This is a genomic window from Burkholderia sp. SJZ089, assembly GCF_007828315.1.
GTDB classification, from domain to species: domain Bacteria; phylum Pseudomonadota; class Gammaproteobacteria; order Burkholderiales; family Burkholderiaceae; genus Burkholderia; species Burkholderia gladioli.
In genome coordinates this window covers 1-57,671 of record NZ_VIUM01000030.1, presented here as the reverse complement: position 1 = coordinate 57,671, position 57,671 = coordinate 1, and the positions used below count along the sequence as shown (strand labels likewise).

Annotated in this window: 42 protein-coding genes and 2 pseudogenes (1 of these 44 running past the window's edge); 18 read left to right on the top strand and 26 right to left on the bottom strand. The window is 67.1% G+C overall.

Going from position 1 to position 57,671, the window contains the following annotated elements; all coding sequences use genetic code 11:
* The 16 genes from FB600_RS34760 to FB600_RS34685 all read right to left on the bottom strand — a co-directional run.
* Nucleotides 1–175, bottom strand: the 5' portion of a protein-coding gene (locus FB600_RS34760) for an acyl carrier protein (protein ID WP_036033357.1). The gene continues 80 nt to the left of window position 1, outside the view; the window shows 175 of its 255 coding nt (coding positions 1–175); the start codon lies at nucleotides 173–175; its stop codon lies beyond the left edge, outside the window.
* Nucleotides 176–211: 36 nt separating this feature from the next.
* On the bottom strand, nucleotides 212–2,326 hold the full coding sequence (locus FB600_RS34755; RefSeq protein ID WP_105829675.1) for a beta-ketoacyl synthase N-terminal-like domain-containing protein: 2,115 nt from the start codon (nucleotides 2,324–2,326) through the stop codon (nucleotides 212–214).
* Nucleotides 2,327–2,328: 2 nt separating this feature from the next.
* Nucleotides 2,329–3,234 (bottom strand): class I SAM-dependent methyltransferase, encoded by a 906-nt coding sequence (locus FB600_RS34750; protein ID WP_226285246.1) that lies wholly within the window; start codon nucleotides 3,232–3,234, stop codon nucleotides 2,329–2,331.
* 2 nt (nucleotides 3,235–3,236) lie between these two features.
* Complete coding sequence (locus FB600_RS34745) at nucleotides 3,237–3,533, bottom strand: acyl carrier protein (RefSeq protein WP_226285247.1); 297 nt, start codon at nucleotides 3,531–3,533, stop codon at nucleotides 3,237–3,239.
* Between the two features lie 33 nt (nucleotides 3,534–3,566).
* Entirely contained in the window at nucleotides 3,567–4,532 is a 966-nt protein-coding gene (locus FB600_RS34740) for an acyl-CoA desaturase (RefSeq protein ID WP_036033356.1), read from the bottom strand.
* Between the two features lie 51 nt (nucleotides 4,533–4,583).
* Complete coding sequence (locus tag FB600_RS34735) at nucleotides 4,584–5,537, bottom strand: acyl-CoA desaturase (protein WP_036033355.1); 954 nt, start codon at nucleotides 5,535–5,537, stop codon at nucleotides 4,584–4,586.
* A 2-nt stretch (nucleotides 5,538–5,539) separates the two neighbouring features.
* Nucleotides 5,540–7,258 (bottom strand): fatty acyl-AMP ligase, encoded by a 1,719-nt coding sequence (locus tag FB600_RS34730; protein WP_226285248.1) that lies wholly within the window; start codon nucleotides 7,256–7,258, stop codon nucleotides 5,540–5,542.
* Between the two features lie 218 nt (nucleotides 7,259–7,476).
* A complete protein-coding gene (locus tag FB600_RS34725; RefSeq protein WP_226285249.1) occupies nucleotides 7,477–8,487 on the bottom strand; it encodes a helix-turn-helix transcriptional regulator in 1,011 nt (336 codons plus the stop codon).
* 54 nt (nucleotides 8,488–8,541) lie between these two features.
* Nucleotides 8,542–10,794: a diguanylate cyclase domain-containing protein gene (locus FB600_RS34720; RefSeq protein WP_105829672.1), complete on the bottom strand. Its 2,253-nt coding sequence runs from the start codon at nucleotides 10,792–10,794 to the stop codon at nucleotides 8,542–8,544.
* Nucleotides 10,795–10,887: 93 nt separating this feature from the next.
* On the bottom strand, nucleotides 10,888–12,315 hold the full coding sequence (locus FB600_RS34715) for a hypothetical protein (protein WP_105829671.1): 1,428 nt from the start codon (nucleotides 12,313–12,315) through the stop codon (nucleotides 10,888–10,890).
* Entirely contained in the window at nucleotides 12,296–13,108 is an 813-nt protein-coding gene (locus tag FB600_RS34710; RefSeq protein ID WP_036033352.1) for an outer membrane lipoprotein-sorting protein, read from the bottom strand. The genes FB600_RS34715 and FB600_RS34710 overlap by 20 nt, the downstream gene beginning before the upstream one ends.
* Nucleotides 13,101–14,501: an ABC transporter permease gene (locus FB600_RS34705; protein ID WP_105829670.1), complete on the bottom strand. Its 1,401-nt coding sequence runs from the start codon at nucleotides 14,499–14,501 to the stop codon at nucleotides 13,101–13,103. The genes FB600_RS34710 and FB600_RS34705 overlap by 8 nt, the downstream gene beginning before the upstream one ends.
* Nucleotides 14,498–15,187, bottom strand: coding sequence for an ABC transporter ATP-binding protein (locus FB600_RS34700; protein ID WP_017917899.1), 690 nt, complete (start codon nucleotides 15,185–15,187; stop codon nucleotides 14,498–14,500). Before FB600_RS34700 ends, FB600_RS34705 begins: the two co-directional genes overlap by 4 nt.
* A 169-nt stretch (nucleotides 15,188–15,356) precedes the next feature.
* Nucleotides 15,357–16,061: a LytR/AlgR family response regulator transcription factor gene (locus FB600_RS34695; RefSeq protein ID WP_013699861.1), complete on the bottom strand. Its 705-nt coding sequence runs from the start codon at nucleotides 16,059–16,061 to the stop codon at nucleotides 15,357–15,359.
* Nucleotides 16,049–17,131 carry a sensor histidine kinase gene (locus FB600_RS34690; RefSeq protein ID WP_105829669.1) on the bottom strand — a complete coding sequence of 361 codons (1,083 nt, stop codon included), beginning with the start codon at nucleotides 17,129–17,131 and terminating at the stop codon, nucleotides 16,049–16,051. Before FB600_RS34690 ends, FB600_RS34695 begins: the two co-directional genes overlap by 13 nt.
* A gap of 45 nt (nucleotides 17,132–17,176) precedes the next feature.
* Nucleotides 17,177–17,650, bottom strand: a complete 474-nt coding sequence (locus FB600_RS34685; RefSeq protein WP_013699863.1) for a ParB N-terminal domain-containing protein — start codon at nucleotides 17,648–17,650, stop codon at nucleotides 17,177–17,179.
* Between the two features lie 161 nt (nucleotides 17,651–17,811).
* Between FB600_RS34685 and serC the strand changes: the two genes are divergently transcribed.
* From serC to FB600_RS34630, 11 genes are all read left to right on the top strand, one after another.
* A complete protein-coding gene (gene serC, locus FB600_RS34680) occupies nucleotides 17,812–18,903 on the top strand; it encodes a 3-phosphoserine/phosphohydroxythreonine transaminase (RefSeq protein WP_036033346.1) in 1,092 nt (363 codons plus the stop codon).
* Nucleotides 18,904–18,954: 51 nt separating this feature from the next.
* Complete coding sequence (locus FB600_RS34675; protein WP_226285251.1) at nucleotides 18,955–20,289, top strand: pyridoxal phosphate-dependent decarboxylase family protein; 1,335 nt, start codon at nucleotides 18,955–18,957, stop codon at nucleotides 20,287–20,289.
* Nucleotides 20,290–20,467: 178 nt separating this feature from the next.
* Nucleotides 20,468–23,155 (top strand): beta-ketoacyl synthase N-terminal-like domain-containing protein, encoded by a 2,688-nt coding sequence (locus tag FB600_RS34670; protein WP_105829666.1) that lies wholly within the window; start codon nucleotides 20,468–20,470, stop codon nucleotides 23,153–23,155.
* Nucleotides 23,156–23,218: 63 nt separating this feature from the next.
* Nucleotides 23,219–24,340 carry a ferritin-like domain-containing protein gene (locus tag FB600_RS34665; RefSeq protein ID WP_105829665.1) on the top strand — a complete coding sequence of 374 codons (1,122 nt, stop codon included), beginning with the start codon at nucleotides 23,219–23,221 and terminating at the stop codon, nucleotides 24,338–24,340.
* A gap of 66 nt (nucleotides 24,341–24,406) precedes the next feature.
* On the top strand, nucleotides 24,407–25,267 hold the full coding sequence (locus FB600_RS34660) for an alpha/beta fold hydrolase (protein ID WP_080757390.1): 861 nt from the start codon (nucleotides 24,407–24,409) through the stop codon (nucleotides 25,265–25,267).
* 79 nt (nucleotides 25,268–25,346) lie between these two features.
* On the top strand, nucleotides 25,347–27,074 hold the full coding sequence (locus FB600_RS34655) for a cyclic peptide export ABC transporter (RefSeq protein ID WP_105829664.1): 1,728 nt from the start codon (nucleotides 25,347–25,349) through the stop codon (nucleotides 27,072–27,074).
* A gap of 143 nt (nucleotides 27,075–27,217) precedes the next feature.
* Nucleotides 27,218–31,981, top strand: a complete 4,764-nt coding sequence (locus FB600_RS34650) for a type I polyketide synthase (RefSeq protein ID WP_226285252.1) — start codon at nucleotides 27,218–27,220, stop codon at nucleotides 31,979–31,981.
* 48 nt (nucleotides 31,982–32,029) lie between these two features.
* Entirely contained in the window at nucleotides 32,030–39,487 is a 7,458-nt protein-coding gene (locus tag FB600_RS34645) for an amino acid adenylation domain-containing protein (RefSeq protein WP_145758118.1), read from the top strand.
* 24 nt (nucleotides 39,488–39,511) lie between these two features.
* Entirely contained in the window at nucleotides 39,512–40,348 is an 837-nt protein-coding gene (locus FB600_RS34640) for a phytanoyl-CoA dioxygenase family protein (RefSeq protein ID WP_105829661.1), read from the top strand.
* Between the two features lie 32 nt (nucleotides 40,349–40,380).
* Entirely contained in the window at nucleotides 40,381–40,566 is a 186-nt protein-coding gene (locus FB600_RS34635) for an MbtH family protein (protein ID WP_013699873.1), read from the top strand.
* 46 nt (nucleotides 40,567–40,612) lie between these two features.
* A complete protein-coding gene (locus FB600_RS34630) occupies nucleotides 40,613–41,575 on the top strand; it encodes a phytanoyl-CoA dioxygenase family protein (protein WP_124076961.1) in 963 nt (320 codons plus the stop codon).
* A 337-nt stretch (nucleotides 41,576–41,912) separates the two neighbouring features.
* On the opposite strand, the gene FB600_RS34625 is transcribed toward FB600_RS34630, so the two are convergent.
* The 8 genes from FB600_RS34625 to FB600_RS34590 all read right to left on the bottom strand — a co-directional run bounded on the left by FB600_RS34625 (nucleotide 41,913) and on the right by FB600_RS34590 (nucleotide 51,238).
* A protein-coding gene (locus FB600_RS34625; protein ID WP_145758117.1) for an IS5 family transposase occupies nucleotides 41,913–42,730 on the bottom strand; the annotation gives its coding sequence in 2 pieces (ribosomal slippage) (nucleotides 41,913–42,382 and nucleotides 42,382–42,730; 819 coding nt in all).
* Nucleotides 42,731–42,847: 117 nt separating this feature from the next.
* Nucleotides 42,848–43,918, bottom strand: a complete 1,071-nt coding sequence (locus FB600_RS34620) for a helix-turn-helix domain-containing protein (RefSeq protein WP_145758116.1) — start codon at nucleotides 43,916–43,918, stop codon at nucleotides 42,848–42,850.
* Nucleotides 43,919–44,216: 298 nt separating this feature from the next.
* Complete coding sequence (locus tag FB600_RS34615) at nucleotides 44,217–45,842, bottom strand: MDR family MFS transporter (RefSeq protein WP_261383538.1); 1,626 nt, start codon at nucleotides 45,840–45,842, stop codon at nucleotides 44,217–44,219.
* A gap of 49 nt (nucleotides 45,843–45,891) precedes the next feature.
* Nucleotides 45,892–47,025, bottom strand: a complete 1,134-nt coding sequence (gene moeB / locus FB600_RS34610) for a molybdopterin-synthase adenylyltransferase MoeB (protein WP_145758115.1) — start codon at nucleotides 47,023–47,025, stop codon at nucleotides 45,892–45,894.
* A 108-nt stretch (nucleotides 47,026–47,133) separates the two neighbouring features.
* Nucleotides 47,134–48,192 (bottom strand): alpha/beta hydrolase family esterase, encoded by a 1,059-nt coding sequence (locus tag FB600_RS34605; RefSeq protein WP_261383537.1) that lies wholly within the window; start codon nucleotides 48,190–48,192, stop codon nucleotides 47,134–47,136.
* A 23-nt stretch (nucleotides 48,193–48,215) separates the two neighbouring features.
* Nucleotides 48,216–48,995 carry a redoxin domain-containing protein gene (locus FB600_RS34600; RefSeq protein WP_409995268.1) on the bottom strand — a complete coding sequence of 260 codons (780 nt, stop codon included), beginning with the start codon at nucleotides 48,993–48,995 and terminating at the stop codon, nucleotides 48,216–48,218.
* A 106-nt stretch (nucleotides 48,996–49,101) separates the two neighbouring features.
* On the bottom strand, nucleotides 49,102–50,574 hold the full coding sequence (locus FB600_RS34595) for a coproporphyrinogen-III oxidase family protein (RefSeq protein ID WP_145758113.1): 1,473 nt from the start codon (nucleotides 50,572–50,574) through the stop codon (nucleotides 49,102–49,104).
* Between the two features lie 61 nt (nucleotides 50,575–50,635).
* A complete protein-coding gene (locus tag FB600_RS34590) occupies nucleotides 50,636–51,238 on the bottom strand; it encodes a peroxiredoxin (protein WP_145758112.1) in 603 nt (200 codons plus the stop codon).
* A gap of 666 nt (nucleotides 51,239–51,904) precedes the next feature.
* On the opposite strand from FB600_RS34590, the gene FB600_RS34585 reads away from it, so the two are divergent.
* Genes FB600_RS34585 through FB600_RS34555 form a run of 7 tightly spaced genes read left to right on the top strand, consistent with a single transcriptional unit; the run spans nucleotide 51,905 to nucleotide 56,770 of the window.
* The gene (locus FB600_RS34585) at nucleotides 51,905–52,678 is read left to right on the top strand and encodes a class I SAM-dependent methyltransferase (protein WP_261383535.1); all 774 of its coding nucleotides are present in this window, start codon (nucleotides 51,905–51,907) and stop codon (nucleotides 52,676–52,678) included.
* A 32-nt stretch (nucleotides 52,679–52,710) separates the two neighbouring features.
* Nucleotides 52,711–53,043: a hypothetical protein gene (locus FB600_RS34580; RefSeq protein ID WP_261383534.1), complete on the top strand. Its 333-nt coding sequence runs from the start codon at nucleotides 52,711–52,713 to the stop codon at nucleotides 53,041–53,043.
* Entirely contained in the window at nucleotides 53,033–53,524 is a 492-nt protein-coding gene (locus tag FB600_RS34575; protein ID WP_261383533.1) for an SAM-dependent methyltransferase, read from the top strand. The genes FB600_RS34580 and FB600_RS34575 overlap by 11 nt, the downstream gene beginning before the upstream one ends.
* Nucleotides 53,525–53,560: 36 nt before the next feature.
* Nucleotides 53,561–54,388, top strand: coding sequence for a metal-dependent hydrolase (locus FB600_RS34570; protein WP_145758110.1), 828 nt, complete (start codon nucleotides 53,561–53,563; stop codon nucleotides 54,386–54,388).
* Nucleotides 54,389–54,428: 40 nt separating this feature from the next.
* Nucleotides 54,429–54,695 (top strand): MoaD/ThiS family protein, encoded by a 267-nt coding sequence (locus tag FB600_RS34565; protein ID WP_145758109.1) that lies wholly within the window; start codon nucleotides 54,429–54,431, stop codon nucleotides 54,693–54,695.
* A 5-nt stretch (nucleotides 54,696–54,700) separates the two neighbouring features.
* Complete coding sequence (locus tag FB600_RS34560; protein ID WP_145758108.1) at nucleotides 54,701–55,936, top strand: acyl-CoA dehydrogenase family protein; 1,236 nt, start codon at nucleotides 54,701–54,703, stop codon at nucleotides 55,934–55,936.
* A gap of 6 nt (nucleotides 55,937–55,942) precedes the next feature.
* Complete coding sequence (locus FB600_RS34555) at nucleotides 55,943–56,770, top strand: hypothetical protein (protein ID WP_145758107.1); 828 nt, start codon at nucleotides 55,943–55,945, stop codon at nucleotides 56,768–56,770.
* A 195-nt stretch (nucleotides 56,771–56,965) separates the two neighbouring features.
* On the opposite strand, the pseudogene FB600_RS34550 reads toward FB600_RS34555, so the two are convergent.
* Both FB600_RS34550 and FB600_RS34545 read right to left on the bottom strand, forming a co-directional pair.
* Nucleotides 56,966–57,389, bottom strand: a pseudogene (locus FB600_RS34550) (DDE-type integrase/transposase/recombinase); the annotation flags it as partial.
* Nucleotides 57,390–57,391: 2 nt separating this feature from the next.
* Nucleotides 57,392–57,583 (bottom strand): annotated as a pseudogene (locus FB600_RS34545) (transposase); the annotation flags it as partial.
* Between the last annotated feature and the right edge of the window lie 88 nt (nucleotides 57,584–57,671).

Below are 57,671 nucleotides of genomic sequence, written 5' to 3'. Positions count from 1 at the left end.
CAAGCTGCTCGCTTAGCTCGCGGCTGACGGTGACCGCGACGGCCGAGTCGAGCTGGTAGTCGGCGAACGGTCGCTCGACCTCGATGCTCTGCGCCGGTACCTCGGCCAATTGGGCGAAGCGTTGCACGAGCCAATGCTGGATGGCGTCCTGGTGAGACAGAAAAGTTGTGCTCATGGTGATGATCGGAAAGGAAGGAATCGGCGCTGGCGCTCAGGCGAGCGTGGCCAGCAGGTGGTCGGGAATCACGTGGTGGCGGCGGCGCTGGAACGGATACAGAGGCAGCTCGGCACGGCGAAATCCGTCCAGCGCCGCAAATGCGTTCCAGCGCAGCGAGAAGCCCTGGCGATACAGCGCGGCAACGAGCCCGGCGCATTGGCCGGCATATCCGGCGTGATCCACGGCGGGCCGCCAGGCGATATCGGCGGGCGCGGCGGCGCTCGTGTCGGCATCGGTATCGGCGAATACCAGGCAATCGGCGGCGCCGGCCGGCAAACCCTTGCTCGCGATCAAGCCGGCGTACCGGCAGGCGCGCATCATTTCGCTGAGCAGGGCGGATCCGGCGAGTTCGCCGGTATCGACCCGGCGCATGCCCAGCAGGGCCAGCAAGGCTGTCAGCAGACTCAAGGCCGGCGCGGCGGGTTCGTTGGCCGTGGCCTCGGCCGGCGCAGGCTTGGCGAGGCCCTGCCAGCCCACGGGAAATCCGACCGGGAGCGCGCCGTCGCCCATTACGCCGGGCGCGAGCCCGAGCCGCAAGCGCCGGGTCCCGGGTCCGCCCGGTGCGATCGCCTGCAGGCCGTCAATGGCGTCTTGCCAGCCGCAACAGAGCAGCGCGTGGCGATGCGCATGATGTTGCCGATGCGCGAGCGTGCTCGAACAGAAATCGCGCAGCAGTGCACGTCCCGCACCGGCCTCTTGCAAGCTCTGCAGGTGTTCACGATAGGCCTCGCACAGCGCATGCAGCGCGGGCTCGCTGCGGGCGCTGGCGAACAGCAGCCACGGCGTCGCGTCGGGGGCGACGGGCGGCTCGTGCGCGACGAGCGGGGCCTGTTCGAGGATCAGGTGGGCATTGGCGCCGCCGAAGCTGAAGGCGCTGACACCCGCGCGACGCGGCGCGTCGCCGGCGGGCCAGGCCTGGGTCCGGGCGCATACGCGCATCGCGTCGCTGTCGAGCTTGAGCAGCGGGCTGGGGGGATGGCAATGCAGGCTGGCCGGCAGCACGCCGCGCTCGACCGCGAGCGCGGCCTTGATCAGCGCCGCCACGCCGGCGGCGGCCTCCAGATGGCCGATATTGGACTTGACCGAGCCGACGTGGCACGGTTCGTCCTCGGTGCGTCCCGGACCGTAGGTTTCCCGGATGGCCTGGAATTCGATCGCGTCGCCGAGCAGGGTGCCCGGGGCATGCGCCTCGACGTAGGCGATCGAGGCCGGGGCCACGCCAGCGCGCTCGAGCGCGGCGCGCATGACCTTCGACTGGGCCGCCCGGTAGGGCGCGGACAGGCCGTTGCTGCGCCCGTTGTGGTTGATCGCGCTGCCCCGGATCACGGCTCGCAGGCGATCGCCGTCGCGGCGCGCCAGATCCAGCGGCTTGAGCAGCAGCACGCCCGCGCCCTCGCCGCAGACGAAGCCATCAGCATCCGCGGCGAACGGCTTGCAGCGGCCGTCGCGCGAGAGCATGCCGGCCTGGGCGAACGCGATGCCGTTGGCGGGCGAGAGCATGAGCTGCACGCCGCCCGCCAGCGCCAGCTCGCATTCGTCGTCCTCCAGCGCCCGGCAGGCCAGGTGAATGGACGCGAGCGAGGACGCGCACGCGGCATCGATGGCCACGCTCGGCCCGGTCAGGCCGAACACGTACGACAGCCGGTTGGCGATCACCGCGCCGCTGGCACCCGTGCTGGTCTGGAGATTGATGTGCTCGAACAGCGCCGACATGCGGCGGTCGAAATCGCGCGTGCTCACGCCGAGATAGACGCCCACCTCCCGGCCCACCAGGCTGGCCGGCGGGATTCCGGCATCCTCGCAGGCGTGCCAGGCCAGCTCCAGCATGCAGCCCTGCTGGGGATCGAGGCTACGCGCTTCGCTATCGTCCAGGCCGAAGAAATCGGCGTCGTAACAATCTCCGTCGGCATCCATGCCGGCCGTCGGGCAGTAGGTACGGCCCGCTTGCCCCGGCGCGTCGCCTGCCACGCACCGGGCATCCCAGCGCTGCGGCGGCACCGGGCCGACGCAGGCCCGCGCCTCGAGCAGCGCCTGCCAGAACGCCTCGATGCCGGGGGCCCGCGGAAAGCGGCCGGCCATGCCGATGATGGCGATGGGGCGCTGTGCCATGATCAGCGCACGGTCGCGAACGCTTGCGCGGCGGGCAGCCTGCGCAGCGCGAGCCGGCTAAGGTTCATGCTGCCGGTATGGAAGGCGACCACCATCAGGGCCAGGTATTTCTCGTAGTCGCGATAGGTGCGCTCGCCGGCCAGGGCGATTGCCTCCTCGCGGCGCTGGCGCAGCCGCGCGCTCCACTGGCGCAGCGTCCGGGCATAGTGATGGCGGTCGTTGCGCAACTCCACGATCTCGAACAGATGCTGCGAGGCCTCGGCGATTTCCGCGAGATGGGGCAGATCGGACTCCGGAAAGATCGTCTGCTCGAAGAACTGGCTGAAGTGCTGGCGGGCCGAGTTTTCGTAGACGATGGTCTGCAGCGACACGTGGCCGCCCTCGACCAGGTTGCGCGAACAGAAGCGGAAAAAATCCCGGTAACCGGCGATCTTCTCTTCACGCGATTGGTCGAGCCGCGCGAAGTGCTCGAATGCACCGATCGAGACGATGCCGTCGTAGGGGGCGAGCGCTTGATGATCGGCCCAGCTCTCAAGGCGCACATCGACGCGATGCGGGTCGAGTCCGCCGAGAAAGGCATGCTGTTCCCGGCTCAGCGTGAGGCCGGTGCAATGGCAGTCCGGGTTGCCCTGGAGCGCGCGCCGGATTAGGCCGCCCCAGCCGCATCCCACGTCGAGCAGGCGTCGAGCTCCGGCGCTGCCTGCGCGTGCCAGATGCCAGTCCAGCTTGTTGCGCTGGGCAGTTTCGAGGTCCTCGTCGTCGCGATGCCACAAGGCGCTCGAATAGGTCATGGTGGAATCCAGCCACAACGCGTAGAACGCATTGCCCACGTCGTAGTGGTGCTGGATCGCTTCGGCCGACGCTCCGGTCGGCGTCGCGGCAGCGGTCGCTGCGTCGAGCGTCTCCATGCTCATGCCGCCAGCATGCCGGCGAGCGCGCCGATCGACGGATGATCATACGCAGCCGCGGGATCGATCTCGACCCCGAGCCAGTCGGCAAGGTCGCCCGTCATGCCGACCGCGGCGGAAGAGTCGAGGCCGAGTTGCTGGAAGCTCGCGTCGACCTCGATCTTCTCCACGGGCAGGCGCAGGATGTCGGCGATGTATTCCCGCAACCACTGAACGATGCGCTCTTCCCGGCCCGGCTCAGCGCCGTCGCTCGGAAGGGGGGCGGCACCGTGTTCGGCAAACGTCATCTCGGCCATCATGTTTCCTTGGTAGGGGGGATAGGCAGCCTGGGTTCAGGCCTGGCGGACGCGGCGCGCTTGCCGGTCCGCGGACGTGACCCGACAGACCTCCGAGACGACGCCCAGTTTCTCGAGCACTGCGATCACGCCGCCGCTGATGTCGATCTGCCACCAGGCGAAGGACAGAATCGCCGCGCGAGGGAAGGCGTGATGGTGGTTGTGCCAGGATTCACCCAGGGTGGGCAGCGCGAGCCAAAAATTGTTGGTGCTGAAATCGCGGCTGGCGTAGTCGCGACTGCCGAACACGTGCGCGAACGAGGTGATCCACCAGATCACGTTATGCAGCGCGAACATGCGGATCAGGCCGCCCCACAGAAAACCTTCCAGCGCGCCGTAGGCGCTGCGCGTGAGCAGCCAGCCGAGCGCGGCCGGCAAGACCATGCCCAGCGCGATCCACCAGTAGTAGTGGCGGTTCACCCACATGATCGCGCGATCGGCCAGCAGGTCGCGCGCGTAGAAGTTCGCGTTCGGAACGTCATGCGTGAAGGTCCAGCCGATATAGGCATGCGCGATACCGCGCAGGCGGTTGCGCCAGCCGGGGCCGACCAGGTTGGGCGAATGCGGATCGCCCTCCCGGTCCGCCAGTTCGTGATGCATGCGGTGCAGGGCGGTCCAGAAGATCACCGGGCCCTGTCCCGCCATCGAGCCGAGGATGCCGAGCGTCACCCGCAGCGCGGTCGGCGCGCGATAGCTGCGGTGCGTGAACAAGCGGTGATAGCCAATCGTCAGCCCCATCCCGACCAGCAGGAAGAACGTCAGGAAGATCGCGATCGCCGCGCGCGAGACCGGCGCCACGGCGAATTGCAGCACCGCCGCCGCCAGCACGCCGGACAAGCCCGCCGCCGTGGCGATCGCGGTATGGACGTGCTGGATGCGCCGGATCAGGCGGTTGTCGACGGTTCGTTTGTAGCGGGATGGCGTCGCGGTTTCGATCGCGCACGGGGGATCTGCTTCGCTCATGGCTGGGGTCGGCAAGAGAAAGGTGGGAGTCGGGGGAGGCTCGCGGCGGCGTCAGCCGCGTGGCGACGGCGGCTCGTGGTCCCGCTTGCATGGGCGACGCACGCCCCACGCAAGCCCGAGCCGTTCCAGCAGCAGGATGAACACGCCGCCCGTGTCAAGTTCGTACCACGTCCGGGCGAACAGGGCGGCCGAGCCATCCGCGTGATGGTTGTTGTGCCAGCCCTCGCCGAGCGCGAAGATGCCGAGCAACCAGTTGTTGCGGCTGCTGTCGCCGGTGGGGTAGCGCTGGTAGCCCCACAGGTGGGCCGCCGAGTTGATGCCGTTGGTCAGGTGATAGGTGACGAACAGCCGGATTGGGCCGCCCCACAGCGCGCCGTCGAGCAGGCCGTGCCACGACGCGTCGAAGGCCAGTCCGAGCAGGCCGGGCAGCGCGATGCCGGCGCCGACCCATTTGAAGTAATGCCGCCCGACCCAGCGCACCACCGGGTCCTGCAGCAGGTCCGGGCAGTAGTGCAGCGAATTGACCAGGTCGTGGCGGAATGTCCAGCCGCTGTGGGCATGCCAGAAGCCGCGCCATCGGCCGAGCCTGCGCTCGCCGTCGGTCAGGGGCGAATGCGGGTCCGCGCCGCTGTCCACGCAACGATGATGGCGGCGATGATTGCCGACCCAGTACAGCGGCGGCCCCTGAGCCGCCATGCAGCCCAGGATGGCGAGGCCCGCGCGCAGTACCGACCCGGTCTGGAACGCGCGATGGGTCAGCAGGCGATGGAAACCCACCGTGATCGCCAGGATGGTCAGGAAGCCGGCCGATGCGAGCAGCGCCCACTGCCATGCGCGCACCGTGCCGTCGGCGATTTCCCGCGCACCGTAAAGCGCGGCCAGCGTCGGCACCAGCACGATCAGGCCAGCATGCGCGCGTTGCACGAGACGCCCGCCGCTGGCGGCGAGCGTTGGTGGCTGGCGGCGCGTGGCGCTCTCGCGCGGCGACGAAGGCGATGGTTGCATGATCAGACCTCAAGGGGCGTGGCGGTGTCGAGCGCCTCGAAGCCGCGCGACTCGTACAAGCGGCGGCACTGCGCGCGGCGCACCTTGCCGCTGGTCGTGCGCGGCAACTGTCCGGGCCGGATGAACACGATATCGTGCAATGCGATGCCGAAACCCTCGATCACCGCCACGCGCACCGCGTCCGCGATCCGCGCGGCTTGGCCGTGACGCAGCGCCTGGCGGCTCAGCTCGTGGACCAGGACGACGCGTTCGTCGGACTGGAACACCGCGCCGCCGCCGGGCGTGAGCGCCTCGTCGAGCTGTTGGGCGCAGGCCTCGACGTCCTGCGGGTAATAGTTGCGGCCGCGCACAATCAGCATGTCCTTGAGCCGACCGACGATCAGCAATTGACCGTCGACCACCGTGCCGAGGTCGCCGGTGCGCAGATGCGCTTCGGCGGGCGCGTCGGCCAGCCGAGCCTCGAAGCTGTCCGCGCTCGCCTGCGGATTGCCGAAATAACCCAGGGCGACGCTCGCGCCGCGCAGCCAGATTTCGCCGATCCGGCCGTCCGGCAGCAGGGTGTGGCGATCCGGGTCGACGATGCGCAGCGCGGTGCCCGGGGCAGCCGTGCCGCAACCGATGAAACAGGCCGCGCCAGGCTCGTCGGGCTCGGCGCGCACGACCGCCGCGCCGACGCTCAAGGCGTTCGCGCGCAAGCCGATGGCGGCGGCGCCCTGGCCGTGCCGGGCGCCGGCGACGAACAGCGTGCTTTCCGCCATGCCGTAGCACGGGAACATCGAACTGCCACGCAAGCCCTGCGACGCAAAGCGTTCGACGAAGCGCGCCACGGTCTCGCCGCGCACCGGTTCGGCGCCGATGAAGGCGACCTCCCAGTGGCGCAGCGCCAGCGTTTCCTGCTCGGCCGGATCGATCCGCTTCAGGCACAGCTCGTAGGCGAAGTTGGGGCCGCCGCTGACCGTGCCGGCAAAACGCGAAATGGCGCGCAGCCACCGCAGCGGCTTCTGGATGAAGTCGGTCGGCTGCATGAGCACGCATTGCGCCCCCTGGTGAAGCGGCTGCAGCAGGTTTCCGATCAGGCCCATGTCGTGGTAGTGAGGCAGCCAGCCGACCACTACCGAATCGCGGTGGATACGCATCGCGTTCGCGATGACCCGTTCGTTGGCGTCGAGATTGCCGTGGCTGACCATCACGCCCTTGGGCTGCGCGGTCGATCCCGAGGTGTATTGCAGAAAGGCGATGCGCTCGGCGGGACCGGCGGCGGCCGCCTCGATCAGTCGAAGGTCGGGGGCAAGTCCGCTCAGCGCCTGCTCGTCGAGTTCCGGCCAGGCGAGTCCGGCCAGGGCGTCGAGGCCGGGTCGCAGGGTCTGCCGCTCGCGCCGGCCGGCCAGTACGCAACGCACACTGGCGTCGCGAACGATCGGCAGGATCGCGTCGAGATGCCTCGGCGAAGGCACGGCGACCGGCACCGCCGTTACGCCGGCGGCCAGACAGGCCAGGAACGACTCGATGAATTCGAGCGGATTGACATACAGCAGCAAGGCGCGTTCGCCGCGATGACCGGCTTCGCTCAGCGCCGCGGCGATGGTCGCGACGCGCTCGAGAAGCGCGGCGTAGCTGCGCTCCTCCGCGACGCTTTCCCCCCGGTCGAGCCGAGTGTAGAGCGTCTTGTGCGGGGTACGGGCGCTATGCTCGAGCAGGCGCGCGAGGATGCCGGCACTCATCGCGCGCACCTCCGGGCGAGATTCGATGGTGCGCTGAGGGCTACCCAGAACTGCGGCATCGCTGGCTCCTTGGATTCGCGTCACGGCTCGATTCGGCCTGTCTCCGGAGCGGCTGCCGGCGCGGGGTGCGCGGCGTCTCGAGAGCGGTTGTGCTGAGGCATGTGTGGATCTTATGGGGCGTCGACGGCCTTTTCACCCTCTTGCAGCGGCCGATGAAATCAGGTAAATGGCGGCTCCGCCAGGCAACCCCGGCTGGGGATGTAGCCGCCCAGCAGGCCCAGTTGCCGCGCCTTGTGCGCACTGGCGCGAATGTGGCGGCAATCCATTTTTTCGTTGATCCTGCGGAACAGCCGATAGGCTGCGCCGATGGAGATGCCGAGTTCGCTGGCGACGTGCTGTGCCTCGCCTCCGCGATCGATCACCCAGAGGATCGTCAGGTATTCCTGGGTAAGATCGAACTGGCGGATCAGGCCGCTTTGCTGGCGCATCATGCGCCAGTCGAGCAGATCGGCCGCCAGTGCGCGTAGCAAGGGCCGGTTTTCCCACAGACGTTCCTCGGCCCCGGCCTCGCGCAGCGAGGTGCTGACATGGAGCAGCCCGAAGGTGGAGCGGGTGCGATGGTGGGCCGGGAAGAACACGCCCGCCTGGATCTCGTAGGCGCTCGCGTCGACATTGAGCCAGTGGTCGCGCGGCAGCAGGCGGTACAGCTTCGAGCGGCGCGCCGGCGACGCGTCAGCGCGGGCATAGGCCACGGCCGGGTCGGACAGGTAGCCGTGCCGGAACGTATAGAGCTGAGGCCAAGCACCGTTGCCGCCGACCAGGATGTCCTGCCGGACGATATCGTGCTCGTTGGCATCGAGCGTGAACCAGTAATAGAACCAATTTTCCGCGCCGGCGGCCGCGCAGGCGCGGTGCACCGGTTCGAACAACTGCGCCTCGTTGCTGGCGTCGGCGATGTTGGCCAGACGCGCGCCGCCGGCAGACGCGCCATGGACCGACTGGCGCTCGGCTTCGTTCAGCAGCAGATGGTAGGCGCCCTGGAGTTTCTCGGTGTAGGGGTCGCCGTCGATGAAGGTGCGGGTGACCGGGTTTTCGCCGAACGGCACGAACTGGATGGTGGCGGAGCCCTGCGGGTTGATCGATTCGCGCTCGAGGACGAACCCCGCGCCGGGCGCGCGGCGCAGGCGGAAGGTGATGCGCGTCTGCTCAATCATCACGTGGCGCGTCATCAGGACGTCCGATGACAAAGGGGCGGTAACGAGGGCGCTCGAGTCCATGGCCGCCTACCCGCTCACGATATCGAGGTCGGCGGCCCGCAGCGTGCCGCCGAGATAGGCGCCGAAGCACTCCAGCCCGGCCACCGCGGGCAGCCAGTCGTACTGCGCCTTGCTGTCGACGCCACCGACCAGCGGGCGCAGACCCAGTTCGCCGCACAGCGTGATCAGGGCACGCGCAATCGCGCTGGCGGAGCGATTGGCGGGAACGTGCCGCAGCAAGGCCGGCGAAAAGAACAGGCCGTCGAGCGTGAGATGGCTGAAGATGTCGAGCGAGCATTCCCCCCCGTGATTGATCTCCAGGAAGGCGGAGGCGCCCTGCTTGCGCAGCTCGACGATCTTCGCGAGGGTCGAGTCGCTTAATTGATCGGGGGTGAAGTCGTAGAGGATCAGACGCAGCCGGTCGGGCGGCAAGGGCAGCGAGGTCAGGTCCGGAATCGTATTGGAGTCGGCCAGCAGCGCGGCCGAGATCCGCACGTGCAGCGCGAGATCGCGGCGGCTGCCGCGTTCGTGGAGCGCCAGCGCGCCGCTGGCCTCCCGCAGGGCATGGCTCTGCAAGGCATAGGCCAGCCCTTTCCTGCGCGCGATGCCCATGAAGCACGATTCGTGCATCAATCCAGCCTGCGGGCTGCGCCAGAACAGTTCCGACATCACGCCGGTTTGCCGGCGATTCGCGAGCGTGATCACCGGCATCAGGCGGATCGACAGGCCGCCGTTGTTCAGGGCATTGACCAGTCCGTCCATCGTGCCCAGTTCTCGGCTCGCCGTGTCGGCCATCAGTTGCGAATAGATCGCATATTCGCTGTGGCCCGAGCGCCGCGTCGATTTCTTGGCCACATCCATCGCGGCGGTCGCGTTCGCACGCAGCGTGGCGCTGTCGCAGGCCCCCAATTCCGTGCTGGCTATGCCGATGCTGACCCGCAAGGGGTAGGTGCGTCCGCGCAAACCGAATGCCACGGCGAACTGATCGATCAGCGCGCGCGCGGCGGCCAACGCGAGCGACGAGGCGCCGCCGGCGTGCAGCCCGATCATGAACTCGTCGCCGCCGGTGCGCGCCGCGACCGCAGTGTGACCGGCGATGCATCGGACGCGGTCGGCCACCTGGCGCAGCAAGGCGTCGCCGACGTCGTAGCCCATCGTCTCGTTGACCTGGCCGAAGCGGTGCAGGTCGATCGCCAGCAGGGCGACCGGTTCGTTCGAGCTGCCGTCCAGCCGTGCCTGCAGGAAGGCGGCCAGCTTGTGGCGGTTGCCCAGGCCGGTCAGCGCGTCGGTCTCGGCCATCTCGCGGGTGATCGCGTTGCGTGATGCCAGATCCCGCGCGTACAGGATTGTCGGGACGGCCGCCACCAGCAGCGCGCACAGGATCAGGCCGCCCACCGCGAAATAGACGTGCGCGCGCGCGAGGTGATGACGATACACGTCGGCCTCGGCCAGGCCGATCAAGGCGACCAGCGGGTAGCCAGGCACGCTCTGCCTCGCGTAGATGCGCGCCTGGTCCGTCACCGGGTCCGGGCCTTCCCAGGTGCTGCCGCGCGAGCGCGGATCGTAGACGTTCAGGGCGGGGCCGTCGGCCGTGGTGCCCGCCGCCGCGTCGGTACGGGAGAGCAACACGTCGTTCCAGCGGAACACCGCGCCGATACCGTGCGCACCGACATTGGCGCTGCTGATGAAACCCGCAGAGAGGAAGTCCGGCGATTTGGAGATCACCACCACCCCGGCAAACGCGCCGTCGGGGCGGTTAATGCGGCGCGAAAGCTGCAGCGTCCATTGGCCGGAAATGCGGCCGACCACCGGCGCGCCGATGTATAAGCCGGTATCCGGATGGTTCTGCTGGGCCACGAAATGCGCGCGGTCGGCCAGGACGATCCGCGAGGCCGGCGTGGCCGGCCACGATTCGGTCTGCCAGCCGCCGACGTCGGCGATGGTCACCAGGGTGGCGTCTCCCGGTTCGATCAGCCGCCGAGCCACCATCTCCTTGAGCGACAGCGGATGCGTGCCCTGCGATTCGAACGCGACGAACCGGGCCAGCACGTCGGTGTCGCTCAGTGCCTGCTTGAGATGGAGCGCATAGGAGTCGGCCAGCAGCACCGCGCTGCGCACGGCGTTGTCATGGACGGCCTGGTGGTCCGCCGCGACCAAGCGGAAGGTCCCGACGCAGACGGCTAGGCCAAGCAACAGGAACAGCGCGGCGAGCCAGTACGTGATCCGCGTGCCGCTGCGGGTGGGGCTCACGGTGGTCTCGGAAAGGCGTTCAGGGTTCATGGGGCGTGACGTTGGCATGACGGGGAGGATGATGGCCGGGCGGTCGGGGCGAGGTCACGGTCCGCGCCCGGTGTGCTGGCGAGCGGCGCATCGTCAGAGATAGCACTTGAGGGACAGCAGGTACTCGCCGCTCGTGCTGTCGCTGCCGAATTCGGAGAGCTTCTTGCCGAACTTTCTTTCGGCCTGGAACTGCACGCGCCAGCGATCGGAAATCCGGTAGTCGAGACTCGCGTTGAGCAGGTAGGAGTGGGTTTCGAGATCGGCCACCACGAAGGTCGCGAAAGTCAGGTGGCGCAGCACGAGATCGTCCTGCTCGATGCGCAGGAAGGCGGTCTGGCGATCCTCGAGCTGCCGCATCTCGGAACCGTAGGTGCGCATGTACCAGAACTCGCTCGAGGCCAGCGATGCACTGGGCGCGCCCGGCTTGCCCATCGCGAACCAGCGGTTCCACTCGGCGCGCGACAGGCCGGCCTGGTTGTAGTTGTAGCTGAGGATGATGTTCAGCTTCGAGAGGGTGGTGTAGTTGAAGCCCGTCGAGAGCTGGTTCTGAAACGATGCGCCGCCGTATCCGCCCAGTGCCGGCGTGTCGGGCCCGAAGGCGCCGGTCGATATGCCGTACTGGAACGCTTCGCTGGAAAACGACGGGCTGTTGCCGCCCGCCCATTCGAAAAAAAAGGTCGAGGCCTCGTTGATCCCCTTGGTCAGGTTGAGGCCGAACTTCCAACGGTTGTCTTCATGATAGACCAGCACTTCGGGGCTGAAGTCGGCGCCGAAATCGTGGTTGGCCTTGATCATGAAGCGATTTGAGAAATTGGTGCGATCCAGCTGCAGCCCAGCGCCGGTCGTGAACTGCCGGATCGCCCCGGGTTCGGCCAGTTTCGGCGAGTAAATCGCGCTGAGGGTGCCGCTTTCGAATACCTTCTCCCAGCGAACCATGAAGCTGCCCAGGCGGTCGTTGGTCCAGCTCGCGTAGTCGTGCGTGAAGGTATCGACCGTGGCGTGTTCCCGGAAAAAATCGGTCGGGTTATAGCTGACGCCCACGCCGTTGTTGACGTTGATCCGGCCGACGTCGATGAACGAGCCGGGAACCACCCGGGTCCTGGCGTACAGCTCTCGCAGGTCGAGGCGGGCCGAGCGGCTTTCGAGCGAGACGTTACCGTAGCCATAACCCTCCAGCGCCGATGCCTTGATGCTGGAAAACAGATAAACGCTGTCCGAGGCGCGCCATTGCGCGCGATTGTCGATATAGAAGCGCATCAGATTATCCGGGTCGCGCACGTGGTCGGGGATAGGGATATCGTGCGCGGCGGGCAGCCATTCGCGATCGATGCCGAGCAGAGTGGTCTGGGTGAGGGTGCTGCTGCTGGCCGCCGGACCGGCTCCGGCTTGCGTCGGTGCGTCGAGGATAGCCGCCGGCACGGTGTCCGAGGCGGCGCCGACGCTGCCCGCCACCTGAGCATGGCAGAGCGGCGCGACCGCTAGGCCGACCAACCATGCCAGGCTAGCGCGCGCCGGCATCATTGGAGCGAACGTAGGGCAGGTAGCCGCGCTGATACCAGTTCTCGGGAATGTCGACGGCGGTGTACTGCGTGAAATCCATGCGGGTGATCACGTTCGGATCAACCTCGTCGAGAATAATCGCCTCGGCGAGCCGCATGCCGCCCAGTGCCTTGACGTACTGCCGGTAATACACCACCTTCAGCGGCCGGCCGCTGTCCGCGTAATAGCGGCCCTTCACGGCAACCATTTGATCCTTGTCGATCCAGTAGTCGGCTTTCTGGTAGATCGCCTGGGTGTCGGCCGCGACCAGCAGCAGATGCCAGCATCGGCGATCGTGCTGGTCGGCGTCCTTGATGGTTTCCTCGCCCACCAGGCTGGCGGTGAATTCCTTGGCGAAGTTCAGCGTGAGCACGTCCGCGTTCGAGGCCTGCCCGAGCAGCCGTTGCTGCGGGGAGATGCGAACGCTCGCCGAGGAGACCGGATCGAAGAACCACATCGCGTGGCCGGTCTGCAGCAGGATCTTGCCGGCATCGCGCGCGGGCTCGACGTATTGCACGAGATTGCGGAACTGGCCGGTGTTGGGTTCGATCTTCGAATACACGTGCAGGAACATCGAACTCTTGGGCACGCCGTGGTCGTATTCGACCAGTTGATCGGAGACGCGGAAGGCGACGTCGGAGTTGCGGGAGCGGTCCGCCTCGGCGAGGATCTGCTGGGCCGACGGCGCGCCCGGCGCCGGGCTCTGGGCGCAGGCGCCGCGCAGTCCCGCGCCGGCCAGCAGGAGCAGCAACAGGGCGCATCGATGCTTAGACATGACGCAGTGCCTCCACCACGGTTTTCTTGCCGGCGCGGCTGGCCGGGGCGAACGAGGCGATCGTCGCGACCGCGACCAGCACGCCCCAGGTGCCGTAGATCAACAACCAGTTGCCGGCCAGGTAGAGACGGAACGGTACCTTGTCGGAATCCGAGGGTGGCGTCCAGCGCAGCCCGCAGGAATTGATCACCCAGACGATCAGCGCCGCCGCGACTAGGCTCAGGGTCGCGCCGGTCAAGCCCAGGATCAGGCCTTCCACCACGAACTGCGTCCAGACCTCGGAGCGCTGCACGCCCAATGCGCGGCAGGTGCCGATTTCGCTGGTGCGCTCCATCACGCTCATGCTCATGGTGTTGACGATGGTGAACAGCACGATCACGCCGATGATGATGGCGATGAAGGTGAAGATGAAGCTGAAGAAATTGATGACCTGCCGGTAGAAGGGCGTGAGCTCCTCGTAGTCGCGCACCTCGAGATCGAGCCCTTGCGCGCGAAACAGCCGGTTCAGCTCAGCGCGCGCGCGCGGCACGTCCGCGGTGTGGTGCAGCTGGATCACGATGCCGGTGACCTTGTGTTCGCCGCGTCCGTAGAGCAGGTCCTGCGCGAGTTTTAGCTGCATGACGACATAGTTGTCGTCGAGTTCCTTGAGCCCTTCCGACTCGGCCCGGTCGATGGTGACGCTGACCACGTTGGGCGCGCCGGCGGCGGTGGCCGCGAGCAGATCGATGCTCGGCCGCGTGCGTTTGGCCGCGGTGCCGGACTGGGCGGTGGCGGCGGCTTCCTGGGCCACCAGCGCGCTGAAGTCGGCCGGCGGCGCGCTCGCCGCCGCCGGATCGCTGGTCGGTACCGGCAAGGGCTTGCATTTCGGAATGTGCAGCTCGCGGCACAAACCCAGCATCCGCCCGACGCCCATCCCGACAATCGCGCTGTCGGCCGTCTTCAGCGGCACGCCCGGCGGCCCGTAGCTGAAGTGGTAGTCGTTCCATTGCTGCATGCGGAAACGGTCCGCCGGCACAATGCCTTCTCCGAAGAAGGTCTTCGACACGTCCTTCGGGTAGTTGCCCGCGATGCCGAAGACGGCCTGGATCGGCGTGGCGACCGCGATCAGCGGCGCGAGCTCGGGATCGTCGACGATCAGCTGGCGCACGCGTTGGTAATCGCCGATGCCATAGGCGACCGGGTTGCCAGAGCCGAAGTCGTAATAGCCTTTCTTGTAGACGGTCAGATGCCCCACGCGTTTCACGGTGGAAGTCTGGAAGTCGAGAATGATGTAGCCGAGCAGCGCGCCGAGCAGTAGCACCGCGATTCCGCCGATGGCCACTGTCATCAGGGTCATCAGCGAGCGGCGACGGTTGCGGAATACGTTCCGGAAAGCGATCTTGAGCACTCTCATGGCGTCACCGTCTGTTCGATCTGATGGATCGCGCCGTCCAGGATCGTGATGGTTCGGTCGGCATGTCCCATTAGCTTGGGATCGTGGGTCGAGAAGATGAAGGTGGTCGAGTACTCGTGCTGCATGTCGCGCATTAGCGAGACGATGTTCTCGCCGGTGCGCGAATCGAGATTGGCGGTCGGTTCGTCGGCCAGCACCAGCGATGGACGCTTGACCAGTGCCCGGGCGATCGCCACGCGCTGCTTCTGGCCGCCGCTGAGCTGGTTCGGGCGCTGGTCGCGCTGCTCATAGAGGCCCACGGCATGCAGGATCTCCAGCGTGCGCAGCTTGCGCTCGGCCGCCGGCGTCTTGCGCAGCAGCAGCGCGTATTCGACGTTCTCGTAGGCAGTCAGGACCGGGATCAGGTTGAAGTTCTGGAAAATGAAGCCGATCTCGTGCGAGCGGAACGCGGTCAGCTGCTGATCCGGCCAGCCGGTGACGTCCTTGCCGTTGAAGCCGATGGTGCCGCCCGAGGGACGGTCGATGCAGCCGATCAGATTCAGCAAGGTGGTCTTGCCGCTGCCGGACGGACCGACCAGCATGGTGAAGCGTCGGTCCGGGATCTCCAGGTTGATGCTCCGGAGCGCGTGGACTTCGACGCTGCCTTCCCGGTAAGTCTTGGAAACGCCCTCGATACGCAGATACATGGATGGGACTCCTTCGCGATAGGCGGCCGCTCAGGGATGACCTGATCGGCATGGCTCGAGGCCAACGGGTTCGAGACGTCGGAAGCTTAGTTCGACGTCCGTGCCGCGGCCATCGCGATGGGACGAGTTGGGTCTGTGCCGGGGCGAACCGGAGAGCGCGAGGGAGGGTTCAGGACTGCAGGCTCTGGATCAGCGCGGCGCGATGCTGGCGGCTGCACGGCACCTCGGCGCCGCTGCGCAGGATCACCGTCGCATCGCCCTTGGCGCGCGCGCGCACCGCGACCACGGCGCCGAGCGCCACCGCCGCGCCGCGATGGGTGCGCACCATGGCCGGCCCGAGGTCCTTGAGCAGGGCGGCTAGGGTGCGGCGCATCAGCAGGCTGCGGCCGGGCAAATGGATGTTGACGTAGTTGTCGGCCGCCTCCAGCCATTCAATGTCAGCGCAACGAACCACATGCGTCTGATCGCGATCGGCGATCACCAGATGGGCGGGCACGCCCAGATTCGGGCGCGGGGCTCGGCGAACCGCGCCGGCCAGGCGCTCGATGGCGCGGGCGAGCCGTTCCGGCTCGATCGGCTTGAGCAGGTAGTCGGTGGCATGGGTGTCGAAGGCCCGCAGCGCGTACTGGTCGTAAGCGGTGACGAAGACCAGGGCCGGGCCGTCGTCCGGCAGCGAAGCCGCCACGTCGAAGCCGTCGACTTCGGGCATCTGCACATCGAGGAACACCACGTCGGGCTGGAGCCGGGCGGCCATCTCGAGCGCGCTCCTGCCGTCCGCCGCCTCACCGACCACCTCGAGCTCGGGGAACGCGCCCAGCATGCGCCGCAGCTTGCTGCGCGCCGGCGCCTCGTCGTCGACGATCAACGCGCGCATGGCAGCTCCACGCGCACGATCAGGCCGCCGCCGGGGCGCAAGCGCAGCGAGAGGCCCGCGCGCGTGCCGTACATCGACTGCAGGCGCTCTTCCAGGTTGCCAAGGCCGATGCCGCGCGCGGTGGGCAGGGATTCGAGGTCGCCGTCGTCCTCGATTTCGAACTGCAGCTTGCCGGCGCATTCCCGCGCGCGTATTGAGATGTGGGTGAGGCCGTTGCGGCGCTCGACGACATGGCGGAAGCAGTTTTCCAGCAGCGGCTGGAGGCCGAGCGTGGGAACCCGGCAAGCCTGCGCGGGAGCGTCGATCTCCCAGTGGATCCGGACATGGTCGGCGAAGCGCTGGGTCATGATGTCCGCGTAGGCGCGCAGCAGCGCGAGTTCGTCGGCGAACGGCTGTTCGGGGCGCCGGCTGGCGTCAGTGGCCGCGCGCAGCAAGGTGGCCAGCCGTGTGAGCAGGAGGTCGGCGGTATCGGGGTCACTGTGGATCAGCGAGGAAATCGTGTTCAGCGCGTTGAACAGGAAATGCGGCTGCAATTGCTGGGTGAGCTGCAGGAGTTGCGCCTGGCGCGCCAGATTGGCCTGTTGCTCGGTGCGCAGGCGCTCGTTGACCCACGCGCCGTACGATTGCAGCCCGAAGTGGATGCCGCCGAACAGCAGATAGAACAGCAGGAACTTGCTCGCCTCGTAAGCCAACACCTCGGACCAGGGGCCGTGGCGCCAGGGCATGCCGGCGAGCCGATACGAGCCGATGCGCAGCGCCAGGATCGTGACCATGTAGCCGACCAGTTGCAGCGGCATCCATGCCCACATGCGGATGAACCATCGCACCGGCTGACCGAGCAGGCCGTCGAGTTGCCGGGCGCGTCGGGTCTGCATCACGGCGAGCACCGAGGTGGCGAGGGCGGCCGCGCCGTAGTTGACCAGCGGTTCCCAGACATGCCGGCCGCCCGACCACAGATACTCCTCGATGCCGACCACCAGCATCAACATCCAGAATGTGACCCAGGGCACCGCGAGACGGCCCCACAGGCGCGACTGTGTAAAACCGTCGAACGGGTAGCTGGTCTTCATGACAACAATGTCGCGAGTCCTTTCGTGAGCCCGGTCTGGCGCCCTTTACTGATCGGTTGCGGCTGGCATGCCGTGCACATTATCGCTTGCCGGGCCGTCCCGCAACTGCACGAGCGAGACCCGGCAGTCGAACGTGTCGTCGTCGCGCAGCCGATGTCGGGTGGTTTTCGCCGGATAGGGAGAGCGCGTCAGGCCACGCAGGATCACGTCGATCGGACCGAGATCGAGTTCCGGACGGCGCGATTCCAGCACGACCTGCGAATAGTCGAGCATTAGGCACGGCACCCGGGCGTAACCACGCCGCAGCGCGAATTCCCGCCGGTGATGCCCGTCCATGATGACGCCGCTGGTGCGCTCGACCCAGACAGGATGGCGCCAGTATCCGGCCGCCTCGATTTCGAGCGACACCTCCCGCACCCGCGCCTCGATGAACGCCTCGGTGGGCCGTAGCCGTGCGGGAGGCAACAGAATGATGCGCCTGCTCAGGCGGAGCGCCGCCGTGCCTCGGGCTTCGTTCATGAGTTGGTTTGTCAGTGTAGTTATTCGCTCTTTACCCGCTTTCTCGTGACATTGCAAGAGGATGAAAAGGCATGCCGCCTTGATTAGCCTGCCCTTGCATTGATCCGGGCGCGGTCCGAACGACATGGCAACCGGATATCCATTTTCTGAGCGAGGGCAACGTGGAGCTTCAATACAATTTTTCGGGCGGCCCCGGCGCGCTGCCTCCGACCGTATTGGACCAGGCTCGGGAAATGATCCTCCGGGTTCCCGAGGCGGGTCTTTCGGTGCTCGGCATCAGTCACCGCTCTGCCTGGTTCCGCGACACGCTCGACGAAGCCGAGGCGAATATCCGCAGCCTGCTGAGGGTTCCCGACGGCTACCACGTGTTGTTCCTGCAGGGCGGAAGCACCTTGCAGTTCACGATGCTGGCGATGAACTTCGGCGAACTGGGCAGTTGCGCGCCGGCCTACATTTCGTCGGGATACTGGAGCCGCAAGAGCGTGTCGGACTCAGGCATCGCCGAGCGCCTGAACGTCGCCTGGAACGGCGAGGGGGACGGCTTTCGCCGGGTGCCGATGGCTTCCGAGCTGAAGATCGAGCCGCGCGCCAGCTATCTGCACTACGTGTCCAACGAGACCGTCGAAGGGCTGCAGTTCTCCGATCATCTAGCGGCGGGCGAGGTACCGGTCTTCTGCGATATGTCTTCCGATTTCATGTCGCGTCCGGTCGATATAGCGCACTACTCGATGATCTATGCCCATGCGCAAAAGAATCTGGGGCCTGCGGGCGTAACGATCGTGATCCTACGCGACGACCTGGTGCAGCGCGCCAGGTCCGGCCTCGCGCATATCCTCGATTACCGCTCGCATATCGCCGCGCGCTCCATCTACAACACGCCGCCGGTGTTTTCCATCTACATCGTGCTGCTGGTGACCCGCTGGATTCGCGAAACGTTCGGCGATCTCGCGCGGCTCGACGCGGCAAATCGCTGCAAGGCCAACCTGCTGTACCGCGTGCTCGACGCCGCGCCGGATTTCTATCTCGGCCATGCGGAGTGCGAATCGCGCTCGCTGATGAACGTCACGTTTCAGTGCCCTACGCCGGCCCTGACCGAGGCATTCCTGCAGCAAGCCCAGCAGGCCGGCCTGCACGGCCTGGGCGGCCATCGTTCGATCGGCGGGGTGCGCGCCTCGCTTTACAACGCGCTCACCGAGCACGAGGCCGACACGCTCGCACAATTCATGACGTCATTCCGGCAAAAACACGCCTGAATGCGTCTCGCGCATTCGCCGGCCGGCACGGCCCCCCGTTTCGAGGACAGCATGTCGGATACTGATACCTCCATCGAGCCCAATGGCGATGCCGGCGCGGCCGCGCGAGCCGATCAGCCGGGCGCCGTGCCGGCCGGTTTACCCGAGGCGGGCACCGCCTGGCCCGAACTGCACGCGCAGCTGCTGGAAATGAAGCGTCGCGACTGGGATCCGTATGCCGGGCGCCTGCCCCTGCATGCGTATTTCGCCGGCGACGAAGTCAAGCGCGTCGCGGAAGCGGCCTTCATGATGTTCGCGCATCAGAACCACCTCGCGCCCAATACCTTCCCGAGCCTCGAACGCATGGAGTCGGAGCTGGTCGCGATGGTCGGTGGCCTGCTGCGGGCCCCGTCCCAGACGAGCGGCAATCTGACTTCCGGCGGCAGCGAAAGCATCATGCTGGCGCTGAAGGCCGCGCGCGATCGCGATCGCGCACGGCGCGGCGGCGCGCACGGCGCTCCGAACATCGTGATTCCCGCCTCCGCGCATCCGGCCTTCGATAAAGGCGCGCATCTGCTGGGCCTGAGGGTGGTGCGGGTCGCGCTCGATCGCAGCCTGCGCTGCCGGGTCGACGCGATGGCCGAGGCGATCGACGAGCAGACCATTCTGCTGGCCGGCTCGCTGCCCTCGCTGCCGTTCGGCAGTGCCGATCCGATCGAGCCGATTGCCCGGCTGGCGGCGCAGCGTGGCATCTGGTGTCACGTCGATGCGTGTCTCGGCGGGCTGGTCGCGCCGTTCGCGGCCGAACTGGGCTACGCGGTGCCCCAGTTCGATTTCTCGGTGCCCGGCGTCAGCTCGATTTCCACCGACCTGCACAAGTTCGGCTATGCGATGAAGGGCGCTTCCTTGTTGCTCTACGCCGACGAGCGCGACCATCGCTACCAGCCGATGGAGTTTCGCGACTGGCCCAAGGGGCTGTATCGCACGCCGACCTTGCTCGGCTCGCGCTCGGGCGGCCCGGTTGCCGCGGCCTGGGCGGTGATGCGCCATCTCGGGCGCAGCGGATATCGCGACGTGACCCGGCGCCTGATGGCGCTGCGCGACGCCTATCTGGCGCGGTTCGCCGAACTGGACGGGCTGGCGGTACTGGGTTCGCCGCCGCTGTCGGTGTTCGCCGTGGCGTCGACCCGACTCGACGTGTTTGTCCTCGCGCAGCGGATGCGCGAGCGGGGCTGGTACATGAGCCTGGTTGCCGATCCGCTGGCCTTCCAGCAGACCCTTAGTCTCGCGCACGAGCCGGTGATGGAATCGTATTTCCAGGATCTGCGCGAGGCACTGGTGGCGAGGGACGAGCCGGCGCGAGCGTCCGGCGGGCCGCGGCCGCGCTGGGACGTCACGACCTATTGAGGGCAGATCGACGCGACGCCGGGCCGTGCTGCTTACCTCGTTTTCATCGCCTTTGCAAATGGATGTGAAGGCTTGTGTCGCCCGCTAATCTCGTCGTATCAGCCTGGCGTGGAGACGCCCGCCGGCAAGCGTAGCGGTTTCCTTATCCCACCCGATCCATCGAGCGAAGGTTGACGGCATGGCGGACAACGCATCGACAGGGCGCGACAGCCAGGCGTCCGTTACCGACCGGCAGGACCCGCGCGCGGCAGCGGCGTCGGTGCCAGACCGGTGGGCGCCCGCTGGTTACGAACCGGTGGCCATCGTCGGCATGGCGTGCCGGATGCCGGGAGCCGCGAACAAGGAGCAGTTCTGGGACGCGCTGCGGGCCGGGCGCGATTGCATCACCGCCTGGCCGCGGCGGCGCTTGCCGGTGGTGGCCTCCCGGCCGGCCCAGGGCGCGAAGGAGGGTGGTTTCCTCGATGGCGTCGACGAGTTCGACGCGGGCTTTTTTCATATTTCGCCGAAAGAGGCGCAGCGGATGGACCCGCAACAGCGTCTGCTGCTCGAGCTTGCCTGGGAGGCACTCGAGGATGCCGGTTGCCCGGCATCGACGATCCGTCATACCGACGGCGGAGTGTTCGTCGGTATTTCGCACAGCGACTACAGCCAGAACCTGTTTTCCGGCACGAGCCCGGTCGACAGTTATTCGAGCTCGGCCAATGCGATCTCGATCTCGGCGAATCGCCTGTCGTTCTGCCTCGACCTGACCGGGCCCAGCATCGCGATCGATACCGCCTGCTCGTCCTCGCTCACCGCCGCGCATCTGGCCTGTACCAGCCTGCGCGAAGGCGAGTGCGGTTTCGCGCTGGTGGCCGGCGTCAACCTGGTGCTCGCGCCCGAGCTGACCAGCGCGCTGGAGCTCGCCGGCATTCTTTCGCCGGACTTTCGCTGCAAGCCGTTTTCGGCGCGCGCCAACGGTTATGTACGCGGCGAGGGCTGCGGCGTGGTCGTGATGAAGCGCCTGGCGCGTGCCGTGGCCGACGGCGATCGCATCTATGCCGTGATCCGGGGCAGCGCGGTGGGCCAGAACGGACGCTCGAACGGCCTCACGTCGCCGAATCCCGGTGCTCAGGAAAGCGTGATGCGCGCCGCGGCCCGACGCGCCGCCATCGATCCGAACAAGATCGACTACGTGGAAACGCACGGCACGGGAACGCATCTGGGCGACCAGATCGAGCTGCTGGCGCTGAGCCGCGTCTATTGCGACCGGCGCGAACCGATACGGCCGCTGCTGCTCGGCGCGGTGAAGTCGAACATCGGCCATCTCGAGGCGGCCGCGGGCATGGCCGGCCTGATCAAGACCTCGCTGGCGCTCCATCACGGCGAATTGCCGGGCAACCTGCATGTCGAGCCGCCCAACGAATCGATCGATTTCGCCGCCTCGCGCATCGAGGTGCTGGGCCGCACGCGAGGCTGGCCCGACACCGGGCGCGCCAAGGCGGCCGGGCTCAGCAGTTTCGGATTCGGCGGCGCGAATGCGCATCTGATTCTCGGCGAAGCCCCGCGGCTGCCGGCACGCCCGGCTGATGGCCCGCGCACGCCTCAGCTGGTGGTGCTGTCCGCGGAGACGGCCGGCGCGCTGCTGCGCCAGGCCTCCCGGCTGTCCGCCTGGCTTGACGCGGCGCAGTCCGGTGCCGGGCACCCGCTGTCCGACTTGGCGTACAGCTTGCTGGCTAGGCGCGATGCGCTGCGTTTTCGGCGTGCGTTCGTGGCCGCCACCGCCATCGATCTTGCCGCGCAACTCGCACGGTTCGCCGGCGCTTGCCGTGAATCGGACTTGACGCGCGCCGCGCGTGTGCGAGCGGCGTTCTGGTTCGGCGAGCCGGGCTGCGGCTGGATCGAGGCGATGGGAGCAGCGTGCGGCAGCGACCCGCATCTGCGCTCTATCGTCGAGCTCGGCGACGAGCGGCTGCGCGCCGGCGGCCAGTCCTGGTCGATCGCCGGATCGCTGGGCTCGCGTGCCGCGCTGCGCACCGGCGCGAAGCGTCGCGCGGCCGCGATCGCCGTGCAACTCGGCCTGATCCACGCCTTGAGGGCACATGGCGTGACGCCGTCCCTCGCGCGCGGCATCGGGGCCGGGCGCATCGCGGCCGGCATGGCGGATGGTAGCTCGACGCTGGAACAGGCCCTGGACGCGTTGACCGGAGACGAGACGGCTGGCGACGCCTCGCCAGCCGGCGATCCGGCGCCGGACGAGGGCGCGCGCACGGTGTGGTTCGTGTGCGGCGGACGACTGCCGGCCCGATACCAGGCCGACGCGGCAGGGGTGATCGAGCTGTCCGGTGATGGCGGCGCGGGTGCCTTGCTCGACGCGCTCGCGACCTGGTACGGCGTCGGCGGCAGCCTGTGCTACCGGGCCGTGGAAGGCGTCGAGCCGCGGCTCGTCTCGCTGCCTGCCTACCCGTGGGAGCGCACCCGTTACTGGTTCGACGCGAGCGCGGCGACACCCGTGGCAGCGCGGCGCGATCCGCCGTTCCCGGCGCCGCAGGCCGACAGCTCGGCACGCGGGGCAAGCGACGAACAAGCGCTGAGCGCGCTCGAAACCTCGCTGCTGTCGATCTGGGAAACCGTCGTCGGCGTGAGCGCATTCGGCGTGACCGAGCGGTTGCTGCGAATCGGCAAGCCGGCGCATATCACGCAGTTCCAGGCCGAGATCGCGAAACGGCTCGGCAAGTCGATCAGCCTCGACAAACTGACCCGATCGCCGACGATTCGCGATCTGGCCCGGGCGCTCGAGGTCGACACGGAAGATCGGCTGACGCTGCAATCGAGACTCAGCCGGGGCGCGGCGCGAAGAAACGCATTCGCGCGTTCGCAGGGATGAAGCCGCGGGCGCGCCGGCAAGGGCATCGAATCCGCATTGTGCAATAGCAAAGGACAACGGTTCATGACAAGCGAATTTCAGTATCCGATTCCGGTCGATCAGACCCGCTGGACCGTAAACGGTCGTCCGGACATGTGTTTCTCCTGGAGCTACGACCAGCATCGCGAATCGCTGCTGTCGCTCTACGAGAAGAGCAAGCGGCGCCAGTGGGATGCCGCCTTGCGGCTGGACTGGAGCCAGCCGGTCGACGAAACGAACCCGATGGGCCTGGACGACGCGTCGATCCCGATTTTCGGCATGCCGATCTGGAAGCGGCTTTCGGAGAAGGAAAAAGGCGAGATCCGGATTCACAGCCAGGCCTACATGATTTCGCAGTTCATGCACGGCGAGCAGGGCGCGCTGATCGCGACCGCGCGCATCGTGCAGTCCGCCCCCGATCTGGACGCGAAATTTTTCGCCGCGACCCAGGCGATGGACGAGGCTCGGCACCTCGAGGTGTATTCCCGGTTCCTGCGGGAACGATTCCCGGTTGCCTATCCGATTTCCGCCGGCTTGCGCGGCCTGCTCGACAACGGGCTCAGCGACGCGCGCTGGGACATGACCTACCTGACCATGCAGGTGCTGATCGAAGGCCTCGCGCTTGCCGCGTTCCAGCGCATTCGCGACATGGCACGGAACACCTTGTCGGCGAGCCTCAACGCCTATGTGATGCAGGACGAGGCCCGGCACGTGGCCTTTGGCCGGGTCGCCTTGCGGGACTACTACCGGAACCTGACGGACGCGGAGCTGGACGAGCGCGAGGCCTTCCTGATCGAGGGCTGCCATCAGATGCTGCAGAGCTGCAGCCAGCGCGAAGTGTGGGAGGCCTTCGGGTTGCCGCTCAAGGAGTGCCTGGGGCTGGAGGAACAGTCGGACAGCGGCAGGCAGTTCCATACCTCGCTGTTTTCCCGGATCGTGCCGATCGTCAAGGGGGTCGGCCTGTGGGGGCCGCGGGTGCGCGAGGCGTTCGAGGCAATGGGCGTGCTCGAGATGGCGGATTTCGACTTGGACAGCCAGACCCGCCACGACGACGAGATCGCCGATCGTTTCGATGCCGAAGCCTATGTCGAGCGCGGGCTGGCCGCGGCGCCGGAACCGGCCGGGCCGCGGGGCGAGCAGACGCCAACCCAGGCGCCGCGAGGCTGAGTCCTGTATGCCGAATTCATCCGCCCCGGCCTCGCCGATACCCCAATCTCCTCTTTTGTCGAAGCCATGAACGGATCCTGCCTGCGTCTTGCCCATTCCGATGGCAGCGTGTCCCATCTCAGGAAATGGGATCACGCCCGCGCCTCCCGCGATCAGATGCCCGCCTGCCTGTTGATACACGGCTTCGGCGAATCGTCGTGCAGTTGGGCCGACTACGGGGCCGCACTGGACTGTTTCGAAGCGGTCTACGCGGTTGATCTGCGCGGCCATGGCGATTCGAGCTGGGATTCGGCCGCGCGTTATGACGTCGAGGGATTTGCCGACGACGTGGTTCACGTGCTGGACCGGCTCGGCCTCGCCGAACTGGCGATCGTCGGTCACTCGCTGGGCGGCGACGTGGCCCTGCAGGTCGCGTCGATGCGCCCCGAACGGGTGCGCGCCGTCGTGATGGTGGACTTCGGTCCCGAGCTCAGCCAGGCCGGGCTGGCGAAGATCTGCACCGATCTTCGTGCCAACCTGCGCGTGTTCGACAGCCGCGAAGCCTTCCTGGATGCCTTGATCGAGGCCCGTCCGCTGGTGGCCAAAGAGGTGGCGGCGCGCATGGCGCGCGACAGCCTGCGCGAGCTCGGCGAGGCGCGCTTCACGCTGAAGCTCGATTGCGCACTGGCCACCTTCGAGCCATCCGATCTGCAGAGTCCGGCGCGCTGCGCGATCGTGTGGGACAAGCTGCGCGCGCTGTCGTGCCCGGTGCTGGTGTTGCGTGGCGCGATGTCCGGCATGTTGAGCCGGGACAGCGCCGAGCGCGCCGCCCGCGGCACGGCGAATGGCACGATGCGCGAAGTGCGGGGCGCGGGTCATGCGGTAATGCTGGACAACCCCGGTGGCTTTCTCGCGGCCACGCGGGAATTTTTCGGCACGCTGCGATGAGCCCGAACCGGCTGGATGCGGCGCGCCGGGCGTGCCGCGAAATCGATGCGCGGGCTGCCGCGAGACCGACGAGGTGACCATGATGCTCAAGTTCATCGCGATGCTGTTCGCCGAAGGTCCGGTGCTGTTTTCGCTCGCCTCGATCGCGAGCGCCATCAGCGGCGTGGCGACCATGGGCATCCTGGTGTCGACCTTCGTCGCGATGGAGGGCAACGCCGGGGTGCGCTGGTGGCACTTCCTGCTGTACGGCGTGCTGGTGGTGGTGACGCGCGTGATGTCGCGCTCCGTGCTGGCCCTCATCACCCGCCGCGCAGTGATGACGCTGCGCGTGAATCTCGCGCGGCAGATCGTCGGGGCCCCGCTGGACCAGGTGGAGCGCACCGGCCACTCACGGCTGTTCGCGTCGATGGCTCAGGACGTCACACGTATCGGCGAGGCGGTGCCGAACGCGGTGGGCATCTTCGCGAATCTGGTGTTCCTGCTGGTCTGCTTCATCTATCTCGGGGTGCTGTCTATCGACCGCCTCGCGGTCGTGATTGGCATGGTGGTGATCGGCGTGCTGGTGCATCTGCGTGTCTCGCAGCGCATTGCCCGCTGCATGCGCGACGGCCGCAACGCCTGGGACCAGCTGGTGATGACCTTCGACCTGCTGGTCAACGGCATCAAGGAACTGCAGCTCAACGGGCAGCGCCGCGCACAGATGCTGGATGTCTTCACGGACAACGCGCGCGAGCTCAAACTGGCCTGGCAGCGGCAGTCGATCGTCTTCAATTTCGGCCAGGGTTTCTCGCAAGCGATCTTCTTCCTCGCGCTGGGGATGGTCATCTTCGATCTGCACGGCAATCTGCTGGCCCAGGGCGTGGTGATGCAGTACGCGCTGTCGCTGGTGTACATGATCGGCCCCTTGCGCGACATCGTTGCGACCATTCCCGGCCTGCTGGACGCCAGGGTGGCCTACGAGCGGATCGAGCGGATGGGTTATTCCCTGAAGCGAAGCGCGCTTCCCGAGGCGGGGCAGGGCCGCCCCGACCAGGACGGATTCGGCACCGCCTGGCAGCGGATCGTGCTGCGCGGCGTGGTGCACCGCTATGCCTCGCGCGGCGAGTCCAATCGCCCCTTCCATCTTGGCCCGCTCGATCTCGAGCTTCGGCGCGGCGACGTGGTGTTCATCGTGGGCAGGAACGGCAGCGGCAAGACCACGCTCGCGAAGATCCTCACCGGCCTGTACGTGCCCGACGAAGGCGGCGTGTATCTCGACGAGACCCCAGTGAGCGAGGCCAACCGGGCCGCGTACCGAGAGCTGTTCTCGGCGATCTTCAGCGATTTCGTGCTGTTCGAGCGGATGCTGGCCGCGCCGGGAGACGGACTGGACGGCCGGGTCGAGGCCTTGCTGCGCAGCCTGCGCATTCACGAAAAGGTCGGTATTCGCCACGGCAGGCTGTCCACCGTCACGGCCCTGTCGCTCGGCGAGCGCAAGCGGCTCGCCTTGCTGTCGAGTTATCTCGAGGAGCGCCCGGTCTATCTGTTCGACGAATGGGCCGCCGATCAAGACCCGGTCTTCAAATCGGTGTTCTACGAGCAGATCCTGCCGGAGCTGCGCACGCTCGGGCGAACCGTGATCGTGGTGTCTCACGACGATCGCTATTTTCGCGTGGGCGACACGCTGATCGATCTCGATCGCCTGCCGGGGTCGCGCCAGCAGGAGCGCGCCGCCATGGCCGCCGCGGGGGCGGCGCGGGTGCCGCGCTGGCTCGCCGCGGAGGCGGCCCGCGATGCCGAGACGAGCCTGGGCGGCGAGGCGCATTAACGAGGCGGCGCGGCCAGAGGGAGACGGCGAAGCGGATCGATGCTTCGCGAGCAAGTCGGGTCCGTTTGCGCGAGCCCGAAGGTGGTACCTGTAGTGAACGACGAAATCCGGCGAGCTGACGCCTCATGAATAAGGATAGTGTGATGAACGATCAAGATATTTCGGATGACGAACGTATGTCCAGCGTCGCGATCATCGGCCTGGCCGGACGCTTCCCCGGGGCGCCCGACGTCGATGCGTTCTGGCGCAATATCCGCGACGGCGTGGAATCGATCACGTTCTACAGCGACGAGGAATTGCGCGAGGCCGGCGTCGACGAAAGCTACCTTGCGTCCGAACACTATGTGAAGGCCGCTGCCGTGATCGAGGGTGCCGATCTGTTCGATGCGCGCTATTTCAACCTGAGCCCGAACGAGGCCCAGTACATCGATCCCCAGCAGCGGCTGTTCCTCGAATGCGCGGTCGAGGCGCTGGACAACGCCGGTTGCGATCCCGACCGCTTCGACGGGGCGATCGGCGTGTATGCCGGATCCGCGCTCAGCTTCTACGAGCTCGAGGTCGCGTTTTCCAACTTCGATCAGCTGGCGACCTCCGACGGCCTGCAGACGTTGTTCGCGACCGGCGTAGCTAACGACTACCTGGTCACGCGTGTGTCGTACAAGCTGAACCTGCGCGGGCCTGGGCTCACGATCCAGACCGCTTGCTCCACGTCGCTGGTCGCGGTTCATCTGGCCTGCCAGAACCTGCTGTCCGGCGAATGCGACGTGGCGCTGGCGGGCGGCGTGTCGATCCAGAGCAGCTACAAGAAGGCCGGCTATTTCCACACGGAAGGCGGCATGGTGTCGGGAGACGGCCGCTGCCGGCCGTTCGACGCCGAAGCCGGCGGCACGATCTTCGGCGACGGCCTGGGCATCGTGGTGCTCAAGCGGCTCGACAAGGCGCTGGCCGATGGCGACAACATCCGCGCGGTGATCCGCGGCACGGCGATCAATAACGACGGCTCGGAAAAGCTGGGTTTCACCGCGCCGGGCGTGCGCGGACAGAGCGAGGTCATCATCGAATCGCTGGCGGCCGCCGGCGTGACGCCCGACACCATCGACTATGTCGAGGCGCATGGTACCGGCACGATTCTCGGTGACCCGATCGAGGTCGCCGCGCTCAGCCAGGTCTACAAGGAATTCTCGCCGTCGCTGGACGGCTGCCGGATCGGCTCGGTGAAGGGCAATGTCGGGCATCTGAATCACGCATCAGGCATTTCCGGGCTGATCAAGGTGGTGATGTCGCTGGAGAACGAGCAATTGCCGCCCAGTCTGAACTACCACACGCCGAATCCGAACATCGACTTCGCCAGTTCGCCGTTCCATGTCAACGCGAGCCTGGCCGACTGGCCTCGCGGCGCCAAACCGCGCCGCGCCGGCATCAATGCGTTCGGCATCGGCGGCACCAATGCGCACGTGATCGTCGAGGAGGCGCCGCTGCGCGCGCCGCCCGAGGGGCGCCGCCGCCGCTGGTCGCTGCTGCCGGTGTCTTCGAAGAGCGCGCTCGGGCGCGAGGCCATGCAGAAGACTCTGGCGGCCCATCTGCGCGCGCATCCGGCGATGCGGATCGAGGATGTCGCCTACACGCTGGCGTTCGGGCGCACCCAGCATCGCTACGCCAGCTTCACGGTTTGCCGGGATGCCGGAGAAGCGGCCGAGGCAATGGAATCCTCAAGCCGCCAGGCGGTACTGGTCGGCGAGTGGGCGCCGAGCGAGCGCCGCATCGCCTTCATGTTCCCGGGCCAGGGAACCCAGCATCTGCGCATGGGGCTCGGCCTCTACGAAGAGGAGCCGCTGTTTCGCGCCACCCTCGACGTCTGCCTGCGGGCCATCGAGGCCGCGAGCGGCGTCGATCTGCGCGCCGTGCTGTTTCCGACCGACGGCGCGAGCGAGGCGGCCGAGGCCGAGCTACGCAAGACCGGTATGGCGCAGCCGGCGATTTTCGCGATCTCGTATGCGCTTCAGGTGCTGTGGCAATCCTGGGGCATCACGCCGGCGGCGATGATCGGCCACAGCATCGGCGAACTGGTGGCGGCCTGCGCGGCGAACGTGCTGTCGCTCGAGGACGCGATCCGAGTGGTCTGCGAGCGTGGCCGCCTGATGCAGGCGATGCCGCCTGGCAAGATGCTGGTGGTGCCCGCCAGCGCCGGATCGATTCGCGCCTGGCTCCACCCGGAGGTCGCGATCGCGGCCATCAACGCGAACGACGCCTGCGTGATTTCCGGGCCGCCCGAGGCGATTCGTGACAGCGAGGCCCGGCTGCGGGAGCAGGGGCTGTTCTGCACCGATCTGCGTACCTCGCACGCGTTCCACTCGGCGATGATGACGCCGGCGATCGAGCCGTATGTCGCCTTGCTGAAGACCATCACGCTGCGCGCGCCGGACATTCCGTTCGTCTCCAACGTGACCGGGACCTGGATCACCGACGAGCAGGCCACCTCGCCGGCGTACTGGGGGCAGCAGCTCGGCGGGACTGTGCATTTCGCGGCGGGGCTCGACACGCTGAGCCGCGAGGCGGGCATCGAGGTGTTTCTCGAGCTGGGCCCGGGCCGTTCGCTCGCCGCGCTCGCCCAGCAGAATCTCGCGGCGGCTTCGCCGGTGGCGATCGTGTCCTCGATGCCGCGCCCCGACGGACGCGAGGAGGAGGGCGCGGCCCTGCTCAAGGCGGTGGCGCAACTGATGCTGGCCGGCGTGGCGATCGATCTCCGGCCCCTGTTCGCCGGCGTTCAGGCGCGCAAGCTGGTGCTACCGCCGACCCATTTTGTGCGGGAGCGCTATTGGGCGGCCAACCAGGATGGCGGCCCGGCATCGCGCGCCATCGGCACCAACGCCGCGCAGGCGGAGCCGATTCCGGCCGCGCTCGACGCGCTGTACGGGCTCGCCTGGCGGCGCACGATGCCGATCACCGAGGGCCTGGAAGCGGCCCTGGCCGCGCGCCCCAACTGGCTGATCTGCTCGAACGGCAACCCCTTCTGTCGGCAGTTGATCGAGACCTTGCGGCAGCGCGGGATGTGCGTCTCGGTGGTCGAGCCTGGCGAGGCCTACCACTGCGACGAGCAATGGAACTTCAGGATCGCCCCCGACGTGCCCAAGCATTTCGAGCAGGTGCTGGCGCACTTGCAGAACAGCGAGCGGATTCCCCAGCGCATCGTCTATGCCTGGAGCCTGCCGGGCGAGCCCGATACGCAGGCGAGCTTCGACACCATGCTCGATCACGCATTTTTTGGCCTGTTCCATGCCGTGCAGTCGATCGCCCTGCACGGCCAGGACGCGGCTGCCGACCTGTACGTGCTGGGCGCCGATGCGGTCGAAGTGCTGGGCACGGAGCGGGCCCGGCCGGCCTCGGCGCTGGCCGTGGGGCCGGCGCTGACGGCCTCGCTGGAGCTGCCCGAGCTGCGCTCGCGCTTCATCGATATCTCGGCCAGCGAACTCGACGCCGAGCGCGTCGCGGCCACCGTCGAGCGCCTGCTCGGTGAATGCGTGACGGAAGGGCCGACCGATCTGATCGCCTATCGCGGCGACCACCGCTGGGCGCCGTCCTACGAACCGACGACGCTGGGGCCCGTGCCGGACCAGGCGGTGCCGGTCCGGGAGGGCGGCGTGTATCTGATCACCGGCGGCCTCGGCGACCTCGGTCTGGCCTTCGCCCAGTGGCTGGCGCGGGACTACCGGGCGAAGCTGGTGCTGGTCGGGCGCACGGGATTGCCGCCGCGATGCGACTGGGCCGCCCTGCTCGCGGACCCGAGCGCCGATCCGAAGGCGGCGGGGATCGTCGCGCGGCTGCAGGCGCTCGAGGCGCTGGGCGCGCAAGTCCTGGTCGGCAAGGGCGACGCGTCCGATCCGGTCGCGATGGGCAGCATCGTCGACGAGGCGCGCGCCCGTTTCGGTCAGGTGCACGGCGTGCTGCACCTGGCCGGGCTGGCCGGTTCCGGTCCGATGATCCTGCGCAACCGCACCGATCTGATGCCGATACTCGCGCCGAAGGTGCAGGGCATCGACGTCATCGCGCAACTGTTCGCCGACGCGCCGCTCGACTTCCTCGCCTTGTTCTCGTCGATCGCCGCGCTCACCGGCGGCCTCGGCCAGGCGGCCTATACCTCCGCGAATGCCTACATGGACGCCTATGCCCGGCAACGCGGCCATCGCAGCGCGCGGCGCGTGATCGCGATCAACTGGGATGCCTGGGGCGATATCGGCATGGCCGTCACCACGCCGCTGCCGGAACGGCTCGCCGCGAATTGGGAAAAGGATCTGGCGAGTTTCGGGATTCCGAGTGTCGACGGCATCGAGATTTTCCGTCGTCTGCTGGCGACGGGCCGCAGCGGCGTGCTCGCGTCCCGGCGCGTCTCGTATGCGCAGAACAGCGTGCCGGCCGGCATGCTGCGGCTGATCCCGCCCACCAAGCAGCTGGCCGAAACCGCGCAACCGGTCCAGAGCAAGCAGGGCAATCGTTATCCGCGACCGGTCGTGGCGATCGACTACGTGGCACCGCGCAACGAACTCGAAACCATCCTCGTCGAGCTGTGGGGAGATGCGCTGAGTATCGACGGCGTCGGCGTGCATGACGATTTCTTCGAGCTCGGAGGCCATTCGCTGCTGGTGCTGCAGATGTTGCCGCGGCTGCGCGCGCGTTTCGGCATCGATCTGAATCCGCGCGACGTGTTCAGCGAGGTCGGTGCCGCCACCATCGCCGAATTGGCGACCGCGATCGAGCTGAAGCTGATCGAGGAACTGCAGACGGAGGACGCCGCGCCGGCGGGCGAGCCGGATCGGCTCGACGCAGCGCCCGAGTCCACGCCACCGGATGGCTTGCAGGCCAGGGTCTCGCGGGCGGAGCCGGGGCTGGGAACGTCGCCGAGCGCGGGCTGAGCCGGCCCGGCCAGGTCAATCATCGTGCAGTGTTGATAGGGAACTCCCATGAGCAGCGTAGCCAGTGAACTGTCGAACCAAATGCGGGAACGCCTGAGTCGCCGTATCCGGCAGGCCCCCGTGCATAGCGAGCCGAGACTGCCGATCGGCAAGGCCATCGACCCGGATCAGGGCCGGCTGTCGTTCGCGCAGGAGGGCATGTGGCTGTTCCAGCATCTGAACCCCGCCAGCACGATGTTCAACCTGGGCAGCGGCATTCGGCTCGACGGCGAGCTCGATGCGGCCAGCCTGGGCGAGGCGCTGAACGCCCTGGTACGGCGACACCGCTCCTTGCGCACCCGGTTTCCGGTGGTCGGCGACCAGCCGGTGCAGTGCGTGCTGGCCGATACCGGGGTCGCCTTGCAGATGGTGGATCTGTCCGAGCCCAGCGAACTCGGCGAGCCCGGCCCTGACGCGCTGGCCGCGCGTGAGCGCCGGCTGCTGGAGATCTCGCAGGCGGAGATCGCCCGGCCGTTCGATCTCGAGGCGGCGCCGCCGATCCGCTTCCGTTTGCTCCGCTTGGCGCCCCAGCGGCACGTGCTGTTCTTCGTCGCGCACCACATCGTCTTCGACGGCTGGTCGTTCGGCGTGCTGCAGGCGGACCTGGCGGCCCTCTACAACGCGCGGGTGGCCGGTCGTCCCGACGCACTGCCCGACCTGCCGCTCGATTACGTCGATTTCGCGCAATGGCAGCGCGAGCGCAGCGAGACCGAGGCCTTCCAGGGCTCGCTCGACTACTGGCGCAAGACGCTCGATGGCGCTTCGGCCTATACGCTGCTGCCGCTCGACCGCTTGCGCGAGCGCGGCGGCCAGCGGGTCGGGCAGGTGGCGTTCTGGCTCGAACCCGAGGTTCGTGCCGGGCTGATCGACTTCGCGCGCCGTCAATCGACCACCCCTTACGTGGTGGTGCTGGCCGTGTTCCAGGCCTTCCTGAGCGCGCTGTGCCGTCAGCCGGATCTGGTGGTGGCCACGCCCACCACCAACCGTCATTTCACGGAACTGCACGGCTTGATCGGCAATTTCGCGCAGGTCGTACTGCTGCGTACCCGGGTGACGGGGCAGGCGCCGTTTACGGTGCTGCTCAAGCAGGTTCACGAAGCAGTCTTCAACGGCATCGCTCACAACGAGGTGCCTTACGAAATCACCCAGCGCCTGCTGGACGCCGATGCCGCCGGCGCGGCGCCCGGGCAGGCGCATGGCGCCCGCGCCAACGTGTCCTTCGTGTGGGACGACACGCCGATGTCGCAGCATTCCCTGGCCGGCCTGCAGGCGCGGCGCGAGGTGTTCGCCGCCAACCACAACAGTACCGACCTGTCGCTGATCGTGGCATCGAACGTGCGCCCGGACGCGACGCTCGTGACGCTCGAATACTGCATGGAGCAGATAGATGCGGATACCGCCCGGCACTGGTCGGTGCTGCTCCAGCGCCTGCTGGCCGGCGTGGTGGACGCGCCCGAGGCATCGCCGCAGCACCTGCTGTACCCGCCCGAGGACGAGCTGCGGGTCCTGACCAAGCACTGGAGCGGCGTCGATCGCCCAGTCGATGACCTGGTCTGCGTGCATCGGCAGGTCCTGCAGCAGGCCAGCGCCGCCGCCGATGCGCCGGCCGTCGTGTGCGGTGAGCGCGTGCTCGCCTATGCCGAGCTGGCCTCGCGCGCGAACCGGCTCGCGCATCACCTGCGTTCGGCCGGGGTCGGGCTGGACTCGGTGGTGGGCCTCTGTCTCGCACGCGACGAGCGGATGGTGATCAGCTTGCTGGCCATCTGGCTGGCGGGGGCGGCCTTCCTGCCGCTCGATCCGGACTATCCGACCGAGCGACTGCGCTTTTTGATCGCAGACTCGGGCGTCGAGGTGGTGGTGTCGGATACCGCCGGCATCCAGCGTGTCGCGCTCGACGGCGTGCGTCTGGTCGATCTGGATGCCGAGCAGGCGCACATCGAAGCCTGTCCGTCGACGCCGCCCGAGCCCGGCGTCGGCCTCGACCATCTCGCCTACGTGTTGTACACGTCCGGTTCCACCGGGCGGCCCAACGGCGTGATGGGCACCCATCGCGCGCTCGCGTCTCGGCTGCGCTGGGACGGCGGGGATCCCGCCACCGTGTACGCGAGCAAGACCACCATCAATGCGATCGATTCCCTGTGGGAATTCTTCATGCCGCTGACGCGCGGCTCGCATGTCGAGATCATCGCGCAGCGCGCCGTGCAGGATCCGACGCAATTGCTGGCGGCCCTGAGGGACACGCGGGTCGATCGCGTGGTGCTGGTGCCGACGCTGCTGCGGGCACTGCTGGAGGACGAATCCGACCTGCTCGGCACCCTCGTCGGGGTGCGCGAGTGGTCGTGCAGCGGAGAGCCGTTGCCGGCGGAACTGGTCGAGCGCATGCGCGACCGGCTGCCGGGGCTGGCGCTCAAGAACGTGTACGGAACCTCAGAGTTCTGGGACGCGATCGAGCAGGACTGCGGCAGCTTGCCGGAGCGCCGCACCATGCCGATCGGGCGCGTGATTGACGGCGCGCACATGTTCATCCTCGACGAGCGGATGCAGCCGGTCGCGGTGGGCCTGGCCGGCGAACTGTATGCCGGCGGCAACGGCCTGGCGCGCGGCTACCTGCGTCGCGCGGCGCTGACCGCCGAGCGTTTCGTGCCCTCGCCGTTCGGGGTGGGTGAGCGCCTGTACCGGACCGGCGATATCTGCCGCTGGCGCAGCGACGGCAGCATGGAGTTCCTCGGCCGCAAGGACGACCAGATCAAGGTTCGCGGCCACCGTATCGATCCCGGCGAGGTGGTGGCGGCCCTGCAGCGATGCCCGGGGGTCGCCCAGGCGGTCGCGGTGCTGCACGAAGCCGACGCGACGCCGCGGCTCGTCGCTTATTACACGCGTGTCCCCGGCGAGGGCGTGCGTGGCGAGCCGCAGGGCGCAATCCGCAGGCGGCTGGCGGACCTGCTGCCCAGCCATGCGATTCCGTCGGCGCTGGTCGAGGTCGACGAGATTCCCTTGCTGCCCAACGGCAAGGTGCATCGCGCGGCCTTGCCGGTGCCGCGCTTCGACGCGTTCAAGGCGGCCTACCAGGCGCCGCGCGGCACCGACGAGCAGGCACTCGCGGCGATCTGGAGCGAGGTGCTGGGCGTCGAGCGGATCGGCGCGCAGGACAGTTTCTTCGATCTCGGCGGCCATTCGCTGCTGGCCATGAAGGTGCTGGTGCGCGTGCGGCGGCTGCTCGAGGTCGAGGTTCCGCTCGCGGTCCTGCTGAACAACGAAACGCTGAGCCAGCAGGCCGACGCCATCGGCATCGAGCGGCGCCGTCATGCCAGCGTGCTGCTGCCGGTGCTGCGGGCCTCGGCGCGCGAGAGCGGTCCGGCCAACGTTCCGCTGTCGCTCGCCCAGGAGCGACTCTGGCTGCTCGACCAGCTCGGCATCGGCGGCGCGGCCTACACGATTCCGGTGACGGCGCGGTTGCGCGGGCGGCTCGACGTCGAGGCATTCCGGCGCGGCGTCGCCGACGTGGTCGACCGGCACGACACGCTGCGCACCCGCATCGTGACCGCGGGCGGCCAGGCGGCCCAGGTGATCGACACCCCCGACGGCTTCGCGCTGCCGGTGATCGATCTGCGCGACGAGGACGAGGCGCAGCAGCAGGCGCAGGTCGACAGGCTGATCCGGGCGGAAATCCTGAAACCCTTCGATCTGCGCCAGGGCGGCGAAACCTTGTTCAGGGCGATGCTGATCCTGCTCGGCGAGACCGAAAGCATCGTGTTCGTGAACCTGCACCATATCGTCGGCGACGGCCTGTCGATCGAAGTCATGATGCGCGATCTGAGCCTGGCCTATCGACGCCACAGCGCCGAGGTGCCGCTTCCCGCGGCCCGGCCGCTCGCCATCCAGTACGGCGACTATGCGATCTGGCAGCGCGAATGGATGCAGGGGGCCGTGCTCGACAAGCAGATCGCCTACTGGCGCGAGGCGCTGGCCGACGCTCCGGCGCACCTCAACCTGCCGGCCGATCGTCCGCGTCCGCCGCTGCAGAGTATGCGCGGTGCCACGGTGTCGGTGCCCTTGCCGTTCGAGGTGGAACAGCGCGTCAAGGACACCGCGCTGGCGCTCAATGCGACGTCCTTCATGGTCCTGCTGGCCGCCTTCAAGCTTCTGCTGTTCCGCTGGACCGGCCAGGACGACGTGGTGGTCGGCACGCCGAGCGCCGGGCGCATCGACGTCCAGACGGAAGACCTGATCGGCTTCTTCATGAACACGCTGCCGCTGCGCACGAAGCTGTCCGCCGGCATGAGCCTGCGCGAGCTGGTGCAGAGCGTGAAGCTGGTGGCGCTGGGCGCCTACGCCCACCAGGACCTGCCGTTCGAGCGGCTGGTCGAGGAACTGCAGCCGCCGCGCGACCTGTCGCGGCAGCCGCTGGTGCAGGTGATGATCAACTCGCTGAATTTCCCGGCGACCGAGGCGATCGATACCGGCTTGCAGGTGGAGCGGCTCGGCTCACCCGACGAGCCCTCGAAATACGATCTCACCCTGTACATCGATCGGCGCGGCCCGCACACCCGCCTGGCGATCACCTATGCCGCCGACTTGTTCGAGCCATCCCGGATGGACAGCCTGCTCGACCAGTTTGTCTACCTGCTGGAGCAGTTCGATGGCGCGCTCGACATGTCGCTGACCGACATACCGCTGGCGCGCGGCGAACGTGGCGCGGCGGACCGGCCGGCCGCGCAAGCGGCGCGGGACCTGCCCTGGGCCGGCCCCGTGGCGCGGCGGGTCGCCCAATGGGCCGAGCGGATTCCGGAGGTGATCGCGGTCGCCGACGGCGTCGAGGAAATCAGCTACGCCGATCTGGAGCGGGATTCGAATCGGCTCGCGCATCTGCTGCAGGCGCGTTCGATCGGAGCGGGCGACATCGTCGCGCTGTTCACGACACGTAACGCACGGCTCGCATGGGCGATGCTGGGGGTGCAGAAAGCGGGCGCGGCGGTACTCGTGCTGGACGCGTCGAATCCGGTCGAGCGGCTCGCCGGCCACCTGTCGGCGGTCGATGTGGCGGCCTGTATCGCGCTCGACGCTCTTCCGGAAGATCTGGCAGAAAGTGCCGCGCTGCGGGCCTGCCGCTACCTCGGGGTGTTCACGCGCTCGGGGGCGGGAGAGCGGCAGGGCGAAGGGCCGGGCGGGGGGCAGGGCGAACCCGGCCAACCGGACTGGCGCTCGGCGCTGGCCGCTTATCCGGACACGCCCTTGGCGGTCGATATCGCCCCGGGCGACCTGGCCTACATCATCTTCACCTCGGGCACGACCGGCGTGCCGCGGCCGGTGGCGACCCCGCACCTGGCGCTGAGCCATTTCCTCGACTGGCAGGCGCGCCGCTTCGAGCTGTCGCGTTTCGACCGTTTCAGCGTGCTTTCTGGGCTGGGACACGATCCCTTGTTCCGCGACATCTTCGCCGGGCTGTGGTCCGGCGCGCTGGTGGCGATGCCGGATGAGCGCGAGCGGATCGGCGGGGAACTGCTGCGCTGGCTGATCGACACCGGCGTCACCATCGCGCATTTGACGCCGTCGCTGGCCGACAGCATGCAGTTCGCGGAGGCGGGCCAGGTGCTGATGAGCATGCGCTACGTGTTCTTCGGCGGCGAGGCGCTGGCACCCGATGTGGTGGAGCGCCTCAGCCGCCTGGCGATCGGCTGCGAGGTGGTGAACTGCTATGGCGCGACCGAGACGCCGCAGGTGATCAGCGATGCGACGATCGCCACCACCGGGCTCAGGGACAGCGGCCCGATCAGCATCGGCCGGGGGATCGATGGGGTCGAGTTGGTGCTGCGCTCGGCGGCCGGCGGGCCGGTGGCCTTTGGCGAAATCGGCGAGATCTGCGTGGTGACGCCTTACCTGGCCGACGGTTACTACCGCATGCCGGCCGCCACGGCCGAGCGTTTCGTGCCGTCGCCGTTCCATGACGGCGGCCGCATGTATCGTACCGGCGACCTCGGGCGCTACCTGCACGACGGTCGCGTCGAATTCGTCGGCCGGCGCGACGGCCAGTTCAAGATCCGCGGCCATCGTGTCGAGCCGTCCGAGGTCGAAGCCTGTATCGGTGCCTGCGACGGCGTCGGCACCTGCTACGTGACGAGCTGCGAAGGGGCGCAAGGCAGCGAAGTGGTCGCCTACGTGGTCCCGGCGCGCTCGGCCGGCGGCGAAGCCCGGGAGCGCCTCGATTTCCGCCAGATCGACGCCGCGCTGGCGCGCCGGCTGCCCGATTACATGCGTCCCGGCAGTTATGTGCAGATGGAGCGCATGCCGGTGACGCCGAACGGCAAGCTCGACCGCAAGGCCTTGCCGCATCCGGACGCCGCGCATCGCATTCGCCCACAGGAATACGTGGCGCCGACGTCCGCCACGGAACACCGGCTGTCGCAACTCTGGGCCGAGGTGCTCGGACTGGCGCGGGTCGGCGTGCGGGACAATTTCTTCCGGATCGGAGGGCATTCCCTGCTGGCGGTCAGGCTGGTGGCGCGGATTCGAGAAACCTTCGGCACTCAGGTTTCCCTGCTCGCGCTGTTCGAGCGCCCGACCATCGCCGAGTTGGCCGAGCGCTACTCCGAATGGGGCGCTCGTCTGCCGTGCCCGGAGCAGGCCGATGCGTCGGTGGCGGGCACGGCCGGCGAGCCGCTGGACGCGCTGGTCCTGCTGCGGGCGGGAAGTTCGACGCCGCTGTTCCTGTTCCATCCGATCGGCGGCGGCCTGGGCAGCTTCGATCCGCTGATCGCCCGGCTGGACCAGGACCAGACGATTTTCGGCATTCACGCCTATCACGATGCGTTCGCCGGGGCCCCCGAGGTGTCGATCGAGGCGATGGCGCGGCTGTATCTGCGCAACATCCGCCGGTTGCAGGCGGTGGGCCCGTATCGCCTGGCAGGCTATTCCGCCGGCGGCATGCTCGCGTTCGAGTCGGCGCGCCAGCTTCGCGAAGCCGGCTGCGAGGTGAGCCTGCTCGCCATGATCGACTCGGAAGCGCCCCCCACCGAGGTGGGGCTCGATGTGGATGCGCAAGCTTGCTGGCGATACTTCCTCGAGCACATGCGCCACCGCATGAAGAACCCGGGCGGGTTCGCGGTGGAAACCGGCATGTCGCTGTCCGAGCCGGCGCGTATCGCCTGGCTCTGCACGTGCACGTACACCAAGACCAAGACCGGCGATTTCGCCGAGACGATCTATACATCCGCCGAAATCCGCGATCAGTTCGAGGTCTACCGGCGTCATCACCTGGCGCGCAAGCGCTACGCCTGTTCGTCCGCCGACCTCGAGATCCTGTTTTTCCTGGCGAGCCAGGAGCCGGCGCGGCAGCACAGCCCGGCTCAGGGCTGGTTGCCCTACGCGCGGCGCGGCATCGAACTGGTGCCGGTGTCCGCTTCGCACTATTCAATTCTGCTGGAACCTGGCGTCGGCGAGATCGCACAGCGTCTCGCGACGGCGCTTTGAACCGTTTTTCGGAGCCTGCCAACCATGAAACCACGCAATGCGCCGACGGTATGGAACGGCACCGGGCCGCTCGATCGCGAGCAGATGGAGCGCTACGCGCGAGACGGCTTCGTGTTGCTCAAGGACGTGCTGGATCGCTCGCTGGTCGACGAATTGAGACGCGAAGTCGATCGGCTCAGGCTGGGCGAGCACCCGTCGACCATCTACGAGCGCGACACCAGGACGGTCCGCTCGGTGTTCGACGCCCACCAGCTCAGCGAAACCGTGCTGACCGGAGTCGTGAACCGCCCGTTCCTACTCGATGTATCGGAACAGATACTCGGCAAGGGGCTGTATGTCCACCAGTGCCATGTGAATTTCAAGAGCCCGGGAGGCGGGGGCTTCGCCTGGCACTCGGATTTCACCTTCTGGTTCTGGGAGGACGGAATGCCGGAACCACGGGCGATCTCGCTGTTCATCTTCCTGGATGCCGCGCGGGCGGAAACCGGGCCGCTGTGTGTGATTCCCGGCTCGCACGATCACCTGCTGCATACCGAGTGGTATCGCCACGTCGAGGACCACAAGCAGGCCGTCAGGCACGACGACCCGGCTCATGCGAGACAGAACGGCCTGATCGAGTTCGATCAGCTACGCGAAATCACCGGCGGCACTGGCATCGAAACGATCTGGGGCGAGCCCGGCGACGTCCTAGTCATGGACGGCAATCTCGCTCACGCGAGCGGCCCGAATTTCGGTGTGCACGAGCGGCGCGTGCTGCTGCTTATCCTGAATCACATTGACAATAGGATCGGCAAGCCTTACAGCGGCGCGCAAGAGCGTCCGGGTTTCATCAGTTCCAGGAATTTCACAGTCATTCGGTAACGCAAGGACCGAAGCCTATCGGGAGAGACATCGTGAGCGAAACGCACTATGTGGTGGTCGTGAATCATGAAGCGCAGTATTCGATCTGGCCGGCGCATCGCGAGCTTCCGGGGGGCTGGAAGCGGGTCGGCGAGGCCGGTTCGAAACAGGCCTGCCTGGACTACATCGACGAAACCTGGACCGACATGCGTCCGCTGAGTCTGCGCACGCAGGCTTGAGCGACCGATGTGGACGCGTACATCTTTATCAGCCGAGGGGTGGTGCATGAATCTAGCTCAAAGAATCACCGGTTCCGGGTATTGCCATATCAAGCAGTTTTTAACGCCGGATGAGGTGGCAGGATTGCGCAGGTTGTACGAAACCGCTCCGCCGCCTTCGAACAATCTCTATCCGACGCTGGATTTCGGCCTGGTGCCGGATACCGTCGAAACCAGCGTGATGGACAAGATTCACGCCCTGTATGCCGAGTGTTTTCCCGAGGAAGTGTTCATCGACGAGTCCATGACCTGTTTCCCGGTGTTGCCGGCTGAACCGTCACGCTCGATCAAGCTTCCTTACCACCAGGATCACGAGTCGTTTTTTCTCTGCGGCGAGCACTTCCACTATCTCAATGCCTGGATGGTGATCGAAAAAGACGATCCCGCGCATTCGAACCTGACCATCGTGCCGTTCGATCGCCTCGCCGCGAAATCGCAGCTGCTCCACGATTTCTGCATCGGAAACGGCGCGACCGTGGTGGCCGACGGCCATTTGAAGAACGACAACCTGGGGAGCTGGCACAAGCTCGATTTCGATATCGACGAGATCGCGATCACACCGCATATGGAGGCGGGCGACGTCCTGCTAATCCGCGGCGACATCCTGCATAAGACGCAGGACCAGTTGACGCATCGCGTAGCGGTGTCGATCCGCGGCATCCGGGCGGCCTCGGTGCTTCAGCGCAGGGGCATCTACAGCGGTTCGACGGAAAAACTGTGGGTGCTCGCGAAGAACTATCACGTCTACGGGACGCTCGACTACATCTTCAATAAAATGGGCAGCGACCTAATCACGATTGGCGACTACATCGAAAGCAAGCGGACGATCGACGGAGAGTTGCAGGCGGGATCGTATATGTCGAAGGAGTTCTATGCGCATCTCGAGGCTTACAAGAAAACGATTTCGCAGCTACTTGCCGAGAAAGTGGCCTCGAAAATGAACGATCGCGTTTCCCTCTCAGTGCGGTGAGGGGCCGGCCGGCATGGAGCGGGATATCCTGGTTGACATACTCCTGGCCGCAGCGCCGGCCGTCGCGGAACTCACGCGCTTGGCGCTGCGCGTAATGCTCAGCGCTCGGTACATATGCCACGCAAACAGAAAACTCGCATTTTACATAAGAGAATTTACCGCACGATCGTTCGTTTTGGCTGGCATTGAGCTGACGACAATCGAACCACTCCTAGAGAAGCCGGCAGTCGTCGTATGATCCCGACCAACAGCGAGCTCTCGCCGTTGGCCATTTGCGGCCACAACCGGCCGTTCGACTGCCCGTTGACTATCCGGGATAGTCTCCTAAGAGACGGTTTCATAAAGGCCGCTGAGTCCGCTGCAAAATGTTCCAGCAGATCATGGAGCAACCGAGTTTGAGGAACGCTTCATGAATGTCGGCACGCCGTTCGAATCGGATAGGGAGACGTCGAAAGTGGTGCATCCAGGCATGCGTGCGCTCCACGACCCATCGAACCTTCCCAAGCCCGCTGCCGTGTGGTTGTCCGCGTCGAGCAATGCTGGTGGGAATGCCTCGCTCGTGCAGGATGCGCCGGTACTTGTCGTGATCGTAGCCTCGATCCGCATAGACGCGTTTGGGCCTGCTCAGTGGCCGACCGCGAACGCCTTTGATCGGCGCGATCGCCTCGATCAGGGGGATCAGTTGCGTGACGTCATTGCGGTTGGCTCCGGTCAAGATTGCCGCGATCGGTGTGCCGTTGGCGTCGGTGGCGAGGTGGTGTTTGGAACCGGGTCGCGCTCGATCGGTGGGGTTCGGGCCAGTTTTTCGCCCGCCCCAACCGCTCGAATCGACGAGGAGTCGACGACCACACGTAAGAAGTCAATCTGGTTTGCCGCGCGTAGTTTGGTCAGCAGCAACGCGTGCAATGCGTCCCACACGCCAGCCTCTTGCCAGTCCCGCAGCCGACGCCAGCAACTCACGCCCGAGCCACATCCCATTTCCGCAGGAAGATCGCGCCAGCGAATGCCGGTCTTCAGCACGAACAGAATGCCCGTCAGCGCCGCACGATTCGGCACGGGCTTGCGACCCGGGTACTTGAACCGACGGGGCTTGGCAGGTGGTAGAAGTGGCTCGATTAGTTTCCACAACTCGTCGTCAATGATCGGCTTGCCCATCTCCCTGATCCGGTTGTCACGACGGCTCAGGTTAACAGGTCGAGAGAAAAGTTAACAGTAGCTACGCGTCTTTTTGAAACCGTCTCTTAAGCAACAACCCGCGCCGCGCCCCCCAACTCAAAACACCTGAGTCGGAAAGTGATGCCACGCGTCCACGCCCGCCCTCGTCTCGCGAGCCGAGGCACCCACCGCACCCGCCGTCGCCGGCCGCGCATCAACGGCCGCGTGCCGCCGCACGTCCGACGGCGCGCAATCGAAATAACGCTTGAATAGCTTGGCGAACGAGGAGTTGTAGCAAAACCCGTAACGGTTCGCCAACTCCGAGATGCGGATCCGCGATTCGGTCGAATGCCTGAGGATGTAGTGGATCTTGCGCAGCCGCAGCAGCTTGATGTACTCCGCCACGCCATGCTTCTCGGTGGAGAACAGCCGGTACAGCGCCGCGCGCGACAGCCCGATGTCGTGGCAGATCGTCTCGACACATAGCTTCGGCGATTCCAGCTGCGCATTGATATGGGCCTTCACCTTCTTGATCAACTCCTTCTCCAGGCTCGACCGCACCGGCTCGATGTGATCGCGGGTGGGGGCGGCGGCGGCAAGCAGCATGTTCAGCGTGACCTCGCCGATCGCCTTCGACTCGGCTTTCGAGATGGTGTCGATGTGCTCCGCGAGACCGAGGATGTACTGCGAGGCGAGCAGGGCCGTCAGCCCGGAGAACACGTTGCCGTGCCGTGACGACAGGTCGATCGGGATCAGGTCGCGCTGCACCATCAGGATCACCACGTCGCCGGACTGGATGTCGATGCAGAGCGGCTGCGCGAGATCGGCGAAGAACAGCTGGCGCGCGCCCACCGGCACCACGCCGGCCTCGGACTTGGATTGCCAAGTGTGATGGTGCGACGAACGGAAGAAGTAGTGATCGAATCCGTCGAACTTGATTCGTTGCGGCGTGCGCACCGCGTCGTAAGTGATGGGGTCATCGACGATCTTGGTGGTGTAGCGCAGCGTGCCGAGCATCAGGTCGCCGACCTGCGTGCCACGGAAGACGCCGTCCAGATCGGCCGACGCGCCAATGCCGGCGCGGCACAGCCTGAGGTAGGCCATCGCGCTGCGGTTCGGCGATGCATCGAGCGGTTCTTGCGCCATGAATTTTCGGGTCGAGAAGCTGAACGTTTCGATGTTATCCATGGGGTTCTCCAGCACTGGGATGTGTGCTTGAAATAATCATGTCGATCTATTTTTATCGGGAGGACGTGACGGCGCGTCGAGGAGTGCGGCTGGCCGCGATGGCGGTGCTCATGGCACGCGATCGCGATGACGGCGCGAGGTGCGACGGGGCGCCGGCCTGGCGGAGACGCCCGGCCGGCCCGGCGCGCAGATTGACATGCGTGTCGGCACGTGCATCGCGGCGGCGCGGCCGGGCACGCCCGGCTTCGTGCCGCCGCGTCTGTCGATCGGACCGCCGGGCCGGCCGGATCGCGGCCGCTCACTCATGCGTGGGCGGCCCGCGCCGCGTGGGCGCTGCGTCGGTCCGGTCCACCAGTGGCAGCTCGGGCAGCCGCGTCAGCACGAGAAGGGCGAGCACGAGGAGCGCCGAGCCGACGGCGAAAGTCTCGGCGATCGCGCCTCGGTAGGCCTGCGCGCGCAGCGCGGTGGCTTGCTCGAGCAAGGCCGGCAGCGCGTGGCCGGCCACGGCGGCGTGCATCGCGACATCGGTGGCCGGCAGCTGGCTCGCGATGATGGCGCTCGACCCGGCGATCCCGACCAGCCCGCCCAGCGAACGGAAGAAGGTCAGCATCGCGGTGCCCACGCCGCGTTGTCCCGCCGGCAGCGCATTCTGAACGGCGACCGTCATGTTCGGCATCACGAAGCCCAGGCCGATGCCGAGCATGAACACGCAGGGCACGATGACCACGTTGCCGCATCCCGTGGCGACCGCCCAGGCGAGCCACGCGAACGCCACGGCGGCGGTCGACAGGCCGGCGATCTGCGAGGGCTTGTAGCGGCCCACGCGCGACAGGATCCGACCGCTCACCATCGAGGCGATCACCGCGCCCAGCATCAGCGGCACCATCAGCAGGCCGGCCTGCGTCGCGCCCGCGCCGGTGACGATCTGCGCGAACATCGGCAGGAACAGCGTGGCGCCGAACAGGCCCATGAAGGTCAGCGACATCACGATGCACGCGATGTCGAAGACGCGGTTGTCGAACAGGCCGAGCGGCAGGATCGGCGCCTCGGTGCGGCGCAGATGCCACCGCAGGACCAGGCACAGCACCACGCCGACGGCGCCGGTGCCGAACACCTGGGCGGAGCGCCACGGCCATGCGGAGCCGCCCAGCGACAGCACGAGCAGGAACGCGGTGACGGTCGAGGCCATCAGCAGCGCGCCCGCGTAGTCGATGCGCTGCGCCGCGCCGGAATGGCCGCCGCGCAGCCGGCGTGCGAGGTTGTAGAGCGCGGCGCCGCCGATCGGCAGGTTGATCAGGAAGATCCAGTGCCACGACAACGCGTCGGTCAGCACGCCGCCGAGCAGCGGCCCGATCACGCTGGTCGCGGCGAACACGGCGGCGATGCCGCTCTGCTTGCGCCCGCGCTGCGACGGCGGGATCAGATCGGCGATGATGGTCTGGCTCAGCGGCAGCAGCGCGCCGGCGCCGAGACCCTGCACCACGCGCGCGGCGATCAGCTGGGAAAGGCTCGTCGACAGGCCGCACAGCAGCGAGCCGATCAGGAACACCGTCACCGCCGTGCACATCACGCGCTTGCGTCCGAACTGATCGCTCAGCTTGCCGTAGAGCGGCATCGAGGTGGTGGAGGACAGCACGTAGGCGGTCACGATCCACGAGCTCTGGGCGATCTCGCCGAGCTCGGACATGATGCGCGGCAGCGCGGTGGCCACGATGCTCTGGTCGAGCGTGCCGAGGCCGATCACCACCATCAGCGCCAGATAGATCGTGCGGATCTCGCGCGGCCCCGGCACGTCGGCGGGCGCGGCCTCGCTCGCGTGGCGCCGCGTGGCCGCGCGCGGCGCATCGGCCGGTGCCGGCGTGGGGGCGGTCGAGGCGGCGGCGTTCGCGCCGGGCCTGCTGGACTGCTTGAACGTCTGTCCCATCGGAGCTCCCGTGGTTCGTGAGCGCGGCGCTCCCGGGCGCCGCGCATGATCAGTAAATCGGCATCGCCGAATCGACCGCCGCCGCCCAGGCCCGGATGCCGCCGCTCAGGCTGCGCACGCGCGCGAAGCCGGCCTGCTTGAGCAGCGCGGCGGCGGTGCTGCTGCGCTTGCCCGCGAGGCAGTAGACGATCACCTCCGCGCCGCGGTCCACCTCGTGCAGGCGCTCGCCCAGCAGGCCCATCGGAATGTGTTGCGCGCCCTCGATCCGGCAGATCTCCCATTCGTTCGGATCCCTGACGTCCAGCAGCGTTGGCCGTGCCGACGGATCGTCGAGCAGCGCCCGCAGGGCCTCGGCATCGATCTCCGCCACCACCGGCTGCGGCAGGCCGCAGGCGGGCTGCTCGACGGCCTCGCGTCGCAACTCGCGCAGCGTCGGCCGGGTGCCGCAAGCCGGACAATCCGGATCCTTCTCCAGCCGCAACTCGTGCGAGCGCATGGCGAGCGCGTCGAACGCGAGCAGGCGGCCGATCAGCGGCTCGCCGACACCGAGGATCAGCTTGATCACCTCGGTCGCCTGAACCAGCCCGAGTAGCCCCGGCAGCACGCCGAGCACGCCGCCCTCGGCGCAATTGGGCACCTCGCCCGGGCGCGGGGCCTCGGCGAACAGACACCGGTAGCAGGGCCCGCGTCGGGCATCGAACACCGTGGCCTGCCCGTCGAAGCGGAAGATGCTGGCGTGCACGTTGGGCTTGCCGAGCAGCACGCACGCGTCGTTGATCAGGTAGCGCGTCGGGAAGTTGTCGCTGCCGTCGGCGACGATGTCGTAACCCGCGCAGATGTCCAGCGCGTTGTCGGGCGTGAGCATCGTGTCGTGCATCACGATGTCGATTTCCGGGTTCTGCGCGCGCAGCTTGTCGCGCGCGGACGCCACCTTGCTGCGCCCGATGTCGGCGGTGTGGTGAAGGATCTGCCGGTGCAGGTTGCTCAGGTCCACCACGTCGCTGTCGACGAGGCCGATGCGCCCGACTCCCGCCGCCGCCAAATAGGTGGCGAGCGGCGAGCCGAGGCCGCCGGCGCCGACACACAGCACGCTGGCCGCCTTCAGGCGATGCTGCCCTGTCATTCCGATTTCAGGCATGAGGAGGTGTCTGCTATAGCGCTTGATCTCGTCATTCGACAGCATAAGTTACTCCGTCTCGTTGGCAATGTGGGGAGTGAGAAAGCGGGGTGCCATGGATGACGGGGGCGCGCGGCGAGGCGATCGCGGGGGCGCGCGCTCCGGTCGGCGGTGCTAGCCCGACTGCGCGGTCGCCGGGGCCGGTTCCGCGAGGCGGCTCTCGGTGCTTGCCGTGGTTTCCGGATGTCCCGTGTTTTCCGGACGCGCCGTGCGTTGCGCGGCGAGCCCCTGGAAGAAGCGGACGATCTCGAGCGGCGCGTCGAGCGTGGTGCAGGTCCGGCCGAACAGGCGCGGAAACGCGTAGCGGGGCTGTGGGATGGTGTGGCCGCCGCCGTGAATCGTGAGCAGCAGGTTGTGCCCGCCCCATGCGTGGCGCGTCACGTGTGGGGCGGCACTCGCGTCGGCATCGGCGGCGCCCTGCGCCTGGCTCCGCCGGTACAACGCGCCCGCCGGGGCGAACGAGCGCGCGGTGTCCTCGGCGGACTGCACGGGCCCGAGCGAGCGCAGGCCGAATGGCGAGAGATCGCCGCCCGCGTAGGGATTGATCGGATCGGCGGTGCCGTTGACGAGTAGCATCGGCACGGCGACGTGCCGCGCCGCGAAGCGGCAGTCGGCGGCGCCCGGCCGGTTCGCGGCGATGGTGGCGAACCCGGCGATCTCGTCGGTCATCTCCAGGGCGAGGCGAAAGCACAGATGCCCGCCGTTCGAGAAACCGACGGCGAACACGCGGCCGCGATCGATCTCGTGACGCGATGCAAACCACGCGATAATTTCGCGAACGAAACCGACGTCGTCGACGTCCTGACGCGTGGCGGCATTGCGCCGACCCTTCTGGCAGGTGTTCCAGTTGCCGCCTATGCCTTGCGGATAGGCGACGGCGAAGCTGTCTGCGTCGGCCAGTTCGTCGAAGGCCTGCGCGGTCTGTTTGCGGATTTGCTCCGGCGAGCCGGAGCCGCCGTGGAAGACGATCAGCAGCGGCGAGCCGGCCGGCAGAGAGGGCGGCGTGATCGCCAGGAATTCCCGCTCGCGGGCGCCGACCCGCAAGGTTTCGCGCCGTGCCGGCACGTTGTAGGGCGGGGCTGGCGCACGGCGGCGCATCACGAACACGCGTGCGGCAGCGATCGCGAGCGCCAGGGCGACCAGGGCGAACGAGGCGACGAGGGGCGAGGGCATGGCTCGAACCGGATGTGAAAGGGTCAGTGGGGCTGCCGCGCGACGCGTTGCGTGTCGACCAGCGTCTGCGCGAGCGCCAACCAGCGCGCCGCCGACATGAAGGTCTGCCTCGTCCTGGTGGCATGCAGGCGTCGCACGTCGGCCGCCGACAGGTTGCCGTCCCGATCGAACAGGAACACGCTCTCGTGCGGCAGCAGGATGCCCCAGACGCGATGCGACAGCGACGGCGCGATGCGCACGCCCATCGCCTGAAACAACCCGCCCTCTGGGTCCGCCGCGAAGGCGAGGCGAATCCCCCTGGCGTGCCACCAGCGATCGTGGCGGCGCGCGCTCACGGCCAGCACCGCCACGCCGAGCGTGGCCAGGCGATCCGTGACCGTGGCCAGATCGGCGAGATGCAGGCGCGAGTAGGGGCACCAGCTGCCGCGATACAACACGAGCAGCAGCGGCCGGCCGGCCGCGAAGCCGGCCAGATCGACGGGATGCTCGCCGAGCCGGGCCCAGCCGCTCGCACCGTGTTCCTGCGGCGCGAACGCCGTGTCGCGGGGCGCGTGCAGGTGCGCCGGGAGTTCGACGTCGCGCTTCAGGGTCTCGTCCGACGCCTCGGTGAGCGGATACAGCGTGCGCTTCATGAAGGCGTCGATCCAGAAGGCGCGATCCATTCGGCCACCCATGCGATAGCGCAGCCACAGCACGGGCATGAACAGGAAGCGCAGGCCGATCCACAGGCCGGCGAGCGGCGTGCGCAGCGCGGCGACGAGCGGGGAATGGCGGCGGATGCGGGGCGTGTCGTGGGAGGGCATCGCGGTCATGAGCATGGCGTGTTGATAGCGGGTGGGTGGTCGCGCGCCGCCGTCGGCGGCGCGCGGTGGATCGCGCCGGGGCGCAGCCCCGGCGCGCCGACGCGCGTCAGCTCACCTTGTTGCACACCGCGGTGGCGAACGAGCCGATACGCTCGTGCAGGTAGACCGAGATGATTTCTTCGTGCAGCGCCTCGCCGTTCAGCGTGGGCAGATAGGCGCGTCCGTCGTCGGTGGACTGGATCAAGCCCTTGGCGAGCAGATCCGAGAACACGCTCTTGAACGGCTCGTCCTGCGCGAGATCCACGCCGTACTCGCGCTTGAAGCGATCGATCTCGATCGGCTGGCGGGACTTGTAGGCGAAGCCGAGCGCGGTGCCGATCGCCTGGTTGCCGGTCAGCAACCGGCCGAAGGCGAGCGGCGGCACGTCGCTCGATTCCATGTGATTCAGGTAGCCGTTGATGTCGGAGCTGTTGTGCGTCTGGATCACGCCCTGATCGTCGCCGGCGAGCCAGCCGTACGCGCCAGGGCCGAAGGCCAGCATGGTGTCGAAGCGCTGCCACTTATTGCGCGACACGCGCGGGATGTTGCCCTCGTGATACGTGCCCGGAAGGCTCCACCAGCCGCATGGGCTCGGCTGATAGCCGTACTTCATCAGGTGTTCGACCGCGCGCTCGCGCATCTCGTAGGTCTCGCCCAGGCTCGGAAACAAGCCCTGCTCGATGATCCGGTTGCGCACCTTCGGCACGTTCCAGACGGCCCGGTTGCCGATGCCCATCGATTGCCGGTCGGCGTTGCGCAGGCGATAGATCGTGATGGTCGGCACGCCGAGCTCGACCAGCGTGCGCAGATCCTCCGAGACGGTTTCCGGCGTCTGGTACGGCAGGCCGAACATCATGTCGACGTTGAACGGGAAGCCGGTGCTGCGCAGGTTTAGGATCGCCTGGCGCGACATCTCCGGCGTGTGCCCGCGGTTCGTGAAGCTGTTTACTTCCGGGGTGAACGATTGCACGCCGATGCTGAACCGGTTGAAGCCGACGTCGACCAGCGCGCGGACCTTGTCCAGGTCGCAGAAGTTGTCCGGGTTGCCCTCGATGTTGAGCTCGCATTCCGGCGTCACGCGGAAGGTGGCGCGCACGTGATCGAGCAGCCGCTTCAGATGCGCGGGGGTGAGCACGGCCGCGGTGCCGCCGCCGATGTAGAACGATTCGATCAGCGCCTGCGTCACCCACGGCACCTGCTGCGCGTACAGCGTCGATTCGCGGATCAGCGCGTCGGTCCAGCGATCGAGCTGCGCGCCGCGCGCGGTCGGCGACGCGAGCTGCTTGACGTAGTTGCAGAAGTGGCAGATGTACTCACACAGCGGGAAGTGATAGTACAGATGCGCGGGCTTGCCCTGGCCGGGATGCTGCTTGAAGCGCTCGAGCAGCGCGCCGGGTTCGAGGCGTTCACCGTAGTTCGCGGTGACGTTGATGTTGTAGTCGTCCCGCTCGATCTGCAGCTCCGGATGGCGATCGAGGAGGGCGCCCAGGTTGGGCTCGTAATCGATCGTATCCGCAAAATCACACGCTTTGACGTTCATTGAAACCTCTCAGGTGATTGTTGTCGCACGACTTCCACATGCCACGTAACAGCGTCGTTGTTTACGCGCCTCGGGGCGCGGCCAGCCGGCGAGCCCAGGCGAGTGCCTGCTCCACGTGCTCCGCCGCGCCCAGCCCCGTCAGCGTGGCGGCGATCCTGCCGTCGGCGCGGACCACGAAGGTGGTGCGCGGCACGCGATCGTGATCGTTGGGCTCGCCACGCGAGTCGGTCTTGCCGGGCGCCACCGGCTCGACCGGCAGGCCGAAGGCGCGGGCCACCTCGCCACGGGCGTCGCAGGCCACCGCGAGCCGGCCGGCGCAATACTCGGGATCACGCGAGAACGCGTGCAGGCGCTCGATGTCGTCGAGCGACACGCCGATCACCGAGGCGCCCGCCGCGGTGAACTGATCGAGCTCGCGAGCGAAGGTGTGTGCCTGGACGTTGCAGCCGCTGGTGAACGCCGACGGATAGAAATAGACGACCACCGTGCCGCGCCGCAGCCCGTCGCGCAGCGCGTAGTCGAACGGCTGGCCCGCGAGCGATGCCGGCAGGGTGAAGTCCGGGGCGAGTGCGCCGGCTGACAGCGGTTCGGGTGCTCGCGACGGCCCCGCCAGGTCGGCGGTGGCATCGTGATCACCCGACAAGCTCGTTGACTGGCTCTGCATATTTAAGAATCCGAAGTATTGAGGCGACCCGATTCGTGGTGAGCGTGCATCGGGCAGGGAGCATCTTCGTGCCGGTGACGGGCTGCCGTGAATCCGTCGGTGCGGCAAACGGCGGCCCGGACATCGTGTCGATTCGGGCTCGCGGCTTGCTGCCTCGGCGCGTCGAATCATTCATGACGCACAGACTAAGTAAAGTCCCTGTCGCGTCGTTAGCCGGCTTTGTCTCAGAAACAAGTGCATTTGTCTCATCCGATTAACTGTCCGGAAAATGGCAAATACTGGCGTCAATTTTTAAATTGATTTGATTAGCGAGGCAATTGAGATCATTTTTGCGCATGCAAGTATTTCGTAAGACTTCATAAAGAAATGATTTTTAATTCAGCGGTTGGTGATTACCCGGAATCACCGCTGGACGGCGCTCCCGGGTAATCCGGGTGAGCCGTGCCGCATGCGGTTCGGAGACATATCAACCTGTTTCTGAGACAAAACGAACTGAATGCGATCTGGTGATTTGATTTAACCTGTACACGTCGCAACACTCCGAAAAACATTCCGGATAATCCGGATTCGCCCCGCCGGGCGGCGTTTGCCTCGGACCTGGATTGAATTGGCCGGCATCGCGCCATATTCAGTTTTCATTCTGTTCAGATCAAGGGAGCCGGACTCATGGCGTTGATGAATGCGAGCGCGCGATTCGATGCGATTGCCGATAACTATGCGAAAAGCGAGGTGCACGAAACCAGCCCGTCGCTCACCATGCTGCGCGAGCTCAGCGACGGTCGGTCCGACCTCGAGATCTGCGACGTCGCCTGCGCCGCCGGCCACGCCGCGTTCGCGTTCCTGGGGCGGGCGAAGGCGATGGTCGGAGTGGATCCGTCGCCTAACATGCTGCGCAATTTCGTTTCGCTCGGCACGGCGAAGCAGGCGCCGGTGGAAGCCATCGAAGCCTATGCGGAATCGATGCCGCTGCCCGACGGCCGGTTCGACTTCGTGGTCTGCCGGCTGGCCGCGCATCATTTCCACGACATCGGCCGCGCGCTCGCGGAATTTCGCCGTGTCGTGCGGCCCGGCGGCAGCGTCGTGGTCATCGACTTGCACGGCGACGACGACCCCGAGCGCGACGGCGTGAATCACCAACTGGAAGTGCTGCACGATCCGACGCATATTCGCAGCTACACCATCGCGCGCTGGCGCGAGCTGATCGAGCACGCCGGCATGCGCATCACACGGCTGGAGCGCGACCTCACCGAGCGTCCGGGCGGCGTCGCGCTGGCGCGCTGGTGCGATATCGCGAATTCGGGCGACGCGGCCCACGCCGCGATGATCACGCTGCTCGATCACACGCCGGTACCGACGCTCGCCGCGATCGGCGTGCGTCGCGACGACAAGGGCTACATCGTGCCGGTGCGGACCTGCTTCATCCAGGCTCAGGTCCACTAACGTTCGCCAGGCCGATCATGCCCGTCATTCATGTGCTGCACCGCCATACCCCCGACGACGCGAACGCGATCCTGCGGCGCGTGTGCGAAACGGTGTCCGCCGCCGCCGATATCCCACCCGACAAGGTGTGGGTATTCTGGCATCCGCTCGAGCCGGCCCTGACCTGGCGCGCGGACTGGAACGACGATCCCCGCGCCGGGCCGATCGTGCGTATCTTCTGCCGCCGCAGCCACGCCGCGGAGCGCGTGCAGCGCATCGTCGCCACGGTGCGCGAGAGCCTGGGCGCCGCGCTGGCCTGCGCGGTCACGAGCATATTCGTTCAAGTCATTCGAGTCGAAGACGAGGAGGTGTTCAATGTCAGTTAAGTCAGTCGTCATGGTGCCGATCGGCACGGTCGCATCGCCGCGCGTCGAGTTGATCGACGATCACTGGGGCGCGATCGAATCGACCATCACGATCGACTCGCCCGAGTTGGGAGACGATGCGTTGCTGGGGCTCGACACGTTCAGCCATATCGAGGTGATCTATCACCTGCATCGCGTGCCAGCGGAGGAAATCGAACGCGGCGCGCGCCACCCGCGCGGTCGCGAGGACTGGCCGAAGGTCGGGATTCTCGCGCAACGCTCGAAGGGGCGCCCGAACCTGATCGGCGTATCGCGCTGCCAGGTGCTGTCGGTGAGCGGGCGCACCCTCCGCGTACGCGGGCTCGACGCCGTGGACGGCACGCCGGTGCTCGACATCAAGCCGTATCTCGAGGATTTCGGGCCGCGCGGCACGGTCAGCCAGCCGGCCTGGAGCCGCGAAGTCATGAAGGACTACTACACCACCCTGAAACCCGTCGAGTGAGGAAGCCGAAGGCGGTCGTGCCGCCCGACGTTCGCTATGCGCCCACAACCCGATAGACCCATCCCGGTGCGCCGGGTACGACCGCGATTCGACGTCGTCGGCGGCCGCCTGTGGTTCGGCGGAGATCGCTTCCGCACGGCCTTGTTCAACGCCTACACGATGCTGCTGTGCGACGAGTTCGAGTTCGTCGCCATCGTGCGGGCCTATCTGCCGACGGTGCGCGACGAGGCGCTGCGCCGGCAACTGAAGGCGTGGCTGGCGCAGGAATCATCGCACGGCGTTCAGCATCGGCGCGCGTGGGATTATCTCGACCGGGCCGGCTACCGGTTTCGCGCATACCACAAGATCGAGAACCTGCTGATCTTCCGTTTCCTGTTCCGGTTGCTCGGCCGGAAGGCGCGTATCGCACTGATCGCCGCGCTGGAGCACTTCAACACGCTGATGGGCGAGATGTGCCTGCGTCGGCCGGATTATTTCGCGCGGGTGGACCACGAGTTGGGCCTGCTGCTCAGCTGGCATTTCGCGGAGGAGATCGAGCACCGCGCCGTGATCCACGATACCGCGCAGGCGGTGGGCGTCGGCTACCTGACCCGCATCGTCACCGGCGCGATGGCGTTCGCGCTCTATGCCGGCGTGCTGCTGGCCACCACCTTCTGGTTCGCCGCGCAGTCGTCCGACCTGTTGCGGCCGTCCACCTACGTGCAGATGTTCCGCTTCATGTTCGTCGACGAGCGTTTCGTCCAGTTCGTGCTCGCCTATGCCCGCGACTATCTATCGCCGCGCTTCCATCCGCTCTCGCGCGACACCGATCACTTCGCCGAGGCCGTGCTGAGGGGCCTCGCGACGGTGCGGTCCGCGGCTTAGGCCATGTCTTGCCTGATTGATCCCATCTGGAGAACCGGTCATGAATGTCATATTGTCAGGTGTCCTACAGAAATATGCCTTGTATCAGCGCGAGCATTCGCTGGCGGCCGAAACGATTCAGGAAGCCATCGCCCAGCTGGTCGGCCGCTTTCCCGCCATGAGCAGCGTGTTGCTGGATCAGGCCGGCCAGCCGCGCAAGGTGCATCGGCTGTTCCTCAACGGCCAGCAGATCGCGCCCGAGCAGGTGGGCCAGTGCGTGGGGCAGGGCGACCGCCTTGAGATCCTGACCGCGATTGCCGGAGGGTGACCCGCATGCTCGCTACTGAATTGGACCTGTCCGAGTCGCGGCATGCCGCGCCCCGTCGCGCGGGCGCCCCCGTCGCGCTCGCGCCGCCCGACGACGCGTCTCGCGAGGCGACCGGCCGCTGGATGGACCAGCACGCCGGCGATCTGCTGGAAAGCGTCTCGCGCGAGGCGGCGCAGCTGGATCGAGACGGCGCGACCTTGCGGCGCGAGGTGATGACGGAAGCGGCCCGTTGCGGCCTGCTCGGCGCGTCGCTGCCGCGCAGCGCCGGCGGTGTCGGCCTGTCGCTGCCGGCTTGGGGGCACGCGCTCGAACGGCTGGGTTACCTGTGCGATGACGCCTCGTTCGCCCTGAACATCAGCCTGTTCCAGGCGGTGGCCAACATGATCGTCGCCAGCGGCGACGCCGAGCTGATCGAGCGCTACGTCGTGCCGGTGTGCAGCGGCGAGCGGCTGATCGCGTTCGCCTACACCGAGGATGCCGACGCGTTCAACCTGAAAAGCACGCTGCGCGAGCATCACGGCGACTATCTGGTGGACGGCGCGAAGGTCATGGTGACGGCCGGGGCGCTCGCCGACAGCTACATGACCTACGTGATGGATCAGGCCAGCGGCGACATGGCGGTGGTCATGATCGATCGGCGGATGCCCGGTGTGCAGGTGCAGCCGATTCCGACCATGGGCTTGCGCGCGAGCGGGCTGGCGGCCCTGCGCTTCGATGCCGTGCGCGTGCCCCGCTCGCACGTGCTGAGCGCCGGCAACGGCCTCGATCATCTGCAGAACTTCCTGAATCCACGTCGCGGCATCCTGTGCTGCGCGCCGATCGGGCGCATGCAGCGCATCGTGGACGAATGCGTGCGTGGCCTGTCGTCGACCATCCGGCACGGCGCGCCGCTCACCACCATGCAACTGGTGCAGGCGCGGCTCGGCCGGATGCAGATGAAGGTCCACATCTCGAAGGCGCTGATCGACCCGGCGCTGGATTGGCTAGACAAGAACGCCACCCACAATCACCTCGAGGAAATCGTGTCGGTGGCCAAGCACGAGGTGACCGAGAACGCGATCTCGGTGGCACTCGACTCGATTCGTCTGACCGGCGCGCGTGGCTACGCGCACGCGAATCAGTTCGAGCGGTATCTTCGCGACTTTTGCGGGTTGATTTCCGGCGCTGGATCGCAGGACGTGCTGGAGGTCAACATGGGCTCACTGTCGATTGCTCGTGCCGCGGGCGGCATGGCGGAGTAGAACACGATGCGTCATTCCACTTTGCAGGTCCTCAACGACACCAGCCTGTTCGATTCCCGCCAGCTTCTGCCGCGCAGCGTGCTCGCCTGCACCATGCGGGCCTGGGCGCACTGGCTGAAGGAGAACTTGCAGCCGTTTCCGAAGCTGATCCGCGAGTTCGGCTTCGGCGTGGTGGTGGTGCGCATGAACGTCCGCTACGAGCGGCCGTTCAACTTCTTCACCGCCGACGAGTTCGAGGTGGACTGCGCGATCTCGGTGCGGCAGAAGCGCCATCTGTTGCACGGCGACATGCAGTTCATGAACGGTGACGAGCGGTTCGCACACATCCAGTGCGCGATGCGGCCGCTCGCGATCGACCACGATAGCGATCTCGGCGCGATGCCGTCGCGCGTCGACGGCGCGGTGCTGGAGATGTTCCAGCCCGACGAAATCGCCAACGACGCGGTGGAGCGGCCGTTGCGCAAGACCCTTGCCGGGCTTGCCGAGGCCAGGGTAGTGGCTTTGGCCACGCGCGAGATCCGGATCTTTCGGCACGACGCCGAAGCTGCCGATCAATGGTCGTACATCGAGTTGATCGCGAATGCTTCCAGCGCCCGCGAGGAGATGATCGTGGCGGCGGGGCCGGAGCTGCAGCAGGCGATGCAGGCCGGGCTCGCCGAGCCGCTGGTCGACCTCGAGGTGGAGATCGACCGGCCGCTGTTCCTGTTCGACGCCGCCGAGATCCACACCACCGCCTATCGCGACGCGCGCAGCCTGACCTTCGTCCACATCTACCGTTCGAACCTCGGCGGCAGCCACGAGCACGCGACGGTGGTGGAACGGTTCGCGCTCTGAGCGGCCCGTGGGCGGCGGCGGGCCGCAAGCCGTGTTATAAAGCCCGAACTTCGTCCGAAGTCGCGCCCCGACATCATCGTCATCCGTCGCGACCTCATCCACGTCCCTGCGAGTGTCGTCGGCTTGGCCGCGAGGGCTTTGTCAAGTTCAGTGCTGGAGGCTGTTCGAATTGGTAATGCGAAGGAGTCCATCTGATTATCGAGCGAAGCCTGCGTCGCTCCAGCGGTACCAGCTGGCAATGCGTTCCTTCAGACGGGCGCGGTGATCCGCAGCCCTCATGCAGTGACGAGGCAGCGCGAAGTGTTGCCGGATCGGACCGAAACGTGAAAGGAAAGCCTGGGTGCGCAGCGGATCGCGAAACCCCTGCATCTGGCGCTCACGCCGGCGCGTGGGCTGGTGACTGTTTTCTGCCCGGTTGTTCACCCTGGCACAGGCCTTCACAAACACGTGCTTCCCCCCCCAGTTCGGGCACCTCTGCCTTTGCCGCCGGGTAGCTGCGCAACTGGTAGGTGACGATCTTCCGGGGTACCGGGTTTGCGCGCATGATGCTTCTGAAGAAGCGCTTCGCGGCCGCCTTGTCGCGGCGCCTCTGCAGCAGCACGTCCAGTTCGATCCCATGTCAATCTGGCTGTTCTCGATACGACCAGCGGTGCCACTGTACTGGCGTTGAACACCGGCCGAGTGCTGCCCCTTCTTGACAAAGCCTGTCTCATCTACGATCAGCACCGCGTCGCGTTCACCCACCTGCTCAACCACATACTCCCGCAATAAATCGCGTGCGGCATGGACATCCCACTGCGCCCGCTCTAGCAGGCCGTTGAAATACCTCGACCGATTCGTCACGATATAGCCACCCTGATCCCGAGACGCGAAGACCGCATGCGAGGCGCCGACAGCTACA

Coding starts and splice junctions, on each gene's coding strand:
- FB600_RS34705 (WP_105829670.1), bottom strand. CDS start 14,501: ATGAGAGTGCTCAAGATCGCTTTCCGGAACGTATTCCGCAACCGTCGC.
- FB600_RS34565 (WP_145758109.1), top strand. CDS start 54,429: ATGAATGTCATATTGTCAGGTGTCCTACAGAAATATGCCTTGTATCAG.
- FB600_RS34620 (WP_145758116.1), bottom strand. CDS start 43,918: ATGGATAACATCGAAACGTTCAGCTTCTCGACCCGAAAATTCATGGCG.
- FB600_RS34710 (WP_036033352.1), bottom strand. CDS start 13,108: ATGTCTAAGCATCGATGCGCCCTGTTGCTGCTCCTGCTGGCCGGCGCG.
- FB600_RS34650 (WP_226285252.1), top strand. CDS start 27,218: ATGAACGATCAAGATATTTCGGATGACGAACGTATGTCCAGCGTCGCG.
- FB600_RS34585 (WP_261383535.1), top strand. CDS start 51,905: ATGGCGTTGATGAATGCGAGCGCGCGATTCGATGCGATTGCCGATAAC.
- FB600_RS34670 (WP_105829666.1), top strand. CDS start 20,468: ATGGCGGACAACGCATCGACAGGGCGCGACAGCCAGGCGTCCGTTACC.
- FB600_RS34575 (WP_261383533.1), top strand. CDS start 53,033: ATGTCAGTTAAGTCAGTCGTCATGGTGCCGATCGGCACGGTCGCATCG.
- FB600_RS34595 (WP_145758113.1), bottom strand. CDS start 50,574: ATGAACGTCAAAGCGTGTGATTTTGCGGATACGATCGATTACGAGCCC.
- FB600_RS34740 (WP_036033356.1), bottom strand. CDS start 4,532: ATGAGCGAAGCAGATCCCCCGTGCGCGATCGAAACCGCGACGCCATCC.
- FB600_RS34640 (WP_105829661.1), top strand. CDS start 39,512: ATGAAACCACGCAATGCGCCGACGGTATGGAACGGCACCGGGCCGCTC.
- FB600_RS34605 (WP_261383537.1), bottom strand. CDS start 48,192: ATGCCCTCGCCCCTCGTCGCCTCGTTCGCCCTGGTCGCCCTGGCGCTC.
- FB600_RS34745 (WP_226285247.1), bottom strand. CDS start 3,533: ATGATGGCCGAGATGACGTTTGCCGAACACGGTGCCGCCCCCCTTCCG.
- FB600_RS34660 (WP_080757390.1), top strand. CDS start 24,407: ATGAACGGATCCTGCCTGCGTCTTGCCCATTCCGATGGCAGCGTGTCC.
- FB600_RS34725 (WP_226285249.1), bottom strand. CDS start 8,487: ATGACGCGCCACGTGATGATTGAGCAGACGCGCATCACCTTCCGCCTG.
- FB600_RS34630 (WP_124076961.1), top strand. CDS start 40,613: ATGAATCTAGCTCAAAGAATCACCGGTTCCGGGTATTGCCATATCAAG.
- FB600_RS34685 (WP_013699863.1), bottom strand. CDS start 17,650: ATGAACGAAGCCCGAGGCACGGCGGCGCTCCGCCTGAGCAGGCGCATC.
- FB600_RS34695 (WP_013699861.1), bottom strand. CDS start 16,061: ATGCGCGCGTTGATCGTCGACGACGAGGCGCCGGCGCGCAGCAAGCTG.
- FB600_RS34720 (WP_105829672.1), bottom strand. CDS start 10,794: ATGAACCCTGAACGCCTTTCCGAGACCACCGTGAGCCCCACCCGCAGC.
- FB600_RS34615 (WP_261383538.1), bottom strand. CDS start 45,842: ATGGGACAGACGTTCAAGCAGTCCAGCAGGCCCGGCGCGAACGCCGCC.
- FB600_RS34555 (WP_145758107.1), top strand. CDS start 55,943: ATGCGTCATTCCACTTTGCAGGTCCTCAACGACACCAGCCTGTTCGAT.
- FB600_RS34655 (WP_105829664.1), top strand. CDS start 25,347: ATGATGCTCAAGTTCATCGCGATGCTGTTCGCCGAAGGTCCGGTGCTG.
- FB600_RS34665 (WP_105829665.1), top strand. CDS start 23,219: ATGACAAGCGAATTTCAGTATCCGATTCCGGTCGATCAGACCCGCTGG.
- FB600_RS34690 (WP_105829669.1), bottom strand. CDS start 17,131: ATGAAGACCAGCTACCCGTTCGACGGTTTTACACAGTCGCGCCTGTGG.
- FB600_RS34735 (WP_036033355.1), bottom strand. CDS start 5,537: ATGCAACCATCGCCTTCGTCGCCGCGCGAGAGCGCCACGCGCCGCCAG.
- FB600_RS34590 (WP_145758112.1), bottom strand. CDS start 51,238: ATGCAGAGCCAGTCAACGAGCTTGTCGGGTGATCACGATGCCACCGCC.
- FB600_RS34730 (WP_226285248.1), bottom strand. CDS start 7,258: ATGAGTGCCGGCATCCTCGCGCGCCTGCTCGAGCATAGCGCCCGTACC.
- FB600_RS34755 (WP_105829675.1), bottom strand. CDS start 2,326: ATGGCACAGCGCCCCATCGCCATCATCGGCATGGCCGGCCGCTTTCCG.
- FB600_RS34715 (WP_105829671.1), bottom strand. CDS start 12,315: ATGATGCCGGCGCGCGCTAGCCTGGCATGGTTGGTCGGCCTAGCGGTC.
- FB600_RS34560 (WP_145758108.1), top strand. CDS start 54,701: ATGCTCGCTACTGAATTGGACCTGTCCGAGTCGCGGCATGCCGCGCCC.
- FB600_RS34675 (WP_226285251.1), top strand. CDS start 18,955: ATGTCGGATACTGATACCTCCATCGAGCCCAATGGCGATGCCGGCGCG.
- FB600_RS34700 (WP_017917899.1), bottom strand. CDS start 15,187: ATGTATCTGCGTATCGAGGGCGTTTCCAAGACTTACCGGGAAGGCAGC.
- moeB (WP_145758115.1), bottom strand. CDS start 47,025: ATGCTGTCGAATGACGAGATCAAGCGCTATAGCAGACACCTCCTCATG.
- FB600_RS34570 (WP_145758110.1), top strand. CDS start 53,561: ATGCGCCCACAACCCGATAGACCCATCCCGGTGCGCCGGGTACGACCG.
- FB600_RS34645 (WP_145758118.1), top strand. CDS start 32,030: ATGAGCAGCGTAGCCAGTGAACTGTCGAACCAAATGCGGGAACGCCTG.
- FB600_RS34750 (WP_226285246.1), bottom strand. CDS start 3,234: ATGGAGACGCTCGACGCAGCGACCGCTGCCGCGACGCCGACCGGAGCG.
- FB600_RS34600 (WP_409995268.1), bottom strand. CDS start 48,995: ATGCCCTCCCACGACACGCCCCGCATCCGCCGCCATTCCCCGCTCGTC.